Here is a 56,362-nt window from a genome sequence, read left to right on the forward strand (position 1 = left end):
CATGATTGTTGCCTCCATCCTGGCAGCAGATGTTTCAGCCTGGTTGACGTCCTGGCTGAGACTTTCGTACGCACCCCGGCCCTTGCCAGCAAGCGGCAAATCTCCGGGATTGCTGCATTGGGGGGACAGTGTGTCGCACGGAGCACACTAAGAAGGGGGGCTCCGGCCTGTCCGCCACAGTCGAGCAGGGCAGGGACGGACTGTTGTCGTCCTGTTGTGGCGGGGCGGGGCAAAGACGCATCCGCTGTTGCGTGGGGCCGTCCACTTATGGTCTGTTCACCGGCATTCCGCGCGTGACTCGCGCGCGGCAACCCCTTTTCTGAACCGGGTTCCCGACCATGCGCCGTTCGACCGCCCTTCGCCTTGTCCCTGTACTGCTCGCGGCTTCCGTCTCGATCGCCGGCTGCGCAAGCTGGGGCGGCAAGACCGAAACCGTCGAAGAGCAGATGAAGAACAAGGACTACAAGTTCGGCAGCCTGCTCGGCACCGACGGCGGCCTGAACCTGTTCGGCAAGAACAAGCGCGGCGGCGACCAGGACAGTGCCGGCGGCATCGGCGTCAACAGCTTCCTGTGGCGCGCCTCGCTCGATACGCTCTCCTTCATGCCGATCGCCTCGGCCGATCCGTTCGGCGGCGTGATCCTGACCGACTGGTACACCCCGCCCGATTCGCCGAACGAGCGCTTCAAGGTCAACCTCTACATCATGGACCGCCAGCTGCGCGCCGACGGCGTCCGGGTTTCGGTGTTCAAGCAGCAGCGGACGGGCAACGACTGGCGCGACATCAACGTCGGTCCGGAGACCGCCGGCCAGCTGGAGGATGCGGTGCTGACCCGCGCCCGCCAGCTTCGCGTGTCGCAGAACGCCGTCGCCCGCTGACGCGGCGGCCTATCTGGGGCGGCCCGAAGGGCCTTCGAGTATCTGGTACAACGGAAAACGGCGTCGCGCTCATGTCGCGTTATAATGTCAAGGAAACCGAGGCGAAGTGGCAGGGCGTGTGGGACGGCAAGGGCTGTTTCACCGCGCGCGAGGACGCCTCCCGACCCAAATACTATGTGCTGGAGATGTTCCCCTATCCGTCGGGGCGCATCCACATGGGCCACGTCCGCAACTACACCATCGGCGACGTGATCGCGCGCTTCAAGCGCGCCAAGGGCTTCAACGTCCTGCACCCGATGGGCTGGGACGCCTTCGGCCTGCCGGCCGAGAACGCCGCGCTGGAGAAGAAGGTCCATCCGGCCGCCTGGACGCGCGAGAACATCGCGACCATGCGCGGGCAGCTGAAGACGATGGGCCTGTCCATCGACTGGGACCGCGAGATCGCCACCTGCGACGTGGAGTATTACCGCCACGAGCAGAAGATGTTCCTGGACTTCCTGAAGGCGGGCCTCGCCTACCGCAAGGAATCCTGGGTGAACTGGGACCCGGTGGACAACACCGTTCTCGCCAACGAGCAGGTGATCGACGGCCGCGGCTGGCGCACCGGCGCGCTGGTCGAGAAGCGCAAGCTGTCGCAGTGGTTCCTGAAGATCACCGCCTATGCCGAAGACCTGCTGAAGGGCCTGGAGACGCTGGACCGCTGGCCCGAGCGCGTCCGCATCATGCAGGAGAACTGGATCGGCAAGTCCACCGGCGTCCGTTTCCGCTTCCCCATCAAGGGCGCGAGGAGGAGCTGGAGGTCTTCACCACCCGGCCCGACACGCTGTTCGGCGCCTCCTTCGCCGCGATCTCCCCGAATCACCCGCTGGCGGCCGAACTGGCCGCGTCCAGCCCGGAACTGGCCGAGTTCATCGCCGAGTGCAATCGGCTGGGCACCAGCGAGGAGGCGATCGAGACGGCGGAGAAGCGCGGCTTCGACACCGGCCTGAAGGTTGTGCATCCCTTCGATTCGTCGTGGGAACTGCCGGTCTACGTCGCCAACTTCGTGCTGATGGAATACGGCACGGGCGCGATCTTCGCCTGCCCGGCGCATGACCAGCGCGACCTGGATTTCGCCCGCAAGTACAACCTGCCGGTCCGTCCGGTGGTGATCCCGGCCGATGCCGACCCGGCCGCCTTCGAGGTCGGGACCGAGGCCTACACCGGCCCCGGCGTTCTGCGGAACTCCGCCTTCCTCGACGGACTCGACACCGAGTCGGCGAAGGAGGAGGCCGGCAAGCGGCTGGAGGCTGCGGGCCAGGGCGAGCGCACCACCCAGTACCGCCTGCGCGACTGGGGCGTGTCGCGCCAGCGCTATTGGGGCTGCCCGATCCCGGTGATCCATTGCGGCTCTTGCGGCATCGTCCCGGTTCCGGACGACCAGCTGCCGGTCGTGCTGCCGGAGGACGTGACCTTCGACAAGCCCGGCAACCCGCTGGCCCACCACCCGACCTGGAAGCACACCAGCTGCCCGACCTGCGGCAAGCCGGCGCTGCGCGAGACGGATACCTTCGACACCTTCATCGAGTCGTCCTGGTATTTCGCCCGCTTCTGCTCGCCGAAGACCGAGGATGCGGCTTTCACCCGCGAGTCGGTCGATTACTGGCTGGGCGTCGACCAGTATATCGGCGGCATCGAGCACGCGGTCCTGCACCTGCTCTACAGCCGCTTCTGGACGCGCGCGCTGAAGACCTGCGGCTACCTGAACCTGGACGAGCCGTTCACCGGCCTGTTCACCCAGGGCATGGTCAACCACGAGACCTACAAGGACGCCGGAACCGGCGCCTGGCTGGCCCCGACCGATCTGACGAAGAACGACAAGGGCGAGTGGGTCCGGGCCGACAGCGGCGCGCCGGTCAATGTCGGCCGCGTCGAGAAGATGTCGAAGTCCAAGAAGAACGTGGTGGACCCGGCGCACATCATCGGCACCTACGGCGCCGACGCCGCCCGCCTGTTCATGCTGTCCGACAGCCCGCCGGAACGCGACCTGGAATGGACCGAGGCCGGCATCGACGGCGCCTGGCGCTACATCAACCGCCTGTGGCGGATGGTGACCGAGACTCCGGTGGAACTGCCCGCCGCCGGGACGCCCGCGCCCCAGTCCTTCGGTCCGAAGGCCGAGGCCGCCCGCCGTCTGGTCCACAAGACCATCGCCGGCGTGTCGGAGGATCTCGACAAGTTCCGCTTCAACAAGGCGGTCGCCCGCGTCCGCGAACTGTCCAATGCGCTGGGCGAACTGGACGGCAAGGGCGAAGGCGAGGCCTGGGTCCTGCGCGAGGGCTTCGAGTCGCTGGTCCGCCTCGTCGGTCCGATGATGCCGCATCTGGGCGAGGAGCTGTGGGCGCAGCTGGGCCACGCCACTTTGCTGGCCGACCAGCCCTGGCCGGAGGCCGACCCCGCCCTGGTGGTGGAGGACAGCGTCAAGGTCGCGGTCCAGGTCAACGGCAAGCTGCGCGCCACGCTGGAACTGCCGCGCGACATGGACAAGGATGCGGCCGAGCAGGCGGCGCTTGCCGATGCCAACGTCCAGCGCGCCATGGACGGCAAGCCGGCCCGCAAGGTCATCGTCGTCCCGAACCGGGTGATCAATGTCGTCGTCTGATTCCAGATCGTTCCGCCGGAGCCGGTTCCGGCAGACCGCTGCGCGGGGGCTGTTCGCCCTCGCGCTCGGTCTGTCCGCCATATCCCTGTCGGGATGCGGTTTCCAGCCGCTTTACGGCGGCAAGGGCGTCGGGGCCGCGGCGGCGGACCGGCTGATGGAGGTCGACATCGCGTCGATCCCCGACCGGGAAGGGCAGAAGCTCCGCAACCTGCTGATCGACAACTTCTATCCGTCGGAGCGGCCGAGCAATCCGCGCTACCGGCTGGACGTGGCGTTGTCGGCGTCGGAGCAGAAGCTGGCCCTGCAGAAGGATGCCACCGCTGTGCGCGCCCAGCTGCTGGTCAACGCGCCCTACCGGCTGACCGACACCCGGACGGGGCAGGTGGTGTTCCAGTCCAGCTCTCGTTCGATGATCAGCTACAACACGCTGGAGCAGCATTACGCCGCCATCGTGACGGTGCAGAACGCCTATGACCGGGCGCTGGAGGACATCTCCAACGACATCACCACCCGCGTCGCCATGTATCTCGGCCGTGGGTCCTGACCGGCAGGAGATGTTCGGGTGAAGCTTCAGCCCAAGGCGATCGACGGTTTCCTGCGCAGCCCGGACCCCAAGGTCCGGGCGGTGCTGCTTTATGGCCCCGATTCGGGCCTCGTGCGCGACCGTGCCCAGACGCTGGGCAAGACGGTGGTAACGGACCTGTCCGATCCCTTTCGGGTTGCCGAATTCCTCGGTCGCTCACTGGCCGACGATCCGGCGCGGCTGGCGGACGAGGCCGCGGCGATCTCCTTCACCGGTGGCCGACGCCTGATTCGCGTCCGCGACGCCGAGGACAACAGCACGGCCGCCTTCACCGCCTTTCTCGAAAACCTGCCGCCGGGCGACAGTCTGGTGGTGGTCGAGTCGGGCGACCTCTCGGCCCGCTCCAAGCTGCGGCTTCTGTTCGAAGGCGCCGACGGTGCCGCCGCCATTCCCTGCTATGTGGAGGAGGAGGCGTCGCTCGGCCGGGTCATCGCCGATATCCTGCATGGACATGGCCTGACCGCCGATCCCGACGCGCTGAGCTTCCTCGCCGCCAACCTCGTCGGCGACCGCATGGTCGCCCGCGGCGAGGCGGAGAAGCTGGCGCTCTATATGGGTGATGCCAAGCGCGTGCGGCTGGAGGATGCCCAGGCCTGCATCGGCGACAGCGCCGCCCTGTCGATGGACGAGCCGGTATGGGCGGCGGCGGAGGGCGATTTCGCCACCCTCGACCGCTCGCTGGCGCGGCTTTTCGCCGAGGGCACCTCGCCGGTGCCGATCCTGCGCGGCGCCCAGCGCCATTTCCAACGCCTGCAGCTGCTCTGCGCCCAGATCGCCGCCGGCAAGTCGCCGGAGGCCGCCGTCGAGTCGCTGCGCCCGCCGGTCTTCTTCAAGCTGAAGACCCGGCTGGTCAGACAGGCCCGCCACTGGTCGCCCGGCCATGTCCGCCAGGCGCTGGAACGGCTGGTCGACGCCGAGGCCGACTGCAAGCGCACCAACATGCCGGACGAGACCCTGTGCGCCCGCGTGCTGTTCCAGCTCGCTTCGCTGGGTGCCCGGCGATAACGGGGCGCTGACTTGACCGTTGGGGGCCGCGCGCTATCTCGCGGGGCATGAGCCACGCCACCTACACCGCGCCACCGCCCGCCCCCTTCCGGGTTCGCTGGTGGCAACCCCTGCTGTTCTGGGTCATCGTCAACGCCTGGGGCTTCGTCGAGCGTGGCGGCCAGCCCTTTGCCGGGCATCAGCCGTCGCCGTCGCAGCCGCCGGGCTGGGCCTTCCCGGTGATGTGGTTCACGCTGAACGTCTTCCAGATTTGGGGCGACATCCGCCTGCTGGACCCGGCACGGCGAATCCGCGACCGCCGCATGCTGATCGGGCTCCAGGCGGTGACCTGGGCGATCTACGCCACTTTCAGCTTCGTCTACTTCACGCTGGGCAGTTCCATCCTCGCTGCGGCCTGGACCGTGTCCTTCTTCGTCATCACCTCCATCTGCATCGCGCTGGTGGTGCGGGACGACCGCAGCATAGCATTGATCTGGACGCCACTGATTCTGTGGACCGGCTTCGCATCGGTCGTCGGCATCCACAACGCGCTCATCAACCCCGATCCGCTGTTCGGCACGCCGGCCCTGTGGTGAGGCCGCCGCCTCAGCCCCGATAAGCGTGGACCCGGCCGGTGAAGTCGGTCACCTCATAGCTTCCGTCGCCCTTGTCTTCGATCCAGGTCCGGGCGGCGGGGGCCTTGCCGTGGCCGCGGGGATGTCGAGGACATAGGTGGGCTGGCACAGGCCCGACAGCCGCCCGCGCAGTCCGGCCACCAGCGCCTGCCCCTCGGCCAGGGTCGGGCGGAAATGGCTGGTTCCGGCGGCAAGGTCGGGATGGTGCAGGTAATAGGGCTTCACCCGGTTTGCGCACCATGCCGCGGAACAGGGCCTCCAGCGCCGCATGGCTGTCGTTGATGCCCTTCAGCAGCACGGTCTGTCCGACCAGCGGGATGCCGGCTTCAACCAATCGGGCGAGAGCGGTGCGCACCGGCGCGGTCAGTTCGTCGGCATGGTTGATGTGGACGGCGATCCAGGTGGCGAGGTCGGGGGCGATCAACGCTTCGACCAGTTCGGGCGTGACCCGGTCGGGGTCGGCGGCGGGGATGCGGCTGTGCAGGCGGACGACGCCGACATGGGGCATGGCCGACAGCGCCTGGACGATCCCGCGCAGCCGGCGCGGCGACAGCAGCAGGGGATCGCCGCCGGTGATGACGACCTCCCACACCTCCTCATGATCGCGGATATAGGCGAGCGCCGCCTCCAGCTCGTCGGCGGTCAGCGCCTCCCCGCCCGGACCGACCATCTCGCGGCGAAAGCAGAAGCGGCAATAGACCGCGCAGGCATGCAGCGGCTTCAGCAGCACCCGGTCGGGGTAGCGGTGGACGATGCCCTTCACCGGGCTGCGCGCCACATCCCCGATGGGGTCTTCCATCTCCTCCGGCGTGCTGTACGCCTCGGCGGGGGAGGGAACGTACTGGGCGTAGAGCGGGTCCTGCGGATCCGTACGTCCGGCCAGCGTCTCGCGCAGGTACGGGGTCAGCGCCACGGCGTAGCGGTCGGCGACCGTACGCACGGCGTCGCCGGCCTCCGGCGTCATCAGCCCGGCGGCCACCAGATCGGAAACGCTGTGCAGGGCCTTCATCGCTCTTTCCCGTCTCGACGGAATGGGTCATGTAGGAAAGCGACCGCTCTTACTCCTGCGAGACCCATGCTGTCGACTCTTCCCCGCCTGATCGGCCATCGCGGCGCCAAGGAAAATGCGCCGGAAAACACGCTCGCCTCGATCCGGGAGGCTGCCCGCCAGGGCGCCCGCTGGGTCGAGGTGGATGTCATGCTGACCCGCGACCTGCCGCCCGGTGCTGATCCACGACGACACGCTGGACCGCACCACCACCGGCACCGGCCCGGTGCCGCTCATGGATCTGGCGGACCTGCGGCAGCTCGACGCCGGACGCTGGTTCGATGCCGGTTTCGTCGGAGAACAGGTGCCGACGCTGGAAGAGGCGGTGGCGCTGATCCACGACCTCGGTCTCGGCCTGAACCTGGAGATCAAGCCCTATCCGGGGCAGGAGGAGATCACGGCGGAGGTGGCGCTGAACACCCTGCGTCCGCTCTGGCCGTCCGACCGGCCGCTTCTGCTGTCCAGCTTCGAGGTGCCCTGCCTGGAGGTTGCGCAGCGGCTGTGGCCGGAAATCCCCCGCGGCTACCTGCTGTGGGATCCGCCGGCCGACTGGGGCTGCCATCGCCGACCGCATCGGAGCGGCGACCCTGAATGTCGACCAGAAGCGCCAGACGGCCGACAGTGTGGCGGAATACCGCGCCACCGGACGGCCGGTGCTGAGCTATACCGTCAACGATGCCGACCGGGCGCGAACGCTGTTCGGCTGGGGGGTGTCCGCGGTCTTCACCGACGCACCGGGCCGCTTGGCGCGGGAGTTGGGTGCGGATGCCTGACGATGTGCCGGAGGAACGGTCGACACGCTGACGCTTCCGTTCGCAACTGCGGCAAATCGTGAACGTTTTTTGCGCGAGGGGCTGAATCCGCTCGTAGGGCGGGCCAATTCCTCATATATAGAACCGCGTTGGCGATCCCGCCGGAACCCACGTGGATTCCGGCGGAGCTTTTCGTCGTCTGGTTGTCCGCCGCTTTTGATCCGGTGTCCCGCAGGGCGCCACGTTCGGTCTTTGGAGGGTTCGTTGAAGGCGTTGAAGCCGTTGCAGATGTCCGGCCGGGAGGTTTTGCCGCTCGTCGAGGGTGGCAAGGGTATTGCCGTTTCCAACGGCGAAAGCTCCGGCGCCTGGGCGGCAGCCGCGGGATTGGCACCTTTTCGGGTGTCAACGCCGACAGCTACGATGAGAACGGCAACCTTCTGCCGCAGATCTACAAGGGCAAGACCCGGCGCGAGCGCCACAACGAGCTGATCGCCTTCGGCATCGAGGCGGCATCGCCCAGGCGCGCATCGCGCACGAGACCTCGAACGGCAATGGCCGCATCCACATGAACGTCCTGTGGGAAATGGGCGGGGCGGAGCACATCCTGCACGGCGTGCTGGAAGGCTCCCAGGGCCTGATCCACGGCGTCACCTGCGGCGCCGGCATGCCCTACAAGGTTGCCGAGATCGCGGTGCGCTACGGCGTCCATTACTACCCGATCGTATCGTCGGCCCGCGCCTTCCGGGCGCTGTGGCTGCGCGCCTACCACAAGTTCCGCGACCATCTGGGCGGCGTGGTCTACGAGGATCCGTGGCTGGCCGGCGGCCACAACGGCCTGTCCAACTCCGAAGACCCGCAGAAGCCGGAGGATCCGTTCCCCCGCGTCCTGGCCCTGCGCCAGATGATGAACAGTTTCGGCCTGAACGACACCCCCATCGTGATGGCGGCGGCGTCTGGTGGCTGTCGGAGTGGGAGGACTGGATCGACAACCCGGACCTGGGGCCGATCGCCTTCCAGTTCGGCACCCGTCCGCTGCTGACCCAGGAGAGCCCGATCTCCATGGCGTGGAAGCGCAAGCTGGTCGCGCTGCAGGCGGGCGACGTCTTCCTGAACCGCTTCTCTCCCACCGGCTTCTATTCGTCGGCGGTGAAGAACCCCTTCCTGCTGGACCTGATGGGCCGGTCGGAGCGCCAGGTCGCCTATCTGTCCAAGCCGGTGGGCGAGCATTCGGCCGAATTCCCGGTCGGTCCGCGCGGCCGTCCGGTCTATGTGACCGAAAGCGACAAGCAGCGCGCCGAAGGCTGGCTGTCCCAGGGATTCACCACTGCGCTGAAGACGCCGGACAGCACGCTGGTCTTCGTCACCCCCCAGCAGTCGGAGAAGATCCTGCACGATCAGGTCGACTGCATGGGCTGCCTGTCGGCCTGCGGCTTCTCCAACTGGGCGCAGAACGAGGAAGGGACGACGGGCAAGCGCGCCGATCCACGCTCCTTCTGCATCCAGAAGACGCTTCAGGCGGTCAGCCCACACCGACGACTGCGAGAACCAGCTGATGTTCGCGGGGCACAACGCCTACCGCTTCGCCAGCGATCCCTACTACAACGACGGCTTCATCCCGACGGTTGAAGCAACTCGTGGAGCGGATCGCCACCGGTTACTGACCGGCCGCGATACCGGACCGACAGGGCCGCCGGCGGGTGACTGCCGGCGGCCTTTGCATTGGACGGATCCGGTTGACGCCTGTCCGGTCGATGCCTGGCCGGTTGACGTCGGTGCGACAATAACTTGCGCCGCCTTTCCGAATGGTTTTACAGTTGAACGGACTGCGGCCTAGTGCCGCGGTCCTGTCCCGGACCTTCGTGTCCGCCCCCTGTGTCGACCGTACGGGTGCCGCGCCCATGATGACCGCCGAACGCCCCTTCAAGCGAGCCCTCGACCGGCTGAACGGCGCCGGGCTGCGCCCGACCCGCCAGCGCCTCGGCCTTGCCCGGCTGCTGTTCGAAGGCTGCGACCGGCACGTCACCGCGGAACAGCTGCATGGCGAGGCATTGGCAGCCGACCTGCCGGTGTCACTGGCGACCGTCTACAACACGCTGAACCAGTTCACTTCCGCCGGTCTGCTGCGCGAGGTGGTGGTGGAGGCCGGCAAGTCCTATTTCGACACCAACACCAGCGACCATCATCATTTCTTCGTCGAATCCACCGGCCGGCTCGAAGATATCCCTGCCGACCGCCTGATGGTGCAGAACCTGCCCGCCGCCCCGGCCGGCACCCGCGTCGCCCGCGTCGACGTTATCGTCCGCCTGATCGAGGACGACGGTACGGCCTGATCAAGCTTCACCGTTCAGCGTTCGCCGTCCGGCACGCTCGGGCTGGAGGGGCGGTCGACGAAGGGCCAGCGCATATAGGCGAAGACCCAGACGGCGACCACGTTCAGGTACGGGAACAGCAGCAGCAGGATCCACAGCGGGCTGCGTCCGGCCTTCGCCAGCACCCAGCCGCCGGCGATCAGCGTGTAGGTCGTGACGATCGACCCGATCAGCAGTTCCCAGAAGCCCAGATGGATGATGGTGTCCGTCATGCCGTCCTCCGCGCCTTGACCTTGCGGGCTTCGCGCACCGGCAACACCGGCCAGCGGCTGTGCGCCATCACGCCGATCGCGACCACATGACCCAGCGGCAGCAGTGCGAACAACGCCCACAAGGGCGAGAAGCCCGCTCGGCGCAGGATGCGTGCCATTGGCCAGACGATGGCAAGTTGGAACAGCATAAGCCCCAGAAGCGGGCTGTTGACGTAATCCTCAAGCATGCCGGCCCGGACCCTCCTCCCCATGGTTGAGGGGCAGAGAAGCGCGAGCCGCCGGCTTTGTCGAGCCAAACTTTTCCCGCACCGGCATTCCGGCACCGGCCACCGCTCCACAAGTTCCCACCCGCATCAGGAGAGCACGAGCGTGAAATCACCCGGCAGGGCATGCTACAGTTTGCCGCGTCCGGCCGAACCGGCTTGACGCTCTCTGGAATTCAGCTGCGGCGGACCCTTGCCTTTGACGGATTTCTCCGAACCGGCCGGCACCGCGCGCGGATGGTGGCGGCAGTTGCGATCGGGTGCGTCGTCCCTGTCCCCGGTGGCCGGCATGCGCATCGGCCTGCTCGCAGCGGTTATCGCCGGCTTCTGGCTGGTGGCCTACGCCGATCTGGAGCGTACCCGCGACCGGGCGCTGCAGGACGGTTTGCGCCAGACCCGCCAACCTGTCCAGCCTGCTGGAGGAGGATGCCCGCCGGGCCATGGTCGTGGCCGGCTATTCCCTGCATGCAATCACGGAGGGTGGGCAGATTCCCGCCCATCTGCTGGCCGAAACGGCTTGGGCGCCGGGCGCCAACGCCGGACCGGGTCTGGCGTTGAGGACGCTGCTGATCCTGGAGCGGGATGGCCGGGTGCGGCAGGCGGCAGGCATGGATACCTCGGTGCCGGTCGCCGGAACCCCGCTGGCCGAGGCGGCGGCCGGCGGATCGGCGGCCTTCGTCGGACCCTACCGGGAGGCCGCCGGCGGCTGGCGCGCGGCCATGGTCCGGCCGCTGGCGGACGGCAGTGGCGTGGCGGTGGCGGTGCTCGATCTCGACCGCTTCACCCGGCTCTATGCGACGCAGAACGTTGGACCGCTCAGCATCATCCTGTTCTATCGCGAGAATGGATCGGTCCTGGCCTATTCACGGGCCGGATTGCCGCTCGACCGCGACCGCGCCGCCTTTGCGGGATTCCTGCCCCGCCTGCCCGCCGACGAAACCGCGCGGACGCTGTCCGGTTTCGATCCGGCGGAAGGGCGCGAGCGGATCGGCACCGTCCGCCGGGTGGCGGGCCTGCCGTTCTACGTCTATGTCCGCATCCGGACCGACGATGTGCTGGCCGGCTGGCATGCCGACCGCTGGAAACGCGTGCTGGAAACCGCCGCGGTGTCGGTGGTGGTCATGCTCCTGGCCCTGCTGGCCTTGCGGCAGCTCGGCCGGCTGGAGACGACGACCCAGGCGCTGCGGGCCAGCGAACGCCGGTCGCAGGCCCTGTTCGACAGCAGTTTCCAGATCATGGGGCTGCTATCCCCCGATGGGCGGGTGCTGGCCTTGAACCGGCCGGCCTGTGCCCTGGCCGGGCTGCCGGCGGAGGCGCTGATCGGGCGCCGCGCCTGGGAGTTCCGCGGCTGGGCCCGGACCGGCGAGCTGGCCGAGTCCTTCCGCCAATCGATCGGAAAGGCGGCGTCCGGCCGACTCGTCCGCTACGAGACCGACGTGATTGCCGATGGCGTCACCCGGGTGATGGATGTGACGATCAAGCCGGTCTTCGACGACCGCGGCGCGGTGGCCTTGCTGGTGATCGAGGCGCGCGACATCACCGAACGGGTGGAGGCGGCCGAACGGCTTGCCGCCGCGCTCGACCAGGCGGAAGCCGCCAACCGCGCCAAGAGCGCCTTCCTGGCGACCATGAGCCACGAGCTGCGCACCCCGCTGAACGCGATCATCGGCTTTTCGGACATCATGCTGCACGAGCTGTTCGGTCCGCTGGGCAGCCCGCGCTATCACGACTATGCGCGTCATGTGCAGAACAGCGGGCGCCATCTGCTGGACCTCATCAACGACGTGCTGGACATGTCGAAGCTGGAGGCCGGGCGCTACACGCTGGACGAAAGCTGGCTGGAGCCGGCCGACGCCATCGACACCTGCGAGCGCTGGCGGCGGTCCCGGCCGATGCCGGCGGGGTAACGCTGGAGAGCGACTGCGGCCCCGGCCTGCCCAAGCTGCTGGCCGACGAGCGGGCCCTGCGGCAGGTCTTGCTGAACCTGCTGTCGAATGCGGTGAAGTTCACCCCGCGCGGCGGCCGGGTGACGGTGGCGGCAGGGGTGGAGGCGGAGGGCGGGCTCGCCATCGCGGTGCGCGACACCGGCATCGGCATCCCCGCCGACGCGCTGGCCCGCATCCTGGAGCCGTTCCAGCAGGCCGACAGCAGCATTCCCGGCCGCTTCGGCGGCACCGGGCTCGGCCTGTCGATCTGCCGCGACCTGATGGCCCTGCATGGCGGCAGCCTGTCCATCGACAGCGAGCCGGGCTGCGGCACCGTCGTCACCATCCGCTTCCCGCCGACCGCGTCGCCCAGCCGATTGCGGCCGGCGGGATGCAGGCGTAAGCCTGTCTCCGGTGAACGGAGCGAAAGGCGGACGGGATGATCGGGACTGACGGAAAGCCGGTGTCGAAGGAGGATCTGCGCAAGCACATCGCCGTCTACAACGGCCAGTCGCGCGGCTCCAAGGAGTTCGCGGCGATCCCGCGGGCGCTGGTGACGATCCTCGACGGGCTGAAGCCGGGCAAGACCGGCTACGTCAAATGCCTGGACGGTCAGGTGCAGCTGTCGCGCCGCAAGGACAACAGCGTGTCGGCGGGATAGGGAAATTAGCTTTTATACGAAAAAGGCTGCTCCCACCGGGAGCAGCCTCTATTGGTCGGACATATTGGCTCTGGCGTTTCGGCAGAAAGGAAAGCTCTCAACCGTGCTTCACGGTGCGCTTTGGCTCCTGCCGAGCGTCGTACTTCGACATGGCGGCTTGGTAAGCGGCATTCTTCTGCCAACGGGCTACATTCGCTTCGTGACGCTGTTCAGCGTTATCTGCGAACGCGATCTGCTGCTTACGGTCCATATCGCTCTCCAAACTCTTTGCGGATTTCCGCTAACGTTCTTTGGAATGATTTTGATCCATCACTCTGCTGAACGCGCTTAATTCCCTCAGAGATCCTACCCGTTCCATAGATGGAACCGCAATCAGAATCTCAACGCCCGGCATCTTTGGAATGTTTGGCGGTTTGTACGAATTCAGACAACCAAACCCGTTTTCCGTACCAATCATCCGATTGCGTCACCTCGTAGCCTGCATCTCGGAAAACGCGGCTCACTGCATAATGTTTCTCAAGAGCGCGTTCCGGCGGAGCAACATCGTTGGTGCAGCGATAGACCCGTTTTGGTCGTTTGGTTTCGAGAAGCTCTTTCGTTGCAGCTAGGACAACCGTCAAAATGCGCTCACGATCCGATTTGCTGATAAAACGCGAAACATCGATTCCGCTCAGAAAATGCTGTTCATGGCCTGTGTACGGATCTCGCCGCAGGATCCAGAAGCTGTATTCCGGTTCACCATCCAGATATGGCGTGAGCGCAGCCTGGACGAAAACATTCGCTCCCGAGTCGGTATCATATCCTACCAGCATCGACACGATGTGCTCGTTCTCGGCAATCGGAATGTGATCGAACTCCCATGCCTCGTCACGGATCGAACATTCAAAAGACATACAAGCCGCCAGTGATCCAATTGTGCGCACGAAGAGTCGGGAAGGTAAAACAACTCATGCGCGGCCATCAAATGAAAAGCCCCTTTCCCGGTGATGGGAAAGGGGCTTTTCGCAGCAATGCCGAGAAATTAGTGCTTCGCCGCGGCCGCGGCGCCGATGCCGGTCTGGGAGCGGACGAACTGGTCCTCGAAGGCGTCGCGCTCGGCACGGGCGGACGCGCTGCTGTCCAGCTTCGACACGATGATCGTGACGATGAAGGCCAGCGTCATCGAGAACAGGGCCGGCTGCTCGTACGGGAAGATCGGCTTCGGGTTGTTCAGAACCACGACCCACACCGCATTCGACAGGATCACCAGCGTCACCGCGGAGATCAGGCCGGCGATGCCGCCCGCCAGCGCGCCGCGGGTGGTCAGGCCCTTCCAGTACATCGACAGGATCAGCACCGGGAAGTTCACCGACGCCGCGACGCCGAAGGTCAGGCCGACCAGGAAGGCGACGTTCTGCTTCTCGAACGCGATGCCCAGCACGACGGCCAGCACGCCCAGAACCAGCGACGCGATCTTGGAAACGCGCATCTCCTCGCGCTCCGTCGCCTCGCCCTTGCGGATGACGCGGGCGTAGAGGTCGTGCGCGATGGCCGAGGCGCCGGCCAATGCCAGGCCCGACACCACCGCCAGGATGGTGGCGAAGGCGACCGCCGACAGGAAGCCGAGGAACAGGTCGCCGCCCAGCGCCTTGGCCAGATGCATCACCGGCATGTTGCCGCCGCCGATCAGCTTGCCGCCGACCTTGCCGCCTTCGAAGAACTGCGGGTCGGTGCCGACGATGGTGATCGCCGCCATGCCCAGCACGCAGATGATCAGGAAGAAGAAGCCGATGAAGCCCGACGCGTAGAAGACCGATTTGCGGGCCTCGCGCGCGTTGGGAACGGTGAAGAAGCGCATCATGATGTGCGGCAGCGCGGCAGTGCCGAACAGCAGGCCCAGCGACAGCGACACCGCCGACACCGGGTCGGCCAGCAGCGTGCCCGGCCCCATGATCTTCACGCCGTCCTTGTGCGAGGCGATGGCGCTCGTGGCGATGGCCTCCAGGCTGAAGCCGAAGCGCGACAGGGCCAGGAAGCACAGGATCACGCCGGCGCCCAGCAGAAGCACCGCCTTGATGATCTGCACCCAGGTGGTGGCGATCATGCCGCCGAAGGTGACGTAGACCACCATCAGCACGCCGACCACGATCACGGCGACGTTGTAGTCCAGCCCGAACAGCAGCTTGATCAGCTGGCCGGCGCCGACCATCTGGACGATCAGGTAGAAGCACACCACCGTCAGCGAGCCGATGGCGGCGAAGGTGCGGATCTTGCCCTGGTCCAGCCGGTAGGACGCGATGTCGGCGAAGGTGAAGTGGCCGAGGTTGCGCAGCCGCTCCGCCAGCAGGAACAGGATGATCGGCCAGCCGACGAAGAAGCTGATGGTGTAGACGAAGCCGTCATAGCCCTTGGCGAACACCAGGCTCGACAAACCCAGCAGGGTCGCGGCCGACATGTAGTCGCCGGCGATCGCCAGCCCGTTCTGGAAGCCGGTGATGCCGCCGCCCGCGGTGTAGAAGTCGGAGGTCGAGCGGGTCCGGCTGGCCGCCCAGTAGGTGATGCCCAGCGTCATCACGACGAAGGCCAGGAACATGCCGATGGCGGACAGGTTGACCGGCTGCTTTTCCAGCTGCCCGACATCGCCGGCGGCCAGCGCCGGAAGGGCGAACAGGGTGGCGGCAGCCGCCGTCAGGAGGATCCGGCGGGCGGTCATTGCAGCGTCTCCCGCGTGATCTCGTCGGTCAGGTCCTGGAAGCGGCCGTTGGCGAAATGGGAATAGACGCCGGTCAGCAGCCAGGACAGGATGATGATCCCGGCCCCGATGGGGAAGCCGACGCTGAGGACCGAGCCGTCGGACATCGGCTTGTGCAGCAGGTCGGGCGCGAAGGCCACCACCATCATGAAGCTGTAGTAGCCGACCAGCACGACGGCCGACAGGACCAGGGCCAGCCGGCTGCGCTGGCGGACCAATTCCTGGAATTTCGGGTTCCGGCGGACCCGCTCGTAGACCGGAGTGTTCGCGGGGGAGTGCATGTTTCCTCCAGACGCTAATCGTCCTTGTGGCACCCTGTTCGGGCTTATGCTTTTCCGGCTAACAAAACACTGTTTCGCAAATTTCCCGGAAATATGACGAATTGTTTCAGCGCAATTCCGGTAACAATTCCACCGATTCGCATTGAGCCGGGGCGGCGAAGCTGGAATGATGGCGGAGATTCCACCGATCCCCATATCCCGCCGCTCCGTCCGGAAAATGATCCGCTCGCCCCTGTTCCTCCGGCTTTTCTCGGCGATCCTGATCTCGCTCGGGCTGTTCTCGGCGGCGGCCTATGTCTTCTCCGTTCCCTTTATCGAGGAGAAGGCCTACGAGATCGAACGCGACGCCAGCCGCACCATCCTCGACAACGTGTTCGAACTGGTCAGCCGGATCCGCGGCGGGCTGGAGGAGCAGCGCAGCACCACGGTGGAGTCCTACAAGACCCGCCTGCGTGACGTGCTTGAACTGGCGGTCGGCTATATCGAGCATGTCCACGCCCGTGCCGACCGCGGCGAGATCACGGCGGAAGAGGCGCGGCGCGAGGCGATGGAGGGGCTGCACGCCTTCCGCTACGGCAACGGCGATTATGTCTGGGCCATCGGCTACGACTCGGTGATCCTGTCGCATCCCTCGCCGGACTATCAGGGGCGGAAGTCCGACGACCTGCGCGACAATCTGGGCCGCCACATCCTGCCCACCATCGTCGCCACCGCCAAGCGGGAGGGCGAGGGCTTCCAGACCTATCCGTGGTGGCGGCCGAACGGCGACGAGCGGGCGCCGAAGCTCAGCTTCTTCAAGGATTTGCCCAAGCGCGGCATCATCGTCGGCACCGGCGCCTATCTGGCCGACGTCGACGCCGAGGTGGAGCGGCGCAAGGCCGAGGCCATCGAGGATCTGCGCCAGGCCCTGCGCAAGCTGCGCATCGCCCGCACCGGCTATCTCTACATCTTCGATTCGGCGAACCGGATGATCATCCACCCGAATTCGAACATCGAGGGCACGGCCTTCGGCGACCGGCTGAATTCGGCCACCGGCCGCCCGATCGCCGAGGATCTGAAAGCCGCCGCGGCCAGGGGGGAGCCGCTGACCTACCTGTGGGACAAGCCCGACGATCCCGGCAACTACGCCTATGAAAAGATCAGTTGGGTCCGGCATTTCGAAGGCTTCGACTGGTACATCGCCTCGTCGGTCTATGTGGACGAGCTGCGGAGGTCGTCGGTGGTGCTGGGCAACCGCATCCTCGCCATCGGCATGGCGTTGATGGCGGCGGGCAGCCTGCTGGGCTACATCGCCGTCGGACGTCTGGTCCGGCCGCTGCGCCGGCTGGCCGACACCGCGGCGCAGGTGCGGGCCGGCGATCTCGGTGCGCAGAGCGGCATCCGCCGCGGCGACGAGATCGGGTTGCTGGGCTCCGCCTTCGACGGCATGGTCCGGCAGCTGCGCGACACCGTCGCCACACTCGACAGCCGGGTCCGAGACCGCACCGCGGCGCTGGCGGAGGCGGAGACGCGCCAGCGCGTTATCCTGGATGCGATCCCCGCCAGCATCGCCGGGCTGGACCGCGACGGGCGGCTGACCTTCGCCAACCTGCGCTGGGCCGAGCTGGTCGGCCGCGACAAGGCCGAGGTGATCGGCCGCGATCTTGCCGCCGTGGTCGGCCGGCGCGCCATGGCGGTGCTGCGCCCCCATCTCGACCGCTGTCTGTCGGGGGAGGTGGTCACCTTCGAATACGCCTTTCCGCGCGACGGCCGCGACATCGTCACCAAGACCACGCTGATTCCCCATCGTGGCGAGGGTGGAGCGGAGGACGGCGCCGTCACCGGCCTGTTCGTGCTGACCCTGGACATCACCGACGAGAAGCAGACCGAACGCCAGCTGGTGGAGGCGCAGCGCCTGAAGGCGGTCGGTCAGCTCTCCGGCGGGCTGGCGCACGATTTCAACAACCTGCTCTCGATCATCATCGGCAACCTTGCGGCGGCGCGCGAGCACTACGCGACGGTCAAGGGACTGGACGCGTATCTGGAACCGGCCCAGCGGGCCGGCCGCCGCGGCGCCGACATCACCGCCCGGCTGCTCGCCTTTTCCCGCCAGCAGCCGCTGAAGCCTGAGCCGATCGAACTGTGCGGGCTGCTCCGCGACATGGCGGTGCTGCTGCGCCGCTCCTTCCCCAGTTCCATCGCCATCGGCGTGCCGGAGGAGGGGCGGGAGTGCTGGACCATCGCCGACCAGACCCAGCTGGAGAACGCGCTGGTCAATCTCGCCATCAATGCACGCGACGCCATGCCGGGCGGCGGCCGGCTCGACATCGCGGTCGGCATCCGCCGGGTGGAGGACACCCTGTCCTTCGACGAGCCGGTCCGCCCCGACGATTACCTGGAAATCCGCGTCTCCGATACCGGCACCGGCTTCACGCCGGAGGCGCTGGCCCGCGCGGTGGAGCCCTTCTTCACCACCAAGGCGCTGGGATCGGGGCTGGGGCTGTCGATGGTCTACGGCTTCGTCAAACAGTCGCGCGGCTATCTGCGCATCGACAGCCGGCCGGGGGAGGGGACCGCCGTCACCCTGCTGCTGCCGCGCGCCGAGCCGGTGGCCCGCCTGCTCGATGCCGAACCGGCGACGCTCGAACCCCTGGGCGGCGGCTGGTCCGGCCAGCTGGCGCTGGTGGCGGAGGACAATGACGATGTCCGGCAGGTGATGCGCCAGCAACTGGTCGATCTCGGCTTCTCCGTGGTGGAGGCGGCGAGCGGCGACGAGGCGGCGGAGCTGGTGGAGCAGATCGACGGGCTGTCTCTGCTGGTCTCCGACATCGTCATGCCCGGGCTGTCGGGGGTGGAGCTGGCGCGGCGAGCCCGGCTGCTGCGGCCGGACATGCGGGTGGTGCTGGTCAGCGGATTCACGGTCGAGTATGGCGATATCCCCACCGATGCCGTCATACTGAGCAAGCCATGGGACAAGCGGGACTTGGTGGCGGCCATCGGCCACGCCGCCCAACCCGCGCCGGCCTGATATGATCGGACCAAATGAACGCACCTGGAAAAACAGGGCGACGAGTGCCGAGGGGAAACGCGCGTGGTGCAGAAGAAGCGCATTTATCTGGTCGAGGACGAGGCCGACATCCGCCGGCTGGTGAAAGAGGTGCTGGAGGGATACGGCTACGAGGTGTCCTGCTGGGCCAGCGGGCGGGAGGCGCGGGCGGCGATCCAGCGCCAGGCACCCGACCTGTGCCTCGTCGATCTCGGCCTGCCGGACATGGACGGGCTGACCCTGGTTCGCGAATTGTGGGAGGACGTGCGCTTCGGCGTGATCATCCTGTCCGGGCGAGGCGGCACCTCCGACCGGATCCTGGGGCTGGAGCTGGGCGCCGACGATTACATCGTGAAGCCTTTCGAGCCGCGGGAGTTGGTCGCCCGCGTCAACAGCGCCATCCGCCGCCGCGAACAGCTGGCCGGCGCCACGGCCGCGGCGGAGACCGCGCGGGCACGTTTCGGCAATTGGGTCTTCGACCTCGGCAACCTGACGCTGAGCGCCGATGACGGCCGCCAGGAAAGCCTGACCGCGGCGGAGGCCTCGCTGCTGCTGACCCTGCTGAAGGCGCCCAAGCGCGTGCTGTCGCGCGAGCATCTGCAAGGTCCCGACCAGGACCGTGACGATTTTCCCTACGACCGCAGCATCGACGTCCGCGTGTCGCGGATCCGCAAGAAGATCGAGGACGATCCCCGCGCTCCGCGGCTGATCAAGACGGTCTACGGTGCCGGATACCTGTTCGCCGGTGACGTGACCTGGTTGCGCTGATCCGGATTACGGTGAAAGGGGTGCCTCGCTTGCCTAGGGCTGCAACAACTCCAATAACAATTGGTCATAATCCTGAGAAAGTTGCGCAAAGCTGATCTGGTACAGGCTGTTTCCAACACAGCCGCGTCCAATGCCGGCGCCTAACAAGAACCCCTGGGGAGAACGGTCCGATGAGTGATACTGCCGCCGCAGCCGATGTCCGCGCCAATCCGTATGAACGCGATCTCGACCGCAACGCCGCCAATTTCGTCGCGCTGACGCCGCTGACTTTCCTGGAGCGCGCCGCCTCCGTGTGGCCCGACCGGCTGGCCGTCGTCCATGGCCCGGTCCGCCGAACCTGGGCCGAAACCTTCGTCCGCGTGCGCCGTCTGGCCGCGGCGCTGGCGAACCTGGGGATCGGCAAGGGCGACACCGTCGCCATGCTGGCCGCCAACACGCCGGAACTGTTCGAAGCGCATTTCGGCGTGCCGCTGGCCGGTGCCGTGCTGAACGCGGTCAACACCCGCCTGGACGCCGAGGCCATCGCCTTCATCCTGAAGCATGGCGAGGCGAAGATCCTGATCGTCGACCGCGAGTTCTCCGCCGTCGCCAAGAAGGCGCTGGCCCTGCTGGATGCGCCGATCCCGGTGGTGGACATCGATGATCCGACCTACAGCGGCGGCGAACTGATCGGCGACCGCGACTACGAGTCCTTCATCAGCGATGTCGGTGCCGAGCATCCCTGGACCCTGCCGTCCGACGAATGGCAGGCCATCGCGCTGAACTACACCTCCGGCACCACCGGCAATCCGAAGGGCGTCGTCTATCACCACCGCGGCGCCTACCTGAACGCGGTGTCGAACGCGCTGTCCTGGAACATGGGCGACGCGCCCGTGTATCTGTGGACGCTGCCGATGTTCCACTGCAACGGCTGGTGCTTCCCCTGGACCATCGCGGTCACCGCCGGCACCGCGATCTGCCTGCGCCAGGTCCGCCCCGACGCCGTGCTGACGCTGATCCGCGAGGAGCGGGTGACCAATTTCTGCGGCGCGCCCATCGTTCTGAACATGCTGAACAACGCGCCGGCCGAGCTGAAGCAGGGCATCGAGCAGAAGGTGAAGGTGATGGTGGCCGGCGCCGCCCCGCCCGCCGCCGTCATCGCCGGCATGGAGCGCATGGGCTGGGAAGTCACCCATGTCTATGGCCTGACCGAATGCTACGGCCCGACCGTGGTCTGCGTCTGGCACGACCGCTGGGACGGCCTGTCGCTCGACGAGAAGGCGGCGATCAAGGCCCGCCAGGGCGTGCGCGGCCCGATGCTGGAGGCGGTGATCGTCGCCGATCCCTTCACACTGGAGCCGGTGCCGAAGGACGGCCGCACGATGGGCGAGATCATGATGCGCGGCAACAACGTCATGAAGGGCTACCTGAAGAACCCCAAGGCGACTGATGAAGCCTTCGCCGGCGGCTGGTTCCACACCGGCGACCTCGCCGTCTGGCATGAGGACGGCTATGTCGAGATCAAGGATCGGTCGAAGGACATCATCATCTCCGGCGGCGAGAACATCTCGTCGATCGAGGTGGAAGACGTCCTCTACAAGCACCCCGAGGTGCTGGAGGCCGCGGTCGTCGCCCGCCATGACGAGAAGTGGGGCGAGACGCCCTGCGCCTTCATCACGCTGAAGGACGGAGCCACCGCGACCGAGGCCGATATCATCGCCTTCTGCAGGTCGCATATGGCCCACTTCAAGTGCCCGCGCACGGTGGTGTTCGGCCCGCTGCCGAAGACCTCGACGGGCAAGATCCAGAAATACGTCCTGCGCAAGCAGACCGAGGGGCTGTAAGGGGCGGGGCCGGTTGCCCCCTCCCTAACCCTCCCCCGCTGGGCGGGGGAGGGGACTGCCGCCCTCCTTTGCGATGCCTTTGCAAGCATCCGCCCCCTCCCCCGCCCAGCGGGGGAGGGTCGGGGTGGGGGCAAAGCTTCCTCATGCCCACATGCTGCCCAATCCTTAGGGGACCCGCGCCATGAAGATCCTCTGCGCCGTGAAGCGCGTCGTCGATTACAATGTCAAGATCCGGGTCAAGACCGACCAGTCCGGCGTCGAGACCTCCAATGTGAAGTTCTCGATGAATCCGTTCGACGAGATCGCCGTCGAAGAGGCCGTCCGCTTGAAGGAGGCTGGCACGGCGACCGAGATCGTCGTGGTGTCCGTCGGCCTGTCGCAGGCCCAGGAGACGCTGCGCACCGCTCTCGCCATGGGTGCCGACCGCGCCATCCTGGTGCAGACCGACGTGACGACCGAACCGCTGGCCGTCGCCAAGGTCCTCAAGGCGCTGGTCGAAAAGGAGGCGCCGGGGATGGTGATCCTCGGCAAGCAGGCCATCGACGACGACTGCAACCAGACCGGCCAGATGCTGGCGGCGCTGCTCGGCTGGGGCCAGGGCACCTTCGCCTCGAAGGTCGCGCCGGCTGGTGACGCCGTGGCGGTGACGCGCGAGATCGACGGCGGGCTTGAGGTCGTGTCGTTGAAGCTGCCGGCGGTGGTCACCGCCGACCTGCGCCTGAACGAGCCGCGCTATGCCAGCCTGCCGAACATCATGAAGGCGAAGAAGAAGCCTCTGGAGACGATCACACCGGACAGCCTGGGCGTCGATGTGACGCCGCGCCTGACCACGGTGAAGGTCGCCGAGCCGGCGAAGCGTCAGGCCGGCATCAAGGTGCCGGACGTCGCCGCCCTGGTCGACAAGCTGAAGAACGAGGCGCGGGTGATCTGAGCGCCGGCTTCGGTGCCCCCACCCTAACCCTCCCCCGCTCCGCAGGGGAGGGAACTCCGCCACCCTCCCGCATCAGCACTTACCCCCTCCTCCGCATCGGACGGACCTTCGGTCCGCTGAGAGCGGGGGAGGGTCGGGGTGGGGGCAAGTGACTGCACTCCCACACCCCGCCCGACAGAGGAATCCGCCATGCCCATCCTGATCCTCGCCGACCACGACAACGTCAGCCTCAAGCCCGCCACCGCCCACACGGTGACCGCCGCCGCCAAGCTCGGCGGCGACATCCACGTCCTGGTCGCCGGCCGCAACGCCGCTCCCGCCGCCGATCAGGCCGCCAAGCTGGCCGGCGTCGCCAAGGTGCTGCTCGCCGACGATGCCGCCTACGAACACGCCCTGGCCGAGCCGGTCGCGGCCCTGCTGGTCTCGCTCGCCCCCGGCTACAGCCATGTCCTCGCCGCCGCCACCTCGGTGGGCAAGAACGTGCTGCCGCGCGTCGCGGCATTGCTCGACGTGGCGATGATCTCCGAGATCACCGCCGTGGTCTCGGCTGATACGTTCGAGCGGCCGATCTACGCCGGCAACGCCATCGCCACCGTGCAGTCGGCCGACGCGGTGAAGGTCGTCACCGTCCGCACCACCGCCTTCGAGGCCGCCACCGCCACCAACGCCGCCCCGGTCGAGAGCATCGCCGCCGCGGCCGACCCCGCCCTGTCGGGCTTCGTCTCGGCCGAGCTGTCGAAGTCGGAGCGTCCGGAACTGACCTCCGCCCGCATCGTGATTTCCGGCGGTCGCGGCATGCAGTCGGGCGACAACTTCCACCTGCTGGAGGCCATCGCCGACAAGCTGGGCGCGGCGGTGGGCGCCAGCCGGGCCGCCGTCGATGCCGGCTTCGTGCCCAACGACTATCAGGTCGGGCAGACCGGCAAGATCGTCGCGCCGGACCTCTATGTCGCCGTCGGCATCTCCGGCGCCATCCAGCATCTGGCCGGCATGAAGGACAGCAAGGTGATCGTCGCCATCAACAAGGACGAGGAGGCGCCGATCTTCCAGGTCGCCGACTACGGCCTCGTCGCCGACCTGTTCAAGGCAATGCCGGAGCTGCAGCAGGCCGTCTGACACCGTTCTTTCCCCCGTTCCCCCGAAGAGGTCCCCCATGACCGCCGCCGCGATCCCCTACACCCCGCCGCTGAAAGAGATCCGCTTCGTCCTCGACCACCTCGCCGGCATGGCCGATGTGGCGGCTCTGCCGGGCTTCGAGGATGCCAGCCCCGACATGGTGGACAGCATCCTGGGCGAGGCGGCGAAGATCGCCGAGAACATCCTGGCTCCGCTGAACCGCATCGGCGACGTCCAGGGCGCCATACTCGACACCGACGGCATTGCCCGCACGGCGGAGGGCTGGGGGCCTGCGTGGCAGGCGCTGGTGGAGGGCGGCTGGAACGGGCTGCCCTTCGATCCCACGCGCGGCGGCATGGGGCTGCCCAACCTGCTGAACACCGCGGTGCAGGAGATGTGGCATTCCGCCAACATGGCCTTCGCGCTCTGCCCGATGCTGACCCAGGGGGCGGTGAACGCGGTTCAGCTCTATGGCTCCGAGGCGCTGAAGGACCTCTATTTGCCCAAGATGATCTCGGGCGAGTGGACCGGCACCATGAACATCACCGAGCCGCAGGCGGGGTCGGACCTTGCCGCCACGCGGTCGCGCGCGGTGCCGGACGGCGACCATTACCTCGTCAGCGGGCAGAAGATCTTCATCACCTATGGCGACCATGACCTGACGGAGAACATCGTCCATCTGGTGCTGGCCCGCCTGCCCGATGCGCCTCCGGGGGTGAAGGGCATCAGCCTTTTCGTCGTGCCGAAGTTCCTGGTCAATGCCGACGGCTCCCTCGGCGCCCGCAATCAGGTGAAGTGCGTGTCGCTGGAGCACAAGCTGGGCATCCACGGCAGCCCGACCGCCGTGCTGTCCTTCGGCGACGAGGGCGGGGCGACCGGCTTCCTGGTGGGCGAGCCGAACCGCGGCCTGGAATACATGTTCACCATGATGAACCATGCCCGGCTGAACGTCGCCATGCAGGGGCTGTCGATCGCCGAGCGCGCCTATCAGCAGGCTTTGGCCTATGCCCGCGACCGCGTGCAGGGCAAGCCGCTGGGCTGGACCGAAGGCCAGTCGAAGGGCATCGTCAACCACCCCGACGTCCGCCGCCTGCTGATGGGCATGAAGGCGCGGATCGAGGCGATGCGCGGCATCCTCTACACCGCCGCCGCCGCGGTGGACGTGGCGCATCACCATGCCGACGAGGCGGCGCGCGGCCGGGCCGCGCTGCTGGTCGATCTGCTGACCCCCATCGCCAAGGGCTGGTGCACCGAGACCGGCCAGCAGCTGGCGTCGGACGGCGTGCAGGTTCATGGCGGCATGGGCTTCATCGAGGAGACCGGCGCCGCCCAGCATCTGCGCGATGCCCGCATCACCACGATCTACGAGGGCACGACCGCCATCCAGGCCAACGACCTGATCAACCGCAAGATCCTGCGCGACGGCGGCGCGACGATCAACGGCCTGCTCGACGAGATCGCGGCGCTGGCCGGCGAGTTGTCCGGCCAAGCCGACGAGTCCATGCGGGTCACCGGTGCCGAACTTGCCGCCGCTGTCCTGGAGGCCAAGCAGGCGGTGGCCTGGGTGCTGGGCGTGGCCAAGCAGGACCCGCGCCTGCCGGCCGCCGCGTCGGTGACGCTGCTGGAGCTGATGGGTGTCGTCGCCGGCGGCTGGCAGCTTGCCCGCGCCGCCAAGGTGGCGGCGGAACGGCTGGCGGAGGGCGATGCCGACACCGCCTTCCTGTCGGCCAAGCCGCTGACCGCCCGCTTCTACGCCACCCATGTGCTGCCGAAGGCGGCGGCGCTGCGGGCGACCGTCGTCAACGGCTCCGCGAGCGTGATGGCGCTGAGCGAGGAGCAACTGTTCGGCGCGGCTTGACGGGGCTGCGCTGACCGGTTGGTGCCGGGGTCGTTGGCCCCTTGGTGGGTGTCGCGGGCGGTTGGGGGACCTCCCGCCACTGCCCCGGCGCCAGCCCGTCCAGAGTCCAGTCGCCGATCGACCAGCGGATCAGCCGCAGGGTTGGAAAGCCGACCGCTGCGGTCATGCGGCGGACCTGCCGGTTGCGTCCCTCGCGGATGGTGAGCGCGATCCAGCTGGTGGGGATGGCGGCGCGGTAGCGCACCGGCGGATCGCGCGGCCACAGCGACTCGGGCTCGTCCATCCGCCGCACCTCGGCCGGCAGGGTGGGGCCGTCCTTCAGCGTCACGCCACGGCGCAGCGCCTCCAGCGCCTCGTCGGTCGGCACACCCTCCACCTGCACCCAATAGGTCTTCGGCATCTTGTTGGCCGGCGAGGCGATGCGGGCGATCAGCGGGCCATCGTCGCTCAAGGCCAGCAGCCCCTCGCTGTCGCGGTCGAGCCGGCCGGCGGCATAGACGCCCTTCACCGGCACCAGTTCCGCCAGGGTCGGGCGGCCCTGGTCGTCGGTGAATTGCGGCAGCACGCCATAGGGCTTGTTCAGCAGGATCAGGCGCGGCACGGGCTTGCTTCCTTGCGGAGTTCGGGAAAGGCGCTATCGTTCGCACCCCAACAGCAATCTAGATAGCAGGGGTTCGGCCGTGACGCTTCTGTTCTGCTCCGCCAGCGACAGCGCCGAGGATTGGCGCCGGGAAATCGCCCGCCATTTTCCCGACCTGGAGATGCGCGTCTGGCCCGATACCGGCGACATCGCCGACATCGAGGTGGCGGTGGTGTGGAAGCCGCCGGCCGGCATGCTGGCGACCCTGCCCAACCTGCGGCTGATCGTGTCGCTGGGAGCCGGGGTGGAGCCGATCCTGGAGGATCCGACCCTGCCCGACGTGCCGCTGGTGCGGATGGTGTCGGAGGGGCTGACCGTCGATATGGCCGGCTATGTGGTCTATCAGGTTCTGTACTGGCACCGGCTGATGGACGCGTATGCCGCCTTCCAGTCCGAAGCGCGGTGGGAGCAGTTGGATCATCGCCCGGCCTCCGGAGTGACCATCGGCTTCCTGGGCATGGGCGAGTTGGGGGCGGCATCGGCCCGCACGCTGCGGACCCTGGACTATCGCCTGATGGGCTGGAGCCGCAGCCCCAAGAGCATCGAGGGGGTGGAGAGCTTCTCCGGTCCAGACGGGCTGGCGGCGATGCTGCCGCAATGCGATTTCCTGGTCTGTCTGCTGCCGCTGACCGACGAGACCCGCGGCATCATGGATGCGTCGCTGTTCGCCGCCTTGCCCAAGGGGGCGGTGGTGATCAACGCCGCCCGCGGCGGGCATCTGGTCGAGCAGGACCTGCTCGACGCGCTGGAGAGCGGGCATCTGCGCGGTGCCAGCCTGGACGTCTTCGCGACGGAGCCGTTGCCGGCGGACCATCCGCTCTGGCGCCATCCGAAGGTCCGCGTCACACCCCATGTCGCCGGAGTCACCCACCCGTCGCTTTGCGCCGAGCAGGTGGCGACGGCGGTGAAGGCCCTGCGTGACGGCCGGCCGCTGCCCAATCTGGTGGACCGCAGCCGGGGGTATTGAGGAAAAAAGCCCCTCTCTCGGCCGTCATCCCCGCGAAGGCGGGGATCCAGGCTTCTGGTTCAAGCGTCTGAAAAGCCTGGATTCCCGCCTTCGCGGGAATGACGGCAGACGAGAGCGCCTCGGGGGCTTTGGCGCCTTCGCGGCCCTTACAGCATCTGCACCGCGATCACCGCGAGCAGGGCCGCGATCACCCACAGGGCGGCGCGGTCCGAGCGGCGGCGGGTCTCCCAGCCGTTCAGCATCTGGCGGACGGTCTGCGGGTGCAGGCGCACCCCGCCTTCCGACATGTCGCGGGTTACCCGTTCGGCCTCGCTGACCAGGGCGGGAATGCGGCGGATCGTGGACAGGATGGCGCCGGCATCGTCGATGAACTGCGCCTCCGGCCCGCGATTCTCGCGCATCCACTCCTCGATCAGCGGCCGGGCCAGTTCCCACATGTTGATGTTGGGGTTCAGCAGCCGGCCGACGCCCTCGGCCGTCAGCATGCTCTTCTGCAGGAGAAGCAGCTGCGGCTGGGTTTCCATCTCGAACTGTTCGGTGACCGCGAACAGCTGGGCCAGCAGCCGGCCGACCGAGATGTCGGCCAGCGGCTTGTTCTGCAAGGGCTCGCCGATGGCGCGGCAGGCTTGGGTGAAAATCTCGATCGACTGGTGGCGCGGGACGTAGCCGGCCTCGAAATGCACCAGCGCGACGCGGCGGTAGTCGCCCGTCAGGAAGCCGATCAGCATGTCGGCGAGGTAATAGCGCGTCTCGCGGTCCAGCCGGCCCATGATGCCGAAATCGACGGCGGTGATGGTGGCCCTGTTCGTTGATGAACAGGTTGCCGGGATGCAAATCGGCATGGAAGAAGCCGTCGCGGAACACCTGGTTGAAGAAGCTGGCCGAGGCCATCGCCAGGATCTCGTCGCGGTCGAAACCGGCGGCGGAGATGCGGGCGGGCTCGTCCACCTTGAAGCCGCGGATGCGCTCCAGCGTCAGCACCCGGCCGCCGGTGCGCTCCCAATCGACCTTCGGCACGTTGAAGGTCGGATCGTCCTTGAAGTTCGACGCCAGCTCCGAGGCCGCCGCCGCCTCCATCCGCAGATCCATCTCCAGCCGGGACGTGCGGGCGAAGGTGTCGACAATCTCGGTCAGGCGCAGCCGCTTCAGCCGCGGCAGCACCCATTGGGCAAGGCTCGCCAGCCGGTAGAACAGGTCGATGTCGCGCTCGAACGCCTCTTCGATGCCAGGACGCAGCACCTTGACCGCCACCTCCTGCCCATCGGCGGTGACGGCGAAATGCACCTGGGCGATGGAGGCGGCGGCGACCGGCTTGTCGTCGAAGCTCTGGAACAGGGACTGGACCGGTTGGCCGAACTCCGCCTCGATGATGGCGCGGGCCTGATGAGCGGGGAAGGGCGGCAGCTTGTCCTGCAGCTCCGCCAGATCGACGGCCATCCGCTCGCCGACCAGATCGGAGCGGGTGGACAGAAGCTGCCCCAGCTTGATGTAGGTGGGCCCGAGTTCGGCCAGCGCGCGGGCCAGCCGCTCGCCCTCGCGGCCGGGCACGTCCTTGCGGGCGATGCGGCGCCACAGCCAGAGCAGGCCGGGGGCGGTGCCCAGCAGGCTGGTGGGCAGGGCATCGTGACGGGCGACCGTTCGGCCGATCACGGCCATCCGGATCAGGTTGCGCAGGATACGGAACACGGGGTCTTAGATCCGCCAGCCGGAATGGATGGCGGCGATCCCGCCCGACAGGTTGCGCACGCGCACGGCGCCGAATCCGGCGGCCTCGATCCGTTTGGCCAGATCGGCCTGTTGCGGGAAGCGGCGGATGCTCTCGGCCAGATAGCGGTAGCTCGCCTCGTCCTTCGCCACCACGCGGCCCATGAAGGGCAGCACCTGGAAGGAATAGACGTCGTACAGCTCACGCAGCACCGGCAGGACGACGTGGCTGAATTCCAGGCAATAGAACTTGCCGCCGGGCTTCAGGACGCGGTGCGCCTCCTTGATCGCCTCGTCGATGCGGGTGACGTTGCGCAGGCCGAAGGCGATGGTGTAGGCGTCGACCGAGCGCGAGGCGATGGGGAGCCGTTCCGCGTCGCCGACCGTCCATTGCACGCCGGACAGGATGTTGCGGTCGACCGCGCGGTCGCGGCCCACCCGGACCATCGCCTCGGTGATGTCGCAGACCACCGCGGCCCCGCCGCCGCGCTTAAGGAAGCGGAAGGCGATGTCGCCGGTGCCGCCGGCCACGTCCAGCAGGGTCATGTCCGGCTTGGGCGCCACCAAATCCATCAGCGTATCCTTCCACAGCCGATGGATGCCGCCCGACATCAGGTCGTTCATCAGGTCGTAGTTGGTCGCCACGCTGTCGAAGACGGCGCGGACCAGCCCGGACTTGGCGGACGGATCGACGGGGGTGAAGCCGAACCAGTTGCCTTCGGCACCGGAGACGGGCTTTTGCGGATCGGCGGAGGATGGGGGGGTGCGGTCGCTCATGGCCGGGAAGATAGCGCGCGCAAGGGCCATGCGCCAGCGGGGGCGTGCGGTGCGGAAGGCGCTGCGGCGAATGGCGTAGGGCGGATGGGGGCGTCGGTCGGGAGGCTGCGGGGATGGAACATCGTGGAACAGGTTTCGGAGACTGTTCCATCGGGCGCGGCCGGGCGGTGAGCCGGCGGTTTGCCGGATGATGGAACAGGGTGAAACAGTTTCCCGGTGATGTTCCATCGCCGTGGAGACCTCCTGGGGGGGGCGTAGGTAATCAATCCTACCATGGGGTCGGCTACCGGGAAAGGATGGGGAGAATTCCTGCCTGTCCGGCTTCGCCGTCCATTCGGCGGAAGAGCCCCAAGGCGCCGGCTGTGCTTGCCATCGGCCAGGGGCTGGCCTACTGACTGCCGGGAAGAACATACGCCCGTATTCCTGTGGCTGTGGTGGCCGTGGGTGGGAGCCTCTGGTGGATCGGCATGACCCTTGCTGAAGCTTGCGCCGAATTCCTGACCCATTGCCGGGTCGCCAAGAACCTGTCGCCCCACAGCCTGCGCGCCTACACCATCGATCTGGCCGAGTTCGAGCGGTTCGCCGGCCCCCGCGACAGCGGTGGCGGTCGTGGAGCGCCCGCTGCTGCGCCGCTATCTCAGCCACCTGTTCGAGGTGCGGCGGCTGAAGGAAACCAGCGTCAAGCGGCGGATCGCCTGTCTGAAGGTGATGTTCCGCTGGCTTGAACTGGACGAGGTGATCGAGATCAGCCCCTTCCACCGGCTGGACGCCCGCATCCGCCTGCCGCGCCGCCTGCCCCGCAACCTGACCGACGACGAGGTGCGCCGCTTGCGGGCCGCCGCACTCGCCGGGGCGGGGATTACCGGCCGGATCACCGAAACCAAGGCAGTGCGTGCCGCCCGCAAGGCCGACCATGACGCCTTCACGGCGCTGGTGGCGGTGGAGGTTCTGCTGGCCACGGGGTTGCGCGTGGGGGAACTGGCCGGCATGCGGGTGGAGGATGTGGATCTGACCGGCCGCGTCATCACCATCGTCGGCAAGGGCAGCCGCCAGCGCCGGGTGTTCCTGCCCGACGATGCGGTGACGGCGCTGGTGACGGCTTATCAGGGTGTGACGGGCGCGCGGCGGCGTGACCATGACCGGTTCCTGATGACGGGAACGGGCGGGCCGGCATCGACCCAGCATCTCCGCTTGCTGATTCGCGGAATTGGCGAGGATGCGCAACTGTCCCGCCGCGTCACTCCACACATGCTGCGCCACACGGCGGCGACCCGGCTGCTGGAGAATGGCGTGGACATCCGGTTCGTCCAACGCCTGCTGGGGCACCAGAGCATTTCGACGACGGAGATCTACACGACGGTGACCGACGCCAGCCTTCGGGCGGCGGTGGTCAAGGCGGCTGAGGGCATGCGGGGAGGGAGGTGATAACTAGGAATTATTTTCTCATGTCGCCATTAGGTTATTTTGTAAATCTGCTGATAGCAATCATACTTATAGTTGGGGTTATCAATTTTATTTCTCACCCCAACGTAAGCCGCTGAGGTCACCAATTGAGATCCGATCACGTCTCGATGATGCCATACCGTTCGTTCCAGAATGGGTTTGGGTATATTCAGCCTTGTACTATCCTGTAATTCTTCTATTAGTATTTTCAATAGACGATTTCCGAAAATTTAATTTTACTGCGTTCAGCTTTGTCACGCTTCTTGGCGATTCAAGTGATGATATTCTACATTCTTCCAGTTCAAGTACCTGAACGGTGGCGGCATTACGAAAACAATGCATCGCTTTCCATCAGATTCCTGGCACTTGTACATCAGTATGATGCAAGGACGAACAGCTTTCCCAGTATGCATGTCAGTGTTGCCATGCTCACCGCCTTGCACCTCACTGACAACCTGCAGGGCATGTTTGGACCATGGTCTTATTTGGCACTGATATTTCCAACTCTAATTTCATTAAGCACAGTATTCACAAAACAGCATTATCTCATTGATATTCCGCCTGGAGCTTTGCTCGGATACATGAACTACTACGCATACAGGGAGTATTTTTCCTAGATCAGTAATTTATCATAGAATTTATAAAGTGTTGTGCTCTCACCGGCATATGATGTGGCGATATTATTGTTCAGGTCGGCGTGGCTAAAGCCCTTCAACCATAGTGATTGATGCGTATTGATTTGGGTTCGCCTGTTGCCAAACCTTAGCATCGCCCATATCGTTGTAGGCCAAAGAGCCATACGGCGCAAATTGTCTGACCTCGAATTGACGTCGATAATCTCATCGGCGAGTGGAATCATAAAGTTTCTACGAGCATCCGGCATTGCAACCCTTATGAGACGCTTCACTCTAAATGAAGTTTGATCTAAGTGATTGAGGTATGTAAGCGCCCCCTCAGCAATGGCTCCCCCTAGTGACTTTGCGAATATGTATTGCGGGATCGCTTCCCCAACCCAAGGCACCCTTTGGGATCCGAAATAAATCTAGCGAATTCCTCAGCAAGATTTTCTGAGAAGGCGTCTTTGACACGACCTGACCAGTAAAATGGTTTCGCAACATCCATTCCGCTAACCAGGAAAAATCTAGCTAGTTCTTCGGGCCACTCCGGCCGGAATTCTGCATTTTGTCCTACTCGGCGCGCTCCGTGAATAATCGTGACGACACCTCTCATGGAACTAATGCTCCGACCTTTTCCAAGGTCCCATTTAGAAGCTTAATTGCCAGAGGTAAGCTTGCTGCAACAAGAGAACCCAAAGGCGGCGCCGAAATTTTAATCGGCAACGGCCAGAGCGGAAGGCTATTTGCTATTTTACGATATTTTTCAATATAATCTAGCGCTGATATGCGGTCACTAATATTGTTTACATTGCCGGAAATAGTGTCACGATATTGCGCCAAGAACATGTCATTTACTGTTGTAGTAACTTGATCGACGTACGATCTCCTCCGCTCTTTCATGAGCTTATGTAAATGGAAGAATGGCGCAACAAACAATGGCAAGCCAAATGTAATATAAATCAAAACCCCCATAGCCTGTTGCTATCGTGAATGTTAAAAATGATCTTATCATGGAGCGCAAAAACACCAAATATCAACAGGAGGGTCATCATTGCGTACATAAAACATACAGCCGGATCAATTAGGAACTTTACACCGCCAGCCTCATCCGTGTGGAATGGTGAATATGGCAAGCTGCTGCTATCGAGCGAAAAGATGTAAGCCACATAGAATCCGTGACGTATGCATCCATATACGAGTGCCGATATAAATATAGTTGTCCAGAAGAAGACAATCCATCCAGTCAAAGTTATCCGATTCCCACCGGTTTGAGCTGGAATAAGTGTTGCGTCATAGGTTCCTGAAAAATTGCCGACATAGAACTTCATCGTCATTATGCCGATGGCAAGCGACAGAACAGCAGCTCCCGCCGTATGATACAGCGAAATCTGCCGGCTTTTTCTCATAATTACACACGACTCTTGGGCTTTCAGAGAAGAAAGTGTTATGTAGTAAATAACTATCGGGTTCAGAAGAAAAAAATCAAATATCGTCGAAATATTTAGAATGTATGGTAAAACAGTTTCAAGTTCTCCCTTTGAATTAATTATATAGGTATGCTCAAATAGTCGGCCTTCTATATAGGCAGCGGTGAACGACATTCCGCTGGCGCCGATGAGATATACCAATGCGAGGCGGATGGCATGACCATGATCCTTGCCCATGCCGCATAAACGCGCCTTATTTTTTGACAAGATTTTCTCATGACCCAGGATAAATCTTTGTTAATTCCTAGTTATCATCTGGAGTGTTGATAAGCACAATGCGCCGAGGCACATCTCCTTCCGGTAGGTTGCCAGAAAGTGAGCGTATTCACAAGCGACAATATGTCTGTGGGGTATGCATCCCTTGGTAGGCGTAATCCTCCAAACAGATCGGCTTTCCGTCATCCATGCCCCCCGCGTGCTGCCGAGAGTTTTCGCAGGCTTCAAGACACGCACGCCCCCACATCCCCCTTGCATCCCGCCGTCCCCGCGCGTATAAGCGCATCCTTCCACGGGCGGCGAGGCCGGGCCGTATGGCTCAGGGCATGCCCACCCGTCCGATGGAATTCCGCCTCATTTCCCTCTAGGAAACGAAAATGCCCAAGCTGAAGACGAAGAGCGGCGCCAAGAAGCGCTTCAAGGTGACCGCCACGGGTAAGGTTCGCGCTCAGGCCGCCTACAAGCGCCACTGCCTGGAACAGAAGTCCCCGAACATGAAGCGCAATGCGCGCGGCATGATGACCCTGTGCGACTCCAACGCCCGCACGGTGCTGAAGAACTGGCTGCGCAACGCCTGATCTCGGCACATCATAGAATTCGGAAGGACTGAACCATGGGCTCGTGTTAAGCGCGGCGTCACGACGCACGCCCGTCACCGCAAGATCCTGAAGCTCGCCAAGGGCTACCGGGGTCGCAACTCCAAGAATTTCCGCATTGCGGTCGAGAAGGTCGAGAAGGCGCTTCGTTATGCCTATCGTGATCGCCGCAATAAGAAGCGCGATTTCCGCGGCCTGTGGATCCAGCGCATCAACGCCGGTGTCCGTCAGTACGGCCTGACCTACTCGCGCTTCATCAACGGCATCAAGCTGGCCGGCATCGAGATCGACCGCAAGGTCCTGTCCGATCTGGCCGCGCGCGAGCCGGAGGCCTTTAAGACCTTGGTGGACCAGGCCCAGGCCGCGCTCGCCTCCAAGGCCGCCGCGTAACGTGCCTTGCGTTTCCTGACGTCAGGGAACGCTTGCCGTCACGGCGTCAGTTGTAAGAGAAGGGAGCCGGGCCGCTGGGCCGGCTCCCTTTTTCTGTTTGCACCGATTTTTCCCCACGCTTGCCGGGAACCGCCATGCTCGACGCGCTGAAAGACGAACTTCTGTCGCAGGTCAACGCCGCCGCCGACCTCTCGGCGCTGGACGAGGTGCGGGTTTCCGCGCTCGGCAAGAAGGGGCGCATCACCGGCTTCATGAAGGAGCTGGGGGCACTCACCCCCGACGAACGCAAGGAGCGCGGCCAGCAGCTCAACGCGCTGAAGGATGAGATCGCCGCCGCCATCGACGCGCGCAAGGCCGACCTCGCCGCCGCCCACCTGAAGGCGCGGCTGGAGGCCGAGCGGGTCGACGTCACCCTGCCGGTCCGCCCGGAGACCGAAGGGCGCATCCACCCGATCAGCCAGACGATGGACGAGATGGTCGCCATCTTCGCCGAGATGGGCTTCTCGGTCGCCGAAGGGCCGGACATCGAGGACGATTTCCACAACTTCACCGCCCTGAACTTCCCGCCCGGCCACCCGGCGCGCGACATGCACGACACCTTCTATCTGCCCGACGCCCCCTCGGAAAACGGGGCCGATAAGAAGATGCTGCTGCGCACCCACACCAGCCCGGTGCAGGTCCGCACCATGCTGAACAACAAGCCGCCGATCCGCATCATCGCGCCGGGGCGCACATACCGCTCCGACTACGACATGACCCACACCCCGATGTTCCACCAGATCGAGGGGCTGGTCATCGACGAGGCGACCAACATGGGGCACCTGAAGGGCTGCCTCGTGGAGTTCTGCCGCGCCTTCTTCGATGTGGACGACCTGCCGCTGCGCTTCCGTCCCAGCTTCTTCCCCTTCACCGAACCGTCGGCGGAGGTCGACATCGGCTGCTCCCGCAAGGGCGGCGAGCTGAAGCTGGGCAATTACGGCGACTGGCTGGAGATCCTCGGCTGCGGCATGGTCCACCCGAACGTGCTGGAAGCCTGCGGCATCGACAGCACCCGCTACCAGGGCTTCGCCTTCGGCATGGGGGTGGAGCGCGTGGCGATGCTGAAATACGGCATCCCCGACCTGCGCACCTTCTTCGAAGCAGACCTGCGCTGGCTGAAGCATTACGGCTTCGCCTCGCTCGACATTCCCAACATCGCCCACGGCCTGACGCGCTAAGGAGCCGGACCCATGAAGTTCACGCTGTCCTGGCTGAAGGACCATCTGGAGACCGACGCCTCGCTCGACCAGATCACGGAAAAGCTGACCGCCCTCGGCCTGGAGGTGGAGGGCGTCCATGACCGGTCGAAGGAGCTGGCGCCCTTCCGCGTCGCCCATGTCGTCTCGGCCGAGAAGCACCCGGACGCCGACAAGCTGCGCGTGCTGATGGTCGATACCGGCACCGGCACCCTGCAGGTCGTCTGCGGCGCCCCGAACGCGCGCGCCGGCATGAAGGGCGTCTTCGCGCCGGAGGGGACCTATGTCCCCGGTTCCGACATCACGCTGAAGAAGGGCGTCATCCGCGGCGTCGAGTCGAACGGCATGATGTGCTCCAAGCGCGAGCTGAAGCTGTCCGACGAGCATGAGGGCATCATCGAGCTGCCGGAGGACGCCCCGGTCGGCGCCGGCTTCGCCGACTATGCCGGGCTGAACGATCCGGTCATCGACATCAACCTGACGCCCGACCGCGCCGACTGCGCCGGCGTGCGCGGCATCGCCCGCGACCTCGCCGCCGCCGGCATGGGCACGCTGAAGCCGCTGACCGCCGGGCATCTCGACACCTCGCCGGTGGAGGGCCGCTTCGCCAGCCCGATCGGCGTCAGCATCGCCGCGCCCGAGGCCTGCCCGCTGTTCGTCGGCCGCTATATCCGCGGCGTGAAGAACGGCCCGTCGCCGAAATGGCTGCAGGACAAGCTGGTGTCCATCGGCCTGCGCCCGATCTCGGCGCTGGTCGACATCACCAACTACCTGACCTTCGACGCCGCACGTCCGCTGCACGTCTTCGACGCCGACACGGTGAAGGGCAACATCACCGTCCGCCTGGGCCGCGAGGGCGAGACCCTGGCGGCGCTGAACGGCAAGGACTACGCGCTGGACGGCGCCATGACCGTGGTGGCCGACGACGAGCGGGCGGAGGCTCTGGCCGGCATCGTCGGCGGCGAGCCGACCGGCTGCACCGAGACGACCGTCAACGTCTTCGTCGAGGCCGCGCTGTTCGATCCGGTGCGGACGGCGCAGACCGGCCGCCGGCTGGGCATCGACTCGGATGCGCGCTACCGCTTCGAGCGCGGCGTCGATCCGGCCGCCGTCTTCGCCGGCATGGAGCGCGCCACCCGCCTGATCCTGGAGCTGTGCGGCGGCGAGCCGTCGGAACTGGTGGTCGCCGGAGCCGAGCCGGAGTGGAAGCGCAGCCTGAGCCTGCGTCCGGGCCGGGTCGCGGCGCTGGGCGGCGTCGACCTGCCGCGCGACCGTCAGGTGCAGATCCTGATGGACCTGGGCTTCACGGTCGAGGGCGAGGAAGCGGACGGCCGTCTGCGCTTCGGTGTGCCGTCCTGGCGCGCCGACGTCCATGGCGAGGCCGATCTGGTGGAGGAGGTGCTGCGCGTCCACGGCTTCGACGCCATTCCGGCGACGCCGCTGCCGCGCGAGACGGTGCTGACCCGCCCGGCCCTGACGCTGAAGCAGCGCCGCGTGGCGCAGGCCAAGCGCACGCTGGCCGCCCGCGGGCTGTCGGAGGCGGTGACCTGGTCCTTCCTGTCCGGCCCGGTCGCCGAGCTGTTCGGCGGCGGCGAGCCCGGCCTGCGGCTGGTCAATCCGATCAGCAGCGACCTGGACGTCATGCGTCCGTCGATCCTGCCCAACCTGATCCAGGCCGCCGGCCGCAATGCCGACCGCGGCTTCGCCGACGTGCGCCTGTTCGAGGTCGGGGCGGCCTTCCGCAACCCGGCGCCGGACGGGCAGGATACGGTCGCCGCCGGCATCCGCGCCGGGGCGGCGGTGCCGCGCCACTGGGCGGAGAAGGCCCGCGGCGTCGACCTGTTCGATGCCAAGGCCGACGCGCTGGCGGTGCTGGAGGCGGCCGGCGCCCCGACGGCCAACCTGCAGGTCACCACCGACGCACCGGGCTGGTATCACCCCGGCCGGTCCGGCGTGCTGCGGCTCGGCCCCACCGTGATGGCCCGCTTCGGCGAGATCCATCCGTCGGTGTTGGAGACGCTGAGCGTCAAGGGGCCGGTCGTCGGCTTCGAGGTGATGCTGGACCGCCGTGCCGCTGCCCAAGAAGAAGGGCGGCACCGCCAAGCCGATGGTCCAGCTGTCCGCCTTCCAGCCGGTGGAGCGCGACTTCGCCTTCGTCGTCGACCGCAAGGTGGAGGCCGACAAGATCCTCCGCGCCGTCAAGGGCGCCGACAAGGCGCTGGTCAAGGATGTCGCGGTGTTCGACGTGTATGAAGGGCCCGGCGTGGGCGAAGGGCGCAAGTCGGTCGCCGTCTCGGTCACCTACCAGCCGACCACCGCGACCCTGACCGACGATGCGATCGAGGCAGTCGGCCAGAAGATCGTCGCGGCCGTGGTCAAGGCCACCGGCGGAAGCCTGCGCACCTGAGGGGCAACATCCTTCGGTTGAAGAAAAGGCCGAGCATACAAAGACCTCCCGCTTCGCCGGGGGGTCTTTTTTTGTGAAGCGGAAAAACTCATAGAGAGTCGCTACCCGGTTACCCGATCATACAAGCATATGATGAATCGCTGATTGAGGAATCCGAGTGCTTTCGGTAAGGGAAGACTGTGGTACTCTTCGTTGCAATTCAATGTTTGACGAAGGCGTGGGGCTCCGTGGAAAGATCGGGTTGCCGGACAATTTGTCTGTGGAAGGCCCGTGAATCGACCGATGTCACCGCTATGGCACAGGCAACGCTTCCATTGCCTTGGCGTGTTCGGTGGCAATCATAATGCTGATGACGAAGCTGGGGTAACCAATGGCTGAGCCGAAAGACGATCAAGCGAGCAACCCGGCATCGGTTAAGCCACTTGTCGTTGTGGTCGACGATGATCGGTCGATCGTTGAAGGGCTGGCGATCCTGCTGGACGGCTGGGGATACGAGGTGGTGACCGCAGTCAGCGCCCGCCGCCCTGGAGGCGCAGCTCGGTGGCCTGACCCGGACGCCGAACCTGATCATCGCCGACCATTACCTGCCGGCCGGCCGGACCGGGCGCGAGGTGGTGGAGCGCGTCCGCACCGAAACCGGGGCAGCAGATCCCGGCCATCATCCTGACCGGCGACAGCACCCCCGAACGGCGTGACGAGGCCGAACTGATGGGCTGCCAGCTGCTGCTGAAGCCGGTACAGGTCGGACCGCTGCGCGAGGCGGTGGAAGCGCTTTGCCGCCCCTGAGGATGGCGGGCCGCCGTTCGACGACTGCGGATACCTAACGCGTTGCCGGACCCATCCGGTCGATGTCCGGCAGCACCGCAAGGAAGGCATCGACCACCGCCGGGTCGAATCGCACCCCCGCCAGCCGCCTGATCTCCGCCACCGAGTCGTCCCGGGACAGCGCCTTGCGATAGGGGCGGTCGCGCGTCATCGCGTCATAAGCGTCGGCGACCGCGACGATGCGGGCGCACAGCGGGATCGCCGCCCCGGTGCGGCCGTCGGGGTAGCCGGTGCCGTCCCAATTCTCGTGATGCCAGCGCGCCACCGCCGCCCCAAGATGCAGATGGGTCGGGCCGTCGGCCAGATGGCTCGCCTGGTTCAGCAGGGTGGCGCCGGCCACCGTGTGGGCCTGCATGGCGTCGCGTTCCGCCGGGTCGAGAGGGCCGGGCTTCGACAGGATCTCCGGATTGACCGCGGCGTTGCCGATGTCGTGCAGAATCGCCGCCAACCCCGAACGATCTCCAGCGTCGAGTCGTCCAGCGCCTCGGGGAACAGTCCATCGGCATGCAGGCGACGGGCGATGCGTTCCGTGATCGCCGCGATGCGCAGCGACCGGCTGAAGCGGCCGTCCTCCATCGCTTCAGCCGCCAGCCCGTCCGCGGCCAGCCCGTCCATGCCGAGCGCGCCGCGGCCGCGTTCGGCCAGATCGGCCAACGCCGCCAGCGTACCCTGCTGCGCCCGGTAGAGCTGTTCGTAATGGTGCAGGTTGTCGAAACCGACGGAGATCTTGCCGCAGAACACCTCGATCAGCTTGCGGTCCAGGTCGGACAGCGGCCGGTTGGAGCGCAGATAGACCACCGTCTCGCGGTCGTTCGGCGTGCGGATATAGAGCGTGCAGTGGTCGCCGGCATAGAGGTGCGCCCGCTCTTCCAGGCAGGCGGTCACCGCCGCCAGAACCGAAGCGTCGACATGACCGGCGGCGGGTTCGTTGATGAGATCCTCGTAGCGGCCGAACCGGCCAGCACATAAAGGCCATCGCCGCCACTGCCGTTGCCGTTATCGCCGCTGAAGGCCGGGTTGCAGCTACCCTGGCCACCAGCGCCGCCGGCGCTGCCGCGCTGCATGCAGAGGATCGCGTCGCCCCACCCCCAGCAGGCCGGACAGCTGGGTCAGCACACCGGCGGCGAACAGCTTCATGGAGCGGGGCGCGGAACAGCGACGACGAGGCCTCGATGATCTTTTCCAGGCCGCGTCGGTTGGCGTCGATCGCCACGATGTCCTCGTAGGAGCGCAGCGCCGCCACCGTGGTGGTGAACAGCTGCTGGGCGGTCAGCTGGGTCTTCGCCTTGTAGTCGTTGATGTCGTAATCGAGGATCACCGCGCGTTCCGGCGCCTGTCCCGGCTGGCCGGTGCGCAGGATGATGCGGACGTTGCGGTTCTGCAGCTCTTCGCGATGTGATGGACCAGCCGCAGGCCGGCATCCTCCGTCTCCATCACCACATCCAGAAGGATCAGCGCGATATCGCTTCCCGCGCCAGATCCGCCGCGCCTCCGCCGCCGAATGGGCGGACAGGAAACGCGCCTTGCGCCCCTTGTAGGCGAAATCCGACAGGACGAGCTTGGTGATCGAATGGACTTCCGGCTCGTCATCGACGATCAGCATGGTCCAGCGGCTGCCGGGCTCCTCCTCCCCTTCCAATGGACCGGCGTCGGGAGCCGCATCGTCGAGGAACACCAGATCCTCGTCGGCAGTCTCCGGCATGGACCGTGTTCCGCCTGGGGCGGATCGGGCTTCGCGTCGTCTTCCGGTGCGGTCGGGTCGGCGTTTGTCATGGCTCTTCGTTCGTGAAGGGGTCCATGAGGGAGGGCGCGGCCGGCCCGTCCGGTGCAAATCCATCAAAACGTATCCAGCTCGATCACCGTACAATCGAGTCCGCGTTGCGCCAACGTGCCGCAGGCGGTGTCGACCTGCAACCGCGTGAACGGGGCGACCCCCACCTCGTACAGCAGCCGGCCCTTGCGGAAGACCGGCCACACCATCGGCGGCAGGTCGCGATAGGCGCTGCCCGGCCCGGCGGTGAACTCCTTCCAGGCGCGCAAGCCCTCGGCATAGCTGACATATTCGCCGAGCTTGATGCCGTAGAGCATGCCCGGTTCGACCGGCGGCATGCCCGCAGCGGATAGGGCGCCACCACCCCGACCAGCCCCTGCACCGGCGCCACCGCGCGGGTGCCGGCGGGGCAGGGCCAGAGTCGCCTCGCCATTGGCGGCGCCGATCAGCGCCACCACGTCGCCCTTGCGCAGGGTGAAGCCGCGCCGCTTGCGGTTGCTCAGAATCTCGGTGGCGGAGATCGGGCCGGCGGCGACGACATAGCCTTCCGCCGGGGTCTGGGCCGCCTTGTCCCAGGCGGCGCGCGGCACGACGGCGGCGCTGCGGTGGGGCAGGAGGGCGTTCGCCGGCTGGCTGGCGCTTGGCTTCGGCGGGCGCGGCCCTTCGCCGCCGATCGCCGGCCGCCCGGTGACCATCAGCGCCGGATCCAGCGAATCGGCGGGGACATAGCCGATGGGCTGGCCGCCGATGGCGATCTCCGTTCCAATAGGTGCCGCGCGGGGTGCCCAGCGCGTTCAGCGCCTTGCCCTGCTTCAGCGTCATGACGATGCGGGCATCCTCGCTGGGGCCGATCCGCACCTCGATGTCGCGGTTCAGCACGACCTCGCCGGTCAGGGGGGCGCCGATGGCGACGGGGCTCTGCGCCCAAGCCTGCGGGATGGCCGCCAGGCGCCGGCGAGGCCGAGGAGAATGGCGGCGGTGATGGACGCTGCGGTCATGGCGTGACTTCCCTCACCGGCACTGGCACATCGCGGTTCGGCACCCGGCGGCCCAGCATCTGGCGGCCGACAAGGTCGTGGATGGCGTCGCCAGCAGGCGCACCGGCTTGGGCGGCCGTGCCGCGGGCGCGGTGCAGGGCGATGTCGATGTCGGGCAGCTCCGGAAACCCCTCTGCCGCACCGATGCGGCGCAGGCTTGGCGGGACGGTGCAGTTTTCCATCGCCGTCACCCCCCAGCCCCCCCATCACCGCGCCATGGACGGCGACGACGCTCTTGCTGGTGAAGGCGACGCGCCAGTCGCGGCCGATCCCGTCGAGCGCGGCGACCGCAAGGTCGCGCACGACGCAGCCCTTGGGGAACAGCGCCAGCGGCAGGGGATCGAGGCTTTCCACCGGGCGGTGCCCCGGCGGCGGTCCCGATGGAGATGCCGGCTCCTGCGGCGGGGCGACCCAGGACACCGGTTCCCGCCGCACCAGTTCGCCGCCGGCCTCGCCGGCCTTGCGGGTGACCAGCGCCAGATCGTAGCGGCCCTTGTCGATTTCCGCCACCAGATCGGGGCTGTTGTCGCAGATCACCTCCACCATCACGTCGGGATAGGCGGCGTTGAAGCGGGCCAGCACGTCGGGCAGCAGCATGGTGGCGTAATCGTCGGGCGTGCCGATGCGGACGCTGGCCACCGTCGGGCTGCGGTGCATCAGCGCCATCACCTCGTCGTTCAGGGTCAGCATGCGCCGGCATAGGCCAGCAGAACCTCGCCGTCGCGGGTCATGCGGACGCCGTGGGTGTCGCGTTCGAACACGCGCTTGCCCACCGTGTCCTCCAGCCGGCGCACCTGCTGGCTGACCGCCGCCTGGGTGCGGCCCAGCCTTTCGCCGGCTCGGGTGAAGCTGGCGCTGTCGGCGACGGCCACGAAGGCGCGCAGCAGGTCGGTGTCGAGATTGGCGGGCATGGCGGGGACCGGAAGTTGCCTCCCATTCAAGCAGAGCGTCCGCCCATCCGCAACGTCGCGGTCATTACGAATCGTGATGACGGCATAATGCCTATTCGTTTCCAAGGGAATGGCCCGCGACCCATGTTCGGTCTCCAACCGCTTTGGAGTTTCCGACCATGTCCCTGTTCGCCGCCTGGACCAGCGTGGTTCTCGCTGCCGCCCGGATCGATCCGCCCGCGGCGCCCCCGCCGGCGGTGCCGGAACCGCGGCGTTTCCGCCTTGCCTACAACCCGGTTCCGGCAGCCGTCCCCATCCTCGGCCCCGCACCCGGCCGGCAGCTGGTCGCAGAGGAGGCTCCGGCGTCGGTGCGGGCTCCGATGACGCTCCACGGGCGGCTGTTGCCTTGAGAAGTAGTGGGAGGTCCGCCTATCTGCGGCCGACAGGATTGCGGGAGGAGCGGACGATGGCGCGGGTCTATGTGCTGTACACCGGGGGCACCATCGGGTGCGTCACCAATCCCGACGGGGCGCTGGCCCCGGTGCCGGGCCCGGAGTTCGAACGGCTGGTCCTGTCGATGCCCGGCCTGTCCGGTCATGGGGTGCAGGACTACAAGGACCTGACCTGGACCATGGGCTGGTTCGACCGCACGCTCGACAGCTCCAACATGACCCGGCGGACTGGGTCGCCATCGCCCGGCGGCTGCTGTCGGTTTACGACGAGTATGACGGCTTCGTCGTGCTGCACGGCACCGACAGCATGGCCTATAGCGCGTCGGCCCTGTCCTTCCTGCTTGCCCGGCCTGACGAAGCCGGTGGTGTTCAGCGGGTCGCAGGTGCCGCTGACCTTCACGCTGAGCGACGCGCTTGCCAATCTGGTCGGCGCCGTCGTGGTGGCGGGAACCCTGCCGGTGCCGGAGGTCTGCGTCTATTTCGACACCAAGCTTCTGCGCGGCAACCGCTCGTCCAAGGTCGACGCCAACCGCTTCGCCGGCTTCGATTCGCCGAACTTCCCGCCGCTCGCCACCGTCGGCAGCGTGGTCGCCCGCAACGAGCCCCATTGGCTGCCGATGCCGGGCAAGGACGTCTCGCTGGACGAGCCGGACAACCGGGCCAAGCGGCTGGGCGGCGCTGGACGCCCAGGCGGCGGCGCTGGCGGGATTTTCCGTCGTCATGCTGTGGCTCTATCCCGGCATCCGTGCCAGCACGGTGTCGGCGATGCTGACCGGCACCAGCCCGGCGGCAAAGGGGGCGGTGCTGCTGGCCTTCGGCGAGGGCAACGGACCGACCGATCCGGATTTCCTCGACGCCCTTGCGGCCGCGGTGAAGGCCGGCGTCGTCCTGATGGACAACACCCAGGTGCAGCGCGGCGCCGTGCTGCCCGGCGCCTACGCCACCGGCTTGGGCGCCATCGGCGCCGTCGGCGCCTATGACATGACGCCGGAGGCGAGCTACGCCAAGCTGGTCTGCCTGCTCGCCGGCGGATTGGACGCCGCCGCAGTCAAGGCGGAGATGCCGAAGCCGCTGGCCGGCGAACTGACGGTGATCGACTGAGGGTGATCGAGGGCTGATGCCCCTGTCCGGAGGCGGGGGCCATTCGGCTTCCCGCCTCCGCCGGTGGCTACTCCATGCCGGGCTTGTTCGGCGACATGATGCGCTCGTCCATCGTGCCCTGGCCCATCGTGCCCTGGCCCATCGAGCCGCGGTTCATGGTGCCCTGGTTCATCGAACCCTGATTCATCGACCCCTGGCCCATCGACCCCTGGCCCATCGAACCCTGACCCATCGTGCCCTGGTTCATGGAGCCGGCGCCCATACCGCCCATGGACCCGCCGGTCGAGCTGCCGTAGCCGGTGTTGGCCTGGCTGGCGTACTGGGCGAGCTGCTGCAGCTCGTTCTGGTCATGCATGATGACGACCTGACGCCGCGCCGCTCGAAGGACGACGGGGTGAGCATGACGGTCTGGCCGGTCTTGGCCATCTTCAGCTCCACCATCGTCTGGCCCTGGGCGTCGGTGGTCACGTTCTGGATCGTGCCGGCGACCGGCCCGCCATGGCGGTGGACCACCCGCTTGCCGATCATGTCGCGGCTGGCCTGGACGTCGCGGGCACCGGTGTCCATCGTGCCGTTGCAACGCGTTGGACCTGGCCGAGCCGCTGGTCTGCGCGTCGGCAGGAGCGGCAACGGCCATCAGCATGACGGCCGGAACGGCGGCGGCGAGAAACTTGCGCATGTCATCCTCCCGGAATTGAACCGAATTCAGAGGGGCCGCTGCAAGCGATACCCTCTTCGCAGGAGATGACACGTCAGCGGCGGGTTTGTTGCGTTTGCTCGTGTTGAATTCACCGGCTTTCGTTTAACCGGCCTTCCGAAGAGCTACACCCGCAGCGCCCGATGGTGCGGTTAGAGAGACGCCCTATTTCATTCCTGCTAAAGTGACTCTCGGCGAGTATCCAACCTATCGTTCTTCGCGTGGCGTGTCTCAATGGCTCGAAGTGACCTGCTTGTATCCCTTGTCCGCGCCGGCATAGCCGGTGAACGGGAAACCTTGAAGTCGACGGTCGAGGCGATCGTTGCCGACGAGCGCGCCAAAAGCCATCATATTTTGGCCGACCGTCTTCAACGCGCGTTGAGCACGGTTGCCGTCACACCACCGCCTTTGACGTTGTCGTCCATGCCCACGAGTGGAGGACGGGATGCCATTCTTGAGGTCACGCCGACCATCCGGCTCGACGAACTGATCCTTCCCCTTCCTGTTCGCCGCAATGCGGACCAATTGATCGAAGAACATTTCCGCGCCGGCGTTCTGCGTGCCCATGGTCTGGAACCCCGGCACCGGGTTCTCCTCTCCGGCCCGCCTGGAAATGGCAAGACGTCATTTGCCGAAGCGATTGCCGAGTCGCTGGGCATGCCCTTCTTTGTGGTGCGTTACGACTCGTTGATCGGCAGCTATCTGGGAGAAACCAACACCCGGCTGCGCAAGCTCTTTGATTACATTCGGACCCAGCCTTGTGTGCTGTTCTTCGATGAGTTCGACGCCATCGGCAAAGAACGTGGAGATACCCACGAGACCGGTGAGATCAAGCGCGTTGTCTCTTTCCTGCTGATGCAACTGGACCAACTGCCGAGCTACGTCATCGTCGTGGCTGCAACCAACCATGCGGAACTGCTGGATCGGGCCGTGTGGCGGCGATTCCAGCTAAGGCTTGGATTTCCTGCACCAGACCAGAGCATGTTGACAGCTTATGTGGAGCGGTTGATCGGTCAGTGGCCTGAGAAGCCGAAGGTGGGTGCAAAAGGGATCGTTCGTATACTTGGAAAGATCAGCTACGCAGAGGCGCGTGAATACTGTCAAAGCGTTAGGCGTCGCTATATACTCGGTTTAGGAGAAATTCAGATCGATGACGCCGTGAGGGTGGAATCCGACCTTTGGGCGTCGCGTATCAAGCCGACCGAGAGCGATGCCGAGCGATCCGACCAAACCACTTCTGCGCCTGACCCCCAAAGCAAACGGCGACCGCCGAAAACGTCCGAAGAGGTTTCTTCCGCCTCCTGAGGCGTTTCCGCGTGCCGACCAACTTCGGAAGCTCAGACCGAAGTTCGCGCGTTTGGCGGGAGGTCATGGCCCGTCCGGGCGCGTTGGAGTTGACGTCCGATCCCACCGCGCTGGCACCGGAGCGGTTGCTGGTGTTCGAGGTTCGCGGCTCGATCCAAGACTTCGTCAAAGCGGTCAATGAGGTCGCCGGACTGGACTTCATCGATGAGGAGGAACTCGAAGGTGACGAAGAGGATAAGGCGCCGGTCGCCTACCTGCTGGTTCCCGATGCGCGGGCGATGGAGCAGATCTTATCTTTGTGGAAGCGATGGAGTGCAGGTGGGCTGGATGCCTCAAAACCTTGGGCTAAAGTGTTCGATCTGTTGCGCGATCTGCGGACATGGGGGCCAGACGACCGCTTGAGCGAGGAGGAACAGACGTTCCTTGAGGAAGAGATTGAAGGGCGTCCGGATAGCGACCTGATCTTGCTGGAAATTGAGGTGCTGTTTTCAACGAATCCCGAGCGCGCCGGCAGGTATGAAGGCGCGGTTTTGGAAGCCATTCTCAATAATATCTTTGCTAACGCCGGTCGAATTGTCCATCGAACTTACATTGAAGACATTGCCTATCATGCCCTGCTGGTGTCCGTTCCGGTTGTGGTCGTCCGGTCCATTGTTAAGCGGTCACGGGAATCGATCCTCGGCCTTGATGCAGTGTGGCACATCCGGCCGCAGAGCTTGGCGCCGTCCATCGAGGTCGCCGATCCGGTGACCGAACCACTGCGCCCAGGTCCGGCACCGGAAAAGCCACCGATTCTTGCGCTGCTCGATGGTGTTCCCATCGCGCGCCATCCTCTGCTCGCCGACCGCCTGGAAGTGCTGGACCTGTTCGAGTTGGAACCGGACACGCCGGTTGCCAACCGTATGCACGGAACGGCCATGGCGTCACTGATCGTCCATGGGTGACCGGAACCGCCTAGAAGCGCCGCTGCCACGCCGCATCCTGGCCCTTCCCGTGATGGGGTGGGATGGAAGGGACGAGGGGTTGCCCCAGGATCGCTTGATCATCGATGCAATATATCGGGCATTGTACGCACTCCATGGCCCTGAAGCCATTGCGCCAAGCGTTCTCATCGTGAACATGTCCTTGGGGAACAGAAAAACGCCCATTCCACGGCCAGATGTCGCCATGGGGTCGCCTTTTGGACCGTTTGTCGTGGCAATTTGGGGTGCTGTTTCTGGTAAGTGCAGGGAATGCCGGGGATGCGTTTACCGTGCGGGCCTTCGCGAGTTCCATGGAGTTCGAAGGCGCGGATGGGACCGCGCGCGCCCGTGGCGTGTTGTCCGCGTTGAATGAGAAAATCGCGGAGCGGCGCTTGATTTCGCCCGCGGAAGCCCTCAACGGGCTAACGGTTGGAGCTGCAAATGTCGATGCGGTTCCCACGCACGAGCGGCGTACGGTCGGGATCAACGTCGAACCCTACCCCGAACATCGGATGTCCAATCCGTCCAGCCGGGTCGGTCCCGGCTTCGCCCGGTCGATCAAGCCTGATTTTCTGATGCCGGATCGCGTGAGCATCTGCGAATTCGGGCAAGTGGCGGGAATATGTCCGTTGCCCCGGCAGGCGTTGCGAGAGCGTTCGGACTGAAGGTTGCAGCCCCACCAGTCGATGGCAATGAAGGCACCGAGCGCTAACACCAACGGCACCAGCGCGGCAACGGCGCTCGCCTCCCGAACGTGTCACCGCATCCATGATGCTTTGGAGGATGCCTATGGTGAACAATTCACGATCCTGCCGCGGCACCGGCGCGCAGTGCTGCTCAAGGCATTGATGGTGCATCCCGCCCGCTGGCCGGAAAACACTGCGTTGCTTGTCCGGGAAACGTTGGAGCCTAGAGATCCGAAACAGCATGTGCGGCAGAAGGACAACATTCGCCGTTTCCTTGGCTACGGCGTTCTGGATGCCGATGATGCGGTTGCTTGCGCAGGCGATCGCGCCACTTTCTGGGCGGTCGGGATGTTGCCAAGTGAACAGTCCGCGGTCGTGGAGATCCCCATTCCGACTTGCATCGGCGGCCAAGCCCGTCCGCATGGCCTTTGGGCAACTCTGGCATGGTTCACTCCGGTCCAGCCGGGCCGGCGGAGCTATCGGTCAGTCCGGTTGAACCTCCTTGACCCTGACCATCTGGCAACGTTGGCACTGAAATCGGCGCCGGGCCAACCCGACCACAACCAAGTGCGGCGGGGTACGGTTCTATCTCGCCGTTGGGAGGGCAGCCGCGCTCCCGCCGTTACCGAAAACATGACCATCCGCTTGGTCGTGCAGCGGGAACTCGACCAGGGAATGCCGATTGACGATCCGGTTCCCTATGGACTGGCCGTCACCCTGTCGATGCCCGGAGTGAACGAGGTGTATAGCCAAGTCCGTCAGCGCCTCGCTCCAAGGCCGCGCATCCGGTAAAGGAAAAGGCGGGCCGAGGCCCGCCTTTCCGTATCCTTACTCGTCGCCCATCTTGAGCGCCGCGATGAAGGCGCTCTGCGGGATTTCGACCTGGCCGAACTGGCGCATGCGCTTCTTGCCTTCCTTCTGCTTGTCCAGCAGCTTGCGCTTGCGGCTGATGTCGCCGCCGTAGCACTTGGCGGTCACGTCCTTGCGCATGGCGCTGATGCTCTCGCGGGCAATGATCTTGCCGCCGATGGCGGCCTGCACGGCGATCTTGAACAGCTGGCGCGGGATCAGCTCCTTCAGGCGTTCGCACAGCTGACGGCCGCGGCGTTCGGACTGGCTGCGGTGGACGATCATCGACAGGGCGTCCACCGGCTCGGCATTCACCAGGATCGACAGCTTCACGAGGTCGCCTTCCTCGTAGCTGTCCATCTGGTAGTCGAAGCTGCATAGCCGCGGCTGATCGACTTCAGCCGGTCGTAGAAGTCGAACACCACCTCGTTTCAGCGGCAGGCGGTAGACCAGCATGGCGCGGGCGCCGGCATAGGTCAGCTCGATCTGCTGGCCGCGCCGCTCGGTGCACAGCTGGAGGACGCCGCCGAGATACTCGTCGGGCAGCATGATGGTGGCCTTGATCCACGGCTCGTCGATATGGTCGATCCGCATCACATCGGGCATGTCGGCCGGGTTGTGCAGGTCCCGCACCGTGCCGTCGGTCATCGTCAGCTTGTAGACCACCGACGGCGCGGTGGTGATGAGGTCGAGGTTGAACTCGCGCTCCAGCCGCTCCTGGATGATCTCCAGATGCAGGAGGCCGAGGAAGCCGCAGCGGAAGCCGAAGCCCAGCGCCGCCGACGTCTCCGCCTCGTAATGGAAGCTGGCGTCGTTCAGCTTCAGCTTGCCCAAGCTGTCGCGCAGCCGCTCGAAATCGGCGGCATCGACCGGGAACAGGCCGCACCACACCACGGGGATGGACGGCTTGAAGCCGGCCAGAGCCTCGGTCGCCGGCTTGCGCTCGTCGGTGATGGTATCGCCGACCTTGGTCTGGGTGATGTCCTTGATCGCGGCGGTGATGAAGCCCATCTCGCCCGGCCGCAGCTCTCCGGTCAGCAGCGCCTTCGGCGTGAAGACGCCGACGCGGTCGACGTCATGGGCGGAGCCGGCGGCCATGAAGCGCACCTTCTGCCCGACCTTCAGCACGCCGTCGACCACGCGCACCAGAATGACGACGCCGAGATAGGGGTCGTACCAGCTATCGACCAGCAGGGCCTTCAGGGCTGCGTCGGCATCGCCCTTGGGCGGCGGCAGGCGCTTGACCACCGCCTCCAGCACCGCGCCCGATGTTGAGGCCGGACTTGGCCGAGATCTCCACCGCGTCGGAGGCGTCGAGCCCGATCACGTCCTCGATCTGCTGCTTGATCCGCTCCGGCTCGGCGGCGGGCAGGTCGATCTTGTTGAGGACCGGGATGATCTCGTGGTTGTTGTCGATCGCCTGATAGACGTTGGCGAGCGTCTGCGCCTCGACGCCCTGGGAGGCGTCGACGACCAGGATCGAGCCCTCGCAGGCGGCCAAGGACCGGCTGACCTCGTACGCGAAGTCGACGTGGCCGGGGGTGTCCATCAGGTTCAGCGTGTACTGCTTGCCGTCCTCGGCCTTGTAGAGCAGGCGGACGGTCTGGGCCTTGATGGTGATGCCGCGCTCGCGCTCGATGTCCATGCTGTCGAGCACCTGTTCGCGCATCTCGCGCGCGTCGAGGCCGCCGCACTGCTGGATCAACCGGTCGGCAAGGGTCGACTTGCCATGGTCGATGTGGGCGATGATCGAGAAATTGCGGATGTGCGAAAGGTCAGTCATCGGGGCCCGGACAAGCGAGAGTTTGCCGGGAACATAGGGCGGACGGGGGATGGGCGCAATGATGGTGTGGTGGGGCGGGGGAGCGTTTGGAACAGCGTGGAACGTTTTCGCGAGAGGTGTTCAGTGCTCCATCCGGCGCGGTTCGCTTTGCCGGTGGGCGGCGGATGGAACGTTTGAAACGGTTTGGAACGGTTTTTCGCGGCTGTGTTCACTGTTCCATCCTGCGGCGTGCGGCGCTTTGGGTGGGCTGGGCAGCGGCCAAGAATAGAACGAAAACTGAACGCTTTCCAGCGGTACTGAGGAAATGAGCCGCGCGATTGCGGGTGCCGCCCCGGCTGGTGCATCATCGCGCAATCCTCGTACCAAGGCGCGCCTCCCATGACCGACTCCCGCTCCCTATCGCCGGTATCTCCGCAGCCCCATCACGTTGGGCCGGCCAGGACCTTGCAGGAGGCGGCGCAAACCACCGTGCTTCAACCGCTGGCAGCGGGCGACGACCGCTATGTCGATCTCAGCCCCGGCCAGGAATCGCACCATCTGTTGTTGATGCGGCAATGCCTGGAGGACATCGCGGAGCGGCCCGGCGACCCGATGCGGGAGAACGATTACACCAAGATCGTCTTTTCCGGCCATCGCGGCAGCGGCAAGACCACGCATCTGCGCCTGATCGAGCAGGAATTCGCCGACCGCTTCTATTGCGTCCATCTGTCGCTGGACGATGAGAATCTGCTGGAGGATTTCGACTACACTGTCTTCCTGCTGTGGCTGTCGGAACAGCTGGTCCATTGCCTGAGGCGCGACGGCATCGGCATCGATGAGCGGCTGGTGAAGGAGGTGGCGCTGTGGTTCGCCGAACGCACGTCGACCGACGTGAATGAGGCCGCCATGAGCGGCTCCGTCGGGCTGGAGGGGGAGGCATCGGCGGGCGGCGGCCTGCTGGGCTTCGGCCTGAAATTGCTTGGCCGCATCAAGTCGGAGGCGCGCGGCAGCGTCACCCGGCGGGAGGAAATCCGCACCAAGCTGCAAAGCCATGCGTCCGACCTGATGGACAAGGTCAATCTGCTGCTGTCGGAGGCAAGGGAGCAGCTCAACAAGAATGGCCGACCGCCGCGCCTGCTGGTGGTGCAGGACAATCTGGACAAGCTGAAGAGCGACATCGCCAGCCGCTTCTATGCCGACACCAGCGGACTGCTGCGTCAGGTTCAGGCGCATATCATCTTCACGGCACCGGTCGCGGAGACGCTGACGCCCTTCAAGATCGAGAACGTCTTCGTCGAATCCTTCCAGATGCCGATGATCCATGCCTGCACCCAGGAAGGCCGGCCCTTCGATCCCGGCATCTCGGTTCTGCGGGAGTTGGTGGAACGCCGCATCGCAGTGGATTTGTTCGAGGATGAAGACCTGATCCGCCGCATCTGCATCGCGTCCGGCGGGAATGTGCGCGATCTGGTCCGTCTCGCCAGCCAAGCGGCGCGTATGGCCCGCGCCCTGCGTCTGCCCCGGATCGATGACCAATGCGTGGAGGAAGCGATCAAGGGGATGCGGCAGGAGTACGAGAAGACCCTGGCCCCGCGCGCCCGCATCTATTACCCGTTCCTGGCCGGCATCCACCGCACCAAGCTGTATGGCGCGGGGGCCGGGCGACTCCGAGGAGCTTCTGCGCGACCTGCTCGATAACTCCGCCATCCTCGTCTACAAGAACGGCGACATCTGGTACGACGTGCATCCGACGATCCGCGAATCCAAGGCCTTCCGCAAGGCGTTGGAGGAGCTGGACGCGCAATGACCGACCCGTCCGGCCCGGCTGGTGAGTCTGACGACAGCGGCGATGAGAAAAATGTCGCGCTGAACCGGGCGTTGTTGCGGGAGTTTCTGAAAGAACAGGTCGGCTTCCAGTTCGCCATCGCCGTGATCGACGACGACCGCGCCCGTGAGGACACCGTTGCCGAGCTGGGGCGGGAACTGACGGAAGAGGGGATCGATTGGGTCGTCATCGATCTGCGCAGCCTGCCGGAGGACGTGGTTCTGCTGTCCGAGATCCGGCACAGGCTGGAACCGCTGGCCGGGCGGCCGGCGGCGGTCGGCGTGTTGGGGCTGGAATGGCATCTGGACAATGCCAGTGGTGGCATTCGCGACACCATCACCACCCTGCTCGCCAACGCCAATTTTCAGCGCGATGCCTTTCCTGAGGTTTGCCCGGTGCCTTTGGTGTTGTGGGCTACCAGCCTGTCGTTACCGACACTGCCAAAACTGATGCCTGATTTGTGGCATTGGCGGGTGGGCACCTTCGACCTGTGCGATGATCCACCGGATACCCCTTGGGCGGACCGTTTGGAGCGGATGGTGCCGAGGCCGGAAAAGGAGTGGCAGGCCCAACCGAAGGAGGAGTTGTGGCAGCGAATTGAACTACTACGGCAAGTTCTGGATGAAATCGGGCCGGACGGTAGTCTGCGGCGGGCGCTTCTGTTGCTTGAGTTCGCGAATGTGATGGAACGGGCTGGGCAAACCGATCAAGCGCTGAATGCGGCGCATGAGGCGTTGGACATCGCCACAAAGGAGGATGAAGCAAAGCTGCGGGCCGCTGCTTTGGGGTATGTCGCGCGAATGAAGTCGGACCGTGGTTATGTAAATGAAGCATTGAGCCTCCACGAGGAGAGACTTGCGACTTATGAGCGGGTTGGCGATGCCCGGTCACGAGCGGTGGCGTTGGGAGATATTGCGCGCCTAAAGGCCGATCGTGGGTTTGTGGATGAAGCGCTAGCCCTGCATGAGGAAAGATTGGCGATTTACGAGCAGTTCGATGACTTACGGTCTCGAGCTGTGGCATTGGGAGACATTGCGCGTTTGAAAACCGACCGCGGGTATGTGGACGAGGCGGTGTCTTTGCATGAAGAGCAGCTTGCGATTTTTGCCGGTCTTAGCGATGTGCGGTCTCAAGCGGTGGCATTGGGAGACATCGCAAATCTAAAAGCTGACCATGGCTTTATAGATGAAGCGTTATCTTTGCATGAAGAGCAGCTTGCAATTTTTGACAGCCTTGGCGATGTGAGGTCTCGAGCTGTAGCGCTAGGAGATATAGCGCGTCTAAAAGCTGATCGTGGTTCTGTGGATGAGGCGCTGGCTCTGTATGAGGAAATACTTGCGATCTTCACAGAATTAGGAGATGTGAGATCTCGAACAGTAACGTTGGGCCGCATTGCTCGTTTAAAAGCTCGCCTTGGATTTTTGGAGGAGGCGATGGTCTTGTATGAGGAGGAGTTAAAAAGTTACGAGAAGCTTGGCGATTTAGATGGGCAGGCAAATTGTAGATGCGCTAGGGCAATGTTGCGTTTGCGGAAGCCCGGCATTGGGAAAGATGAAATAGAAGGGGCCTTTAACGATCTAATATTCGCATATCGAACTCTGATGAAACTCGGCCGGGCAGACGGTATTGCTGTTGTCGGGTTCAATCTGGCGCGAGTGTTAACGGCGGCCGGGCGACATAGTGCGGCGCGTGAAATCGCCGAGCGTTCTTTTGCTCTTTTCACGCAACTCCATTGGACTAAGGACGCTATTGCTGTGCGTGAGTTCCTCGCTTCGCTGCCACCTAACTGAGTCTCCTGGGGTGTGTGGAACAATTCATGGTCGGGGTGTACGGGGGTAAGGCCCCCCTACCGCCCCCCAAGTCCCCGGTACAGTTCCATGTATTCCTCCGCCGGGCCATGCCAGCCGAAGTCGCGCGTCATGGCGCGGCGCTGCATCGCCTGCCAGCGGTCGGGCTTGCGGTAGACGGTCATCGCCCGGCGCAGCGCCCACACCAGTTCCTGCCCCGTCGCGTTGACGAACTGGAAGCCGGTGGCGCTGCCGTCGGCGCTGGCGGCGGGGTTGGCGTCGATCACCGTGTCGGCGAGGCCGCCGGTGCGGCGGACCAGCGGCAGGGTGCCGTATTTCAACGCGTAGAGCTGGGTCAGGCCGCAGGGCTCGGAGCGGGACGGCACCAGGAACAGGTCGGACCCGGCCTGGATGCGGTGGGACAGCGGCTCGTCATAGCCGATGCGGACGCCGATGGACTGCGGATGCCATTGCGCCAGCTGGCGGAAGCCGGCCTCGCTGGAGGCGTCGCCGCTGCCCAGCACCACCAGCTGGCCGCCCCAGGAGACCCATTGGCCCGCCGCCTCCAGCACGAGGTCCAGGCCCTTGTGCCAGGTCAGGCGGCTGACCACGGCGGCCAGCGGCGCGTCGGGGCGGCGGTCCAGACCGAAGGCGGATTGCAGGTCGGCCTTGCAGGCGTCCTTTCCGCCGAGATCCTCGGGGGTGTAGCGGGCGGGCAGATGCGGGTCGGTCGCCGGATCCCACACCGCGTAGTCGACGCCGTTCAGGATGCCGGTCAGCACGTCGGACCGGGTGGCGAGCAGGCCCTGCAGGCCGGTGCCGTGCTCGGCCGTCTGGATCTCGTTGGCGTAGGTCGGGCTGACCGTGGTCAGGCGGTCGGCGTAGAAGCAACCCGCCTTCAGGAAGCTGATGTTGCCGTAATACTCGACGCCGTCGACGCGGAAGCTGGAGGAGGGCAGGCCGATGTCGCCCAACATCCAGGGGCCGAACAGGCCCTGATAGGCGATGTTGTGGATGGTCAGCACCGTGCCCGGCCGGAAGGGGCCGGCGAAGCGGTCGGGGCGCAGGGTCAGATAGGCGGGGACCAGGCCGGCCTGCCAGTCATGGCCGTGCAGGATGTCGGGCCGCCACCAGGGATCGTAGGACTTATCGGCGGCAAAGCCGGCGGCGACCCAGGCGAGTGCGGCGAAGCGCAGGGCGTTGTCGGCCCAGTCCTTGCCGTCCGGCCCGAGATAGGGGTTGCCGGGACGGTCATACAGCGACGGCGCGTCCAGCGCATAGGCGAGAACGCCATCGGCGGTGCGGCCGATGCACAGCCGGGCGCGGTCGCAGCCGGGCAGGTCGGTGATCAGGTCGCCGACCTCGTGCAGGTTCTGCAGGCTGTTCAGAATGGCGGGATATCCCGGCAGCAGCAGGCGGACATCGGCGCCGGCGGCGATCAGGGCCGGCGGCAGGGCGGCGGACACGTCGGCCAGCCCCCCCGTCTTGACCATCGGGTAGCATTCGGACGTGACGTAGAGGACGCGCATCGGGAAGGCACTCGGGTGAAAGGCGGGAGGGGGGGCGGCCTGTCGCTCACCCGGCCGTCATCCCCGCGAAGGCGGGGATCCAGGCTGTTCCGAAGGGGCTGCTTCGGAGGGCTGGATTCCCGCCTGCGCGGGAATGACGGCCGTGGGGGGAATGGTCGGCTTCGGTGGAGGGGGGAGGAGGTTGCTACTCCTTCGGCAGCTTCTCGATCATCTCGCGGGTGATCAGGACGACGCCGCCCTCGCTGCGATGGAAGCGCTTGGCGTCCAGCTCCGCGTCCTCGCCGACGACGAGGCCGTTGGGGATGCTGACGCCGCGGTCGATCACCACCTTCTTCAGGCGGCAATGGCGGCCGATGTCGCATTCCGGCAGGACCACCGCCTCGTACAGCTCGCTGTAGGAGTTGACGCGGACCGAGCTGAACAGCAGCGACCGCCGCACGGTGGAGCCGGAGATGATGCAGCCGCCCGACACCAGGCTGTCGATCGCCGTGCCGCGCCGGTTCTCGTCGTCGAAGACGAACTTCGCCGGGGGAAGCTGCTCCTGGTAGGTGAAGATCGGCCAGTCGCGGTTGTACATGTTCAACTGCGGCGTGACGTGGCAGAGGTCCAGGTTGGCTTCCCAATAGGCGTCGATGGTGCCGACGTCGCGCCAGTAGGGGGCGTCGTCCGGCGCGTCGATGATGGCGCTGTCGGCATAGTCGTGGGCGATGATCCGCGCCCCGGTCTTCACCAGATGCGGGATGATGTCCTTGCCGAAGTCGCGGCTGGAGCCGGGGGTGGCGACGTCGCGCTCCAGCTGTTCGTAGAGGAACTGGGCGTTGAAGACGTAGATGCCCATGCTGGCCAGCGCCATGTCGGGGCGGCCGGGCATCGGCGGCGGGTCGGCCGGCTTCTCGACGAAATCGATGATGCGGCGGTCGT

The 56,362-nt window shown here is 65.7% G+C and carries 52 protein-coding genes and 10 pseudogenes (1 of these 62 cut by a window edge); 39 read left to right on the top strand and 23 right to left on the bottom strand.

Annotated features, from left to right (window positions below; genetic code table 11):
* Positions 1-338 precede the first annotated feature (338 nt).
* The 5 genes and pseudogenes from F1643_RS04565 to F1643_RS04585 all read left to right on the top strand — a co-directional run bounded on the left by F1643_RS04565 (position 339) and on the right by F1643_RS04585 (position 5,682).
* The gene (locus tag F1643_RS04565) at positions 339-878 is read left to right on the top strand and encodes a DUF3576 domain-containing protein (RefSeq protein WP_194911194.1); all 540 of its coding nucleotides are present in this window, start codon (positions 339-341) and stop codon (positions 876-878) included.
* Between the two features lie 71 nt (positions 879-949).
* Positions 950-3,519, top strand: a pseudogene (leuS, locus tag F1643_RS04570) (leucine--tRNA ligase).
* The gene (lptE, locus tag F1643_RS04575) at positions 3,506-4,063 is read left to right on the top strand and encodes an LPS assembly lipoprotein LptE (protein WP_194911197.1); all 558 of its coding nucleotides are present in this window, start codon (positions 3,506-3,508) and stop codon (positions 4,061-4,063) included. Before leuS ends, lptE begins: the two are co-directional and overlap by 14 nt.
* 18 nt (positions 4,064-4,081) lie before the next feature.
* On the top strand, positions 4,082-5,107 hold the full coding sequence (holA, locus tag F1643_RS04580) for a DNA polymerase III subunit delta (protein ID WP_194911199.1): 1,026 nt from the start codon (positions 4,082-4,084) through the stop codon (positions 5,105-5,107).
* A gap of 47 nt (positions 5,108-5,154) precedes the next feature.
* A complete protein-coding gene (locus F1643_RS04585; RefSeq protein ID WP_194911209.1) occupies positions 5,155-5,682 on the top strand; it encodes a tryptophan-rich sensory protein in 528 nt (175 codons plus the stop codon).
* A 10-nt stretch (positions 5,683-5,692) separates the two neighbouring features.
* Here the strand turns inward: F1643_RS04585 and F1643_RS04590 are convergent.
* Positions 5,693-6,730 (bottom strand): annotated as a pseudogene (locus tag F1643_RS04590) (lysine-2,3-aminomutase-like protein).
* A 66-nt stretch (positions 6,731-6,796) separates the two neighbouring features.
* On the opposite strand from F1643_RS04590, the pseudogene F1643_RS22265 reads away from it, so the two are divergent.
* The 5 genes and pseudogenes from F1643_RS22265 to irrA form a co-directional block, all read left to right on the top strand.
* A pseudogene (locus tag F1643_RS22265) lies at positions 6,797-6,886 on the top strand (glycerophosphoryl diester phosphodiesterase); the annotation flags it as partial.
* Between the two features lie 109 nt (positions 6,887-6,995).
* Positions 6,996-7,244 (top strand): annotated as a pseudogene (locus F1643_RS22270) (glycerophosphoryl diester phosphodiesterase); the annotation flags it as partial.
* 178 nt (positions 7,245-7,422) lie between these two features.
* Positions 7,423-7,542, top strand: coding sequence for a hypothetical protein (locus F1643_RS24420; protein WP_370540481.1), 120 nt, complete (start codon positions 7,423-7,425; stop codon positions 7,540-7,542).
* A 243-nt stretch (positions 7,543-7,785) separates the two neighbouring features.
* Positions 7,786-9,182: pseudogene (locus F1643_RS04600) on the top strand (NAD(P)H-dependent flavin oxidoreductase).
* A gap of 237 nt (positions 9,183-9,419) precedes the next feature.
* Positions 9,420-9,851, top strand: a complete 432-nt coding sequence (gene irrA, locus F1643_RS04605) for an iron response transcriptional regulator IrrA (RefSeq protein ID WP_304488770.1) — start codon at positions 9,420-9,422, stop codon at positions 9,849-9,851.
* Positions 9,852-9,865: 14 nt separating this feature from the next.
* On the opposite strand, the gene F1643_RS04610 is transcribed toward irrA, so the two are convergent.
* Both F1643_RS04610 and F1643_RS04615 read right to left on the bottom strand, forming a co-directional pair.
* Positions 9,866-10,102: a hypothetical protein gene (locus F1643_RS04610; protein WP_194911211.1), complete on the bottom strand. Its 237-nt coding sequence runs from the start codon at positions 10,100-10,102 to the stop codon at positions 9,866-9,868.
* Complete coding sequence (locus F1643_RS04615) at positions 10,099-10,329, bottom strand: hypothetical protein (RefSeq protein WP_194911213.1); 231 nt, start codon at positions 10,327-10,329, stop codon at positions 10,099-10,101. Before F1643_RS04615 ends, F1643_RS04610 begins: the two co-directional genes overlap by 4 nt.
* Positions 10,330-10,805: 476 nt before the next feature.
* Here F1643_RS04615 and F1643_RS04620 point away from each other — a divergent pair, with 476 nt between their 5' ends.
* The 3 genes from F1643_RS04620 to F1643_RS04625 all read left to right on the top strand — a co-directional run bounded on the left by F1643_RS04620 (position 10,806) and on the right by F1643_RS04625 (position 12,951).
* The gene (locus F1643_RS04620; RefSeq protein WP_255542417.1) at positions 10,806-12,272 is read left to right on the top strand and encodes a histidine kinase dimerization/phospho-acceptor domain-containing protein; all 1,467 of its coding nucleotides are present in this window, start codon (positions 10,806-10,808) and stop codon (positions 12,270-12,272) included.
* Between the two features lie 68 nt (positions 12,273-12,340).
* Positions 12,341-12,733, top strand: coding sequence for an ATP-binding protein (locus F1643_RS22280; RefSeq protein ID WP_255542418.1), 393 nt, complete (start codon positions 12,341-12,343; stop codon positions 12,731-12,733).
* Positions 12,730-12,951, top strand: coding sequence for a hypothetical protein (locus F1643_RS04625; RefSeq protein ID WP_194911215.1), 222 nt, complete (start codon positions 12,730-12,732; stop codon positions 12,949-12,951). The genes F1643_RS22280 and F1643_RS04625 overlap by 4 nt, the downstream gene beginning before the upstream one ends.
* A 97-nt stretch (positions 12,952-13,048) precedes the next feature.
* Here the strand turns inward: F1643_RS04625 and F1643_RS04630 are convergent, their stop codons facing one another.
* From F1643_RS04630 to F1643_RS04645, 4 genes are all read right to left on the bottom strand, one after another.
* Entirely contained in the window at positions 13,049-13,201 is a 153-nt protein-coding gene (locus tag F1643_RS04630; RefSeq protein ID WP_194911217.1) for a hypothetical protein, read from the bottom strand.
* A 130-nt stretch (positions 13,202-13,331) separates the two neighbouring features.
* Entirely contained in the window at positions 13,332-13,844 is a 513-nt protein-coding gene (locus F1643_RS04635; protein WP_194911219.1) for a hypothetical protein, read from the bottom strand.
* 128 nt (positions 13,845-13,972) lie between these two features.
* Entirely contained in the window at positions 13,973-15,643 is a 1,671-nt protein-coding gene (locus tag F1643_RS04640; RefSeq protein ID WP_194911220.1) for a cation acetate symporter, read from the bottom strand.
* On the bottom strand, positions 15,640-15,963 hold the full coding sequence (locus tag F1643_RS04645) for a DUF485 domain-containing protein (protein ID WP_194911222.1): 324 nt from the start codon (positions 15,961-15,963) through the stop codon (positions 15,640-15,642). Before F1643_RS04645 ends, F1643_RS04640 begins: the two co-directional genes overlap by 4 nt.
* Before the next feature lie 217 nt (positions 15,964-16,180).
* On the opposite strand from F1643_RS04645, the gene F1643_RS04650 reads away from it, so the two are divergent.
* From F1643_RS04650 to F1643_RS04675, 6 genes are all read left to right on the top strand, one after another.
* Positions 16,181-18,970 (top strand): cache domain-containing protein, encoded by a 2,790-nt coding sequence (locus F1643_RS04650; RefSeq protein WP_194911233.1) that lies wholly within the window; start codon positions 16,181-16,183, stop codon positions 18,968-18,970.
* Positions 18,971-19,033: 63 nt separating this feature from the next.
* The gene (locus F1643_RS04655; RefSeq protein WP_194911235.1) at positions 19,034-19,756 is read left to right on the top strand and encodes a response regulator transcription factor; all 723 of its coding nucleotides are present in this window, start codon (positions 19,034-19,036) and stop codon (positions 19,754-19,756) included.
* A gap of 170 nt (positions 19,757-19,926) precedes the next feature.
* The gene (locus F1643_RS04660) at positions 19,927-21,579 is read left to right on the top strand and encodes an acyl-CoA synthetase (protein ID WP_194911237.1); all 1,653 of its coding nucleotides are present in this window, start codon (positions 19,927-19,929) and stop codon (positions 21,577-21,579) included.
* Between the two features lie 181 nt (positions 21,580-21,760).
* Positions 21,761-22,510: an electron transfer flavoprotein subunit beta/FixA family protein gene (locus F1643_RS04665; protein WP_194911239.1), complete on the top strand. Its 750-nt coding sequence runs from the start codon at positions 21,761-21,763 to the stop codon at positions 22,508-22,510.
* 189 nt (positions 22,511-22,699) lie between these two features.
* A complete protein-coding gene (locus F1643_RS04670) occupies positions 22,700-23,626 on the top strand; it encodes an electron transfer flavoprotein subunit alpha/FixB family protein (RefSeq protein ID WP_194911241.1) in 927 nt (308 codons plus the stop codon).
* Between the two features lie 37 nt (positions 23,627-23,663).
* Complete coding sequence (locus F1643_RS04675; RefSeq protein ID WP_194911243.1) at positions 23,664-25,484, top strand: acyl-CoA dehydrogenase C-terminal domain-containing protein; 1,821 nt, start codon at positions 23,664-23,666, stop codon at positions 25,482-25,484.
* Here the strand turns inward: F1643_RS04675 and F1643_RS04680 are convergent.
* On the bottom strand, positions 25,426-26,085 hold the full coding sequence (locus F1643_RS04680; protein ID WP_194911246.1) for a pseudouridine synthase: 660 nt from the start codon (positions 26,083-26,085) through the stop codon (positions 25,426-25,428). The two genes, F1643_RS04675 and F1643_RS04680, sit on opposite strands and share 59 nt — an antisense overlap.
* Positions 26,086-26,164: 79 nt before the next feature.
* Between F1643_RS04680 and F1643_RS04685 the strand changes: the two genes are divergently transcribed.
* Positions 26,165-27,091, top strand: a complete 927-nt coding sequence (locus F1643_RS04685) for a glyoxylate/hydroxypyruvate reductase A (protein WP_194911248.1) — start codon at positions 26,165-26,167, stop codon at positions 27,089-27,091.
* A 146-nt stretch (positions 27,092-27,237) separates the two neighbouring features.
* Here F1643_RS04685 and ubiB read toward each other — a convergent pair.
* Positions 27,238-28,777, bottom strand: a pseudogene (gene ubiB, locus F1643_RS04690) (2-polyprenylphenol 6-hydroxylase).
* A 6-nt stretch (positions 28,778-28,783) separates the two neighbouring features.
* Complete coding sequence (locus tag F1643_RS04695; protein WP_255542420.1) at positions 28,784-29,572, bottom strand: class I SAM-dependent methyltransferase; 789 nt, start codon at positions 29,570-29,572, stop codon at positions 28,784-28,786.
* Between the two features lie 467 nt (positions 29,573-30,039).
* Here F1643_RS04695 and F1643_RS24425 point away from each other — a divergent pair, with 467 nt between their 5' ends.
* The 3 genes from F1643_RS24425 to F1643_RS24430 all read left to right on the top strand — a co-directional run bounded on the left by F1643_RS24425 (position 30,040) and on the right by F1643_RS24430 (position 31,632).
* On the top strand, positions 30,040-30,297 hold the full coding sequence (locus F1643_RS24425) for a site-specific integrase (protein ID WP_194911252.1): 258 nt from the start codon (positions 30,040-30,042) through the stop codon (positions 30,295-30,297).
* Positions 30,182-30,997, top strand: a complete 816-nt coding sequence (locus F1643_RS04705; RefSeq protein ID WP_194911254.1) for a tyrosine-type recombinase/integrase — start codon at positions 30,182-30,184, stop codon at positions 30,995-30,997. The genes F1643_RS24425 and F1643_RS04705 overlap by 116 nt, the downstream gene beginning before the upstream one ends.
* A 281-nt stretch (positions 30,998-31,278) precedes the next feature.
* Positions 31,279-31,632 carry a phosphatase PAP2 family protein gene (locus F1643_RS24430; protein ID WP_370540471.1) on the top strand — a complete coding sequence of 118 codons (354 nt, stop codon included), beginning with the start codon at positions 31,279-31,281 and terminating at the stop codon, positions 31,630-31,632.
* Between the two features lie 609 nt (positions 31,633-32,241).
* Here F1643_RS24430 and F1643_RS04715 read toward each other — a convergent pair.
* A complete protein-coding gene (locus F1643_RS04715) occupies positions 32,242-32,604 on the bottom strand; it encodes a hypothetical protein (RefSeq protein WP_194911256.1) in 363 nt (120 codons plus the stop codon).
* Complete coding sequence (locus F1643_RS04720) at positions 32,592-33,326, bottom strand: hypothetical protein (RefSeq protein ID WP_194911258.1); 735 nt, start codon at positions 33,324-33,326, stop codon at positions 32,592-32,594. Before F1643_RS04720 ends, F1643_RS04715 begins: the two co-directional genes overlap by 13 nt.
* A gap of 386 nt (positions 33,327-33,712) precedes the next feature.
* On the opposite strand from F1643_RS04720, the gene rpmI reads away from it, so the two are divergent.
* The 4 genes and pseudogenes from rpmI to pheT all read left to right on the top strand — a co-directional run bounded on the left by rpmI (position 33,713) and on the right by pheT (position 37,963).
* Positions 33,713-33,913 carry a 50S ribosomal protein L35 gene (gene rpmI, locus F1643_RS04725; protein ID WP_012975158.1) on the top strand — a complete coding sequence of 67 codons (201 nt, stop codon included), beginning with the start codon at positions 33,713-33,715 and terminating at the stop codon, positions 33,911-33,913.
* Between the two features lie 12 nt (positions 33,914-33,925).
* On the top strand, positions 33,926-34,321 hold the full coding sequence (gene rplT, locus F1643_RS04730; protein WP_194911649.1) for a 50S ribosomal protein L20: 396 nt from the start codon (positions 33,926-33,928) through the stop codon (positions 34,319-34,321).
* A gap of 134 nt (positions 34,322-34,455) precedes the next feature.
* Entirely contained in the window at positions 34,456-35,538 is a 1,083-nt protein-coding gene (pheS, locus tag F1643_RS04735) for a phenylalanine--tRNA ligase subunit alpha (RefSeq protein WP_194911260.1), read from the top strand.
* 12 nt (positions 35,539-35,550) lie between these two features.
* Positions 35,551-37,963, top strand: a pseudogene (pheT, locus tag F1643_RS04740) (phenylalanine--tRNA ligase subunit beta).
* Positions 37,964-38,783: 820 nt separating this feature from the next.
* Here pheT and F1643_RS24435 read toward each other — a convergent pair.
* From F1643_RS24435 to F1643_RS22285, 6 genes and pseudogenes are all read right to left on the bottom strand, one after another.
* The gene (locus F1643_RS24435; RefSeq protein ID WP_370540482.1) at positions 38,784-39,224 is read right to left on the bottom strand and encodes an HD-GYP domain-containing protein; all 441 of its coding nucleotides are present in this window, start codon (positions 39,222-39,224) and stop codon (positions 38,784-38,786) included.
* Complete coding sequence (locus F1643_RS24440) at positions 39,107-39,721, bottom strand: DUF3369 domain-containing protein (protein ID WP_370540483.1); 615 nt, start codon at positions 39,719-39,721, stop codon at positions 39,107-39,109. Before F1643_RS24440 ends, F1643_RS24435 begins: the two co-directional genes overlap by 118 nt.
* Before the next feature lie 256 nt (positions 39,722-39,977).
* A pseudogene (locus F1643_RS24445) lies at positions 39,978-40,625 on the bottom strand (hypothetical protein); the annotation flags it as partial.
* Positions 40,625-41,254, bottom strand: coding sequence for a hypothetical protein (locus F1643_RS04750; protein WP_255542421.1), 630 nt, complete (start codon positions 41,252-41,254; stop codon positions 40,625-40,627). The pseudogene F1643_RS24445 and the gene F1643_RS04750, both read right to left, overlap by 1 nt.
* A gap of 195 nt (positions 41,255-41,449) precedes the next feature.
* Complete coding sequence (locus F1643_RS04755; RefSeq protein WP_255542422.1) at positions 41,450-42,286, bottom strand: LysR substrate-binding domain-containing protein; 837 nt, start codon at positions 42,284-42,286, stop codon at positions 41,450-41,452.
* The gene (locus F1643_RS22285; protein WP_255542423.1) at positions 42,280-42,507 is read right to left on the bottom strand and encodes a LysR family transcriptional regulator; all 228 of its coding nucleotides are present in this window, start codon (positions 42,505-42,507) and stop codon (positions 42,280-42,282) included. The genes F1643_RS04755 and F1643_RS22285 overlap by 7 nt, the downstream gene beginning before the upstream one ends.
* 158 nt (positions 42,508-42,665) lie before the next feature.
* Between F1643_RS22285 and F1643_RS04760 the strand changes: the two genes are divergently transcribed.
* From F1643_RS04760 to F1643_RS22295, 4 genes and pseudogenes are all read left to right on the top strand, one after another.
* On the top strand, positions 42,666-42,896 hold the full coding sequence (locus F1643_RS04760) for a hypothetical protein (RefSeq protein WP_194911262.1): 231 nt from the start codon (positions 42,666-42,668) through the stop codon (positions 42,894-42,896).
* A gap of 97 nt (positions 42,897-42,993) precedes the next feature.
* A pseudogene (locus tag F1643_RS24450) lies at positions 42,994-43,221 on the top strand (hypothetical protein); the annotation flags it as partial.
* A pseudogene (locus F1643_RS22290) lies at positions 43,211-43,465 on the top strand (asparaginase domain-containing protein); the annotation flags it as partial. The pseudogenes F1643_RS24450 and F1643_RS22290, both read left to right, overlap by 11 nt.
* A 238-nt stretch (positions 43,466-43,703) precedes the next feature.
* Positions 43,704-44,039, top strand: coding sequence for a hypothetical protein (locus F1643_RS22295; protein ID WP_255542425.1), 336 nt, complete (start codon positions 43,704-43,706; stop codon positions 44,037-44,039).
* Positions 44,040-44,106: 67 nt separating this feature from the next.
* Here the strand turns inward: F1643_RS22295 and F1643_RS04770 are convergent, their stop codons facing one another.
* On the bottom strand, positions 44,107-44,394 hold the full coding sequence (locus tag F1643_RS04770) for a hypothetical protein (RefSeq protein ID WP_194911264.1): 288 nt from the start codon (positions 44,392-44,394) through the stop codon (positions 44,107-44,109).
* Here F1643_RS04770 and F1643_RS04775 point away from each other — a divergent pair.
* From F1643_RS04775 to F1643_RS21645, 5 genes are all read left to right on the top strand, one after another.
* Positions 44,389-44,787 carry a hypothetical protein gene (locus F1643_RS04775; protein WP_194911267.1) on the top strand — a complete coding sequence of 133 codons (399 nt, stop codon included), beginning with the start codon at positions 44,389-44,391 and terminating at the stop codon, positions 44,785-44,787. The genes F1643_RS04770 and F1643_RS04775 overlap by 6 nt on opposite strands.
* 246 nt (positions 44,788-45,033) lie before the next feature.
* Complete coding sequence (locus F1643_RS04780) at positions 45,034-46,041, top strand: AAA family ATPase (protein WP_255542426.1); 1,008 nt, start codon at positions 45,034-45,036, stop codon at positions 46,039-46,041.
* A 65-nt stretch (positions 46,042-46,106) separates the two neighbouring features.
* Positions 46,107-46,985 carry a hypothetical protein gene (locus tag F1643_RS21635; protein WP_206692340.1) on the top strand — a complete coding sequence of 293 codons (879 nt, stop codon included), beginning with the start codon at positions 46,107-46,109 and terminating at the stop codon, positions 46,983-46,985.
* Positions 46,986-47,221: 236 nt separating this feature from the next.
* Positions 47,222-47,668: a hypothetical protein gene (locus F1643_RS21640; protein ID WP_206692341.1), complete on the top strand. Its 447-nt coding sequence runs from the start codon at positions 47,222-47,224 to the stop codon at positions 47,666-47,668.
* Positions 47,669-47,671: 3 nt separating this feature from the next.
* Entirely contained in the window at positions 47,672-48,481 is an 810-nt protein-coding gene (locus tag F1643_RS21645) for a hypothetical protein (protein ID WP_206692342.1), read from the top strand.
* A gap of 36 nt (positions 48,482-48,517) precedes the next feature.
* Here F1643_RS21645 and lepA read toward each other — a convergent pair whose 3' ends face one another.
* The gene (gene lepA, locus F1643_RS04790) at positions 48,518-49,786 is read right to left on the bottom strand and encodes a translation elongation factor 4 (RefSeq protein WP_370540472.1); all 1,269 of its coding nucleotides are present in this window, start codon (positions 49,784-49,786) and stop codon (positions 48,518-48,520) included.
* Positions 49,719-50,321, bottom strand: a complete 603-nt coding sequence (locus tag F1643_RS22300; RefSeq protein WP_255542427.1) for a GTP-binding protein — start codon at positions 50,319-50,321, stop codon at positions 49,719-49,721. The genes lepA and F1643_RS22300 overlap by 68 nt, the downstream gene beginning before the upstream one ends.
* 378 nt (positions 50,322-50,699) lie before the next feature.
* Between F1643_RS22300 and F1643_RS04795 the strand changes: the two genes are divergently transcribed.
* From F1643_RS04795 to F1643_RS04805, 3 genes are read left to right on the top strand one after another with little or no spacing between them, the layout of a single operon-like run.
* A complete protein-coding gene (locus tag F1643_RS04795; RefSeq protein WP_194911279.1) occupies positions 50,700-51,998 on the top strand; it encodes a hypothetical protein in 1,299 nt (432 codons plus the stop codon).
* Positions 51,946-52,107, top strand: a complete 162-nt coding sequence (locus F1643_RS04800; protein ID WP_194911289.1) for a hypothetical protein — start codon at positions 51,946-51,948, stop codon at positions 52,105-52,107. Before F1643_RS04795 ends, F1643_RS04800 begins: the two co-directional genes overlap by 53 nt.
* Positions 52,104-53,915 (top strand): lipopolysaccharide assembly protein LapB, encoded by a 1,812-nt coding sequence (locus F1643_RS04805; protein WP_194911291.1) that lies wholly within the window; start codon positions 52,104-52,106, stop codon positions 53,913-53,915. The genes F1643_RS04800 and F1643_RS04805 overlap by 4 nt, the downstream gene beginning before the upstream one ends.
* A 56-nt stretch (positions 53,916-53,971) precedes the next feature.
* Here the strand turns inward: F1643_RS04805 and glgA are convergent, their stop codons facing one another.
* The gene (glgA, locus tag F1643_RS04810; protein WP_194911293.1) at positions 53,972-55,441 is read right to left on the bottom strand and encodes a glycogen synthase GlgA; all 1,470 of its coding nucleotides are present in this window, start codon (positions 55,439-55,441) and stop codon (positions 53,972-53,974) included.
* A gap of 184 nt (positions 55,442-55,625) precedes the next feature.
* Positions 55,626-56,362 carry the 3' portion of a glucose-1-phosphate adenylyltransferase gene (gene glgC / locus F1643_RS04815; protein WP_194911295.1) on the bottom strand. Its footprint extends 535 nt past the window's final position, so only the last 737 of its 1,272 coding nucleotides appear in the window; its start codon lies off the right edge, out of view — the gene reads right to left on this strand; it ends in the stop codon at positions 55,626-55,628.

The sequence above is a fragment of the Azospirillum sp. INR13 genome, from assembly GCF_015390205.1.
GTDB lineage: Bacteria > Pseudomonadota > Alphaproteobacteria > Azospirillales > Azospirillaceae > Azospirillum.

What these genes read in the sequence shown, in the direction of transcription:
- F1643_RS04565 (WP_194911194.1), top strand. Translation starts at nt 339, where the DNA reads ATGCGCCGTTCGACCGCCCTTCGCCTTGTCCCTGTACTGCTCGCGGCT.
- lptE (WP_194911197.1), top strand. Translation starts at nt 3,506, where the DNA reads ATGTCGTCGTCTGATTCCAGATCGTTCCGCCGGAGCCGGTTCCGGCAG.
- F1643_RS04585 (WP_194911209.1), top strand. Translation starts at nt 5,155, where the DNA reads ATGAGCCACGCCACCTACACCGCGCCACCGCCCGCCCCCTTCCGGGTT.
- irrA (WP_304488770.1), top strand. Translation starts at nt 9,420, where the DNA reads ATGATGACCGCCGAACGCCCCTTCAAGCGAGCCCTCGACCGGCTGAAC.
- F1643_RS04610 (WP_194911211.1), bottom strand. Translation starts at nt 10,102, where the DNA reads ATGACGGACACCATCATCCATCTGGGCTTCTGGGAACTGCTGATCGGG.
- F1643_RS04615 (WP_194911213.1), bottom strand. Translation starts at nt 10,329, where the DNA reads ATGCTTGAGGATTACGTCAACAGCCCGCTTCTGGGGCTTATGCTGTTC.
- F1643_RS04620 (WP_255542417.1), top strand. Translation starts at nt 10,806, where the DNA reads ATGGTCGTGGCCGGCTATTCCCTGCATGCAATCACGGAGGGTGGGCAG.
- F1643_RS04625 (WP_194911215.1), top strand. Translation starts at nt 12,730, where the DNA reads ATGATCGGGACTGACGGAAAGCCGGTGTCGAAGGAGGATCTGCGCAAG.
- F1643_RS04630 (WP_194911217.1), bottom strand. Translation starts at nt 13,201, where the DNA reads ATGGACCGTAAGCAGCAGATCGCGTTCGCAGATAACGCTGAACAGCGT.
- F1643_RS04635 (WP_194911219.1), bottom strand. Translation starts at nt 13,844, where the DNA reads ATGTCTTTTGAATGTTCGATCCGTGACGAGGCATGGGAGTTCGATCAC.
- F1643_RS04640 (WP_194911220.1), bottom strand. Translation starts at nt 15,643, where the DNA reads ATGACCGCCCGCCGGATCCTCCTGACGGCGGCTGCCGCCACCCTGTTC.
- F1643_RS04645 (WP_194911222.1), bottom strand. Translation starts at nt 15,963, where the DNA reads ATGCACTCCCCCGCGAACACTCCGGTCTACGAGCGGGTCCGCCGGAAC.
- F1643_RS04650 (WP_194911233.1), top strand. Translation starts at nt 16,181, where the DNA reads ATGATCCGCTCGCCCCTGTTCCTCCGGCTTTTCTCGGCGATCCTGATC.
- F1643_RS04660 (WP_194911237.1), top strand. Translation starts at nt 19,927, where the DNA reads ATGAGTGATACTGCCGCCGCAGCCGATGTCCGCGCCAATCCGTATGAA.
- F1643_RS04665 (WP_194911239.1), top strand. Translation starts at nt 21,761, where the DNA reads ATGAAGATCCTCTGCGCCGTGAAGCGCGTCGTCGATTACAATGTCAAG.
- F1643_RS04670 (WP_194911241.1), top strand. Translation starts at nt 22,700, where the DNA reads ATGCCCATCCTGATCCTCGCCGACCACGACAACGTCAGCCTCAAGCCC.
- F1643_RS04675 (WP_194911243.1), top strand. Translation starts at nt 23,664, where the DNA reads ATGACCGCCGCCGCGATCCCCTACACCCCGCCGCTGAAAGAGATCCGC.
- F1643_RS04695 (WP_255542420.1), bottom strand. Translation starts at nt 29,572, where the DNA reads ATGAGCGACCGCACCCCCCCATCCTCCGCCGATCCGCAAAAGCCCGTC.
- F1643_RS24425 (WP_194911252.1), top strand. Translation starts at nt 30,040, where the DNA reads ATGACCCTTGCTGAAGCTTGCGCCGAATTCCTGACCCATTGCCGGGTC.
- F1643_RS04715 (WP_194911256.1), bottom strand. Translation starts at nt 32,604, where the DNA reads ATGGGGGTTTTGATTTATATTACATTTGGCTTGCCATTGTTTGTTGCG.
- rpmI (WP_012975158.1), top strand. Translation starts at nt 33,713, where the DNA reads ATGCCCAAGCTGAAGACGAAGAGCGGCGCCAAGAAGCGCTTCAAGGTG.
- pheS (WP_194911260.1), top strand. Translation starts at nt 34,456, where the DNA reads ATGCTCGACGCGCTGAAAGACGAACTTCTGTCGCAGGTCAACGCCGCC.
- F1643_RS04750 (WP_255542421.1), bottom strand. Translation starts at nt 41,254, where the DNA reads ATGGTCACCGGGCGGCCGGCGATCGGCGGCGAAGGGCCGCGCCCGCCG.
- F1643_RS04755 (WP_255542422.1), bottom strand. Translation starts at nt 42,286, where the DNA reads ATGCTGACCCTGAACGACGAGGTGATGGCGCTGATGCACCGCAGCCCG.
- F1643_RS22285 (WP_255542423.1), bottom strand. Translation starts at nt 42,507, where the DNA reads ATGCCCGCCAATCTCGACACCGACCTGCTGCGCGCCTTCGTGGCCGTC.
- F1643_RS04760 (WP_194911262.1), top strand. Translation starts at nt 42,666, where the DNA reads ATGTCCCTGTTCGCCGCCTGGACCAGCGTGGTTCTCGCTGCCGCCCGG.
- F1643_RS22295 (WP_255542425.1), top strand. Translation starts at nt 43,704, where the DNA reads ATGCTGACCGGCACCAGCCCGGCGGCAAAGGGGGCGGTGCTGCTGGCC.
- F1643_RS04775 (WP_194911267.1), top strand. Translation starts at nt 44,389, where the DNA reads ATGCATGATGACGACCTGACGCCGCGCCGCTCGAAGGACGACGGGGTG.
- F1643_RS04770 (WP_194911264.1), bottom strand. Translation starts at nt 44,394, where the DNA reads ATGCATGACCAGAACGAGCTGCAGCAGCTCGCCCAGTACGCCAGCCAG.
- F1643_RS21635 (WP_206692340.1), top strand. Translation starts at nt 46,107, where the DNA reads ATGGCCCGTCCGGGCGCGTTGGAGTTGACGTCCGATCCCACCGCGCTG.
- F1643_RS22300 (WP_255542427.1), bottom strand. Translation starts at nt 50,321, where the DNA reads ATGACTGACCTTTCGCACATCCGCAATTTCTCGATCATCGCCCACATC.
- F1643_RS04795 (WP_194911279.1), top strand. Translation starts at nt 50,700, where the DNA reads ATGACCGACTCCCGCTCCCTATCGCCGGTATCTCCGCAGCCCCATCAC.
- F1643_RS04800 (WP_194911289.1), top strand. Translation starts at nt 51,946, where the DNA reads ATGGCGCGGGGGCCGGGCGACTCCGAGGAGCTTCTGCGCGACCTGCTC.
- F1643_RS04805 (WP_194911291.1), top strand. Translation starts at nt 52,104, where the DNA reads ATGACCGACCCGTCCGGCCCGGCTGGTGAGTCTGACGACAGCGGCGAT.
- glgA (WP_194911293.1), bottom strand. Translation starts at nt 55,441, where the DNA reads ATGCGCGTCCTCTACGTCACGTCCGAATGCTACCCGATGGTCAAGACG.